Origin of the sequence: Mycobacterium sp. Marseille-P9652, from assembly GCF_902652685.1 — a bacterium.
Lineage (GTDB): Bacteria > Actinomycetota > Actinomycetes > Mycobacteriales > Mycobacteriaceae > Mycobacterium.
Map to the genome: position 1 here is coordinate 1 of NZ_CACRUY010000037.1, position 53,067 is coordinate 53,067.

51 protein-coding genes and 3 tRNA genes are annotated in these 53,067 nt (G+C 69.2%); 41 read left to right on the forward strand and 13 right to left on the reverse strand.

All coding sequences use genetic code 11. The features are described 5' to 3' along the window. Window positions 1–551: zinc-binding dehydrogenase (locus GPY60_RS18210; RefSeq protein WP_156689093.1), on the forward strand; the 551-nt coding region annotated here is incomplete at its 5' end. Window positions 552–570: 19 nt separating this feature from the next. Here GPY60_RS18210 and GPY60_RS18215 read toward each other — a convergent pair. Beyond that, the gene (locus GPY60_RS18215) at window positions 571–2,445 is read right to left on the reverse strand and encodes an alkyl/aryl-sulfatase (protein ID WP_156689094.1); all 1,875 of its coding nucleotides are present in this window, start codon (window positions 2,443–2,445) and stop codon (window positions 571–573) included. Window positions 2,446–2,599: 154 nt separating this feature from the next. Between GPY60_RS18215 and GPY60_RS18220 the strand changes: the two genes are divergently transcribed. Continuing rightward, window positions 2,600–3,055 (forward strand): lipoprotein LpqH, encoded by a 456-nt coding sequence (locus GPY60_RS18220; RefSeq protein ID WP_156689095.1) that lies wholly within the window; start codon window positions 2,600–2,602, stop codon window positions 3,053–3,055. 3 nt (window positions 3,056–3,058) lie between these two features. Here the strand turns inward: GPY60_RS18220 and GPY60_RS18225 are convergent, their stop codons facing one another. The 5 genes from GPY60_RS18225 to GPY60_RS18240 all read right to left on the reverse strand — a co-directional run bounded on the left by GPY60_RS18225 (window position 3,059) and on the right by GPY60_RS18240 (window position 6,350). Further along, on the reverse strand, window positions 3,059–4,591 hold the full coding sequence (locus GPY60_RS18225; RefSeq protein WP_197283728.1) for a sensor histidine kinase: 1,533 nt from the start codon (window positions 4,589–4,591) through the stop codon (window positions 3,059–3,061). Further along, window positions 4,569–5,273: a two-component system response regulator TcrX gene (gene tcrX / locus GPY60_RS18230; protein WP_156689133.1), complete on the reverse strand. Its 705-nt coding sequence runs from the start codon at window positions 5,271–5,273 to the stop codon at window positions 4,569–4,571. Before tcrX ends, GPY60_RS18225 begins: the two co-directional genes overlap by 23 nt. Window positions 5,274–5,421: 148 nt before the next feature. Further along, window positions 5,422–5,577: a DUF6131 family protein gene (locus GPY60_RS26685; RefSeq protein ID WP_090350090.1), complete on the reverse strand. Its 156-nt coding sequence runs from the start codon at window positions 5,575–5,577 to the stop codon at window positions 5,422–5,424. 26 nt (window positions 5,578–5,603) lie between these two features. Further along, complete coding sequence (locus GPY60_RS18235; RefSeq protein WP_197283729.1) at window positions 5,604–5,846, reverse strand: hypothetical protein; 243 nt, start codon at window positions 5,844–5,846, stop codon at window positions 5,604–5,606. A gap of 93 nt (window positions 5,847–5,939) precedes the next feature. Next, window positions 5,940–6,350, reverse strand: coding sequence for an MmcQ/YjbR family DNA-binding protein (locus GPY60_RS18240; RefSeq protein WP_156689136.1), 411 nt, complete (start codon window positions 6,348–6,350; stop codon window positions 5,940–5,942). Between the two features lie 102 nt (window positions 6,351–6,452). Between GPY60_RS18240 and GPY60_RS18245 the strand changes: the two genes are divergently transcribed. Beyond that, window positions 6,453–7,280 carry a hypothetical protein gene (locus GPY60_RS18245; RefSeq protein WP_197283730.1) on the forward strand — a complete coding sequence of 276 codons (828 nt, stop codon included), beginning with the start codon at window positions 6,453–6,455 and terminating at the stop codon, window positions 7,278–7,280. Window positions 7,281–7,295: 15 nt separating this feature from the next. Here GPY60_RS18245 and GPY60_RS18250 read toward each other — a convergent pair whose 3' ends face one another. Further along, window positions 7,296–8,240 carry a class I SAM-dependent methyltransferase gene (locus GPY60_RS18250; RefSeq protein WP_156689096.1) on the reverse strand — a complete coding sequence of 315 codons (945 nt, stop codon included), beginning with the start codon at window positions 8,238–8,240 and terminating at the stop codon, window positions 7,296–7,298. Between the two features lie 96 nt (window positions 8,241–8,336). On the opposite strand from GPY60_RS18250, the gene GPY60_RS18255 reads away from it, so the two are divergent. The 7 genes from GPY60_RS18255 (at window position 8,337) to GPY60_RS18290 (ending at window position 14,184) form a co-directional block, all read left to right on the forward strand. Further along, window positions 8,337–8,684, forward strand: a complete 348-nt coding sequence (locus tag GPY60_RS18255; RefSeq protein WP_156689097.1) for a nuclear transport factor 2 family protein — start codon at window positions 8,337–8,339, stop codon at window positions 8,682–8,684. Window positions 8,685–8,722: 38 nt separating this feature from the next. Beyond that, window positions 8,723–9,718 (forward strand): phosphotransferase family protein, encoded by a 996-nt coding sequence (locus GPY60_RS18260; RefSeq protein ID WP_156689138.1) that lies wholly within the window; start codon window positions 8,723–8,725, stop codon window positions 9,716–9,718. A 57-nt stretch (window positions 9,719–9,775) separates the two neighbouring features. Continuing rightward, window positions 9,776–10,282 carry a hypothetical protein gene (locus GPY60_RS18265; protein WP_156689098.1) on the forward strand — a complete coding sequence of 169 codons (507 nt, stop codon included), beginning with the start codon at window positions 9,776–9,778 and terminating at the stop codon, window positions 10,280–10,282. A 64-nt stretch (window positions 10,283–10,346) separates the two neighbouring features. Further along, entirely contained in the window at window positions 10,347–10,967 is a 621-nt protein-coding gene (locus GPY60_RS18270; RefSeq protein WP_156689099.1) for a hypothetical protein, read from the forward strand. 26 nt (window positions 10,968–10,993) lie between these two features. After that, window positions 10,994–11,536 carry a GNAT family N-acetyltransferase gene (locus GPY60_RS18275; RefSeq protein ID WP_156689100.1) on the forward strand — a complete coding sequence of 181 codons (543 nt, stop codon included), beginning with the start codon at window positions 10,994–10,996 and terminating at the stop codon, window positions 11,534–11,536. Window positions 11,537–11,815: 279 nt separating this feature from the next. After that, window positions 11,816–12,163: a DUF732 domain-containing protein gene (locus GPY60_RS18285; RefSeq protein WP_156689102.1), complete on the forward strand. Its 348-nt coding sequence runs from the start codon at window positions 11,816–11,818 to the stop codon at window positions 12,161–12,163. Between the two features lie 233 nt (window positions 12,164–12,396). Beyond that, window positions 12,397–14,184: a PE family protein gene (locus tag GPY60_RS18290; RefSeq protein WP_156689103.1), complete on the forward strand. Its 1,788-nt coding sequence runs from the start codon at window positions 12,397–12,399 to the stop codon at window positions 14,182–14,184. 161 nt (window positions 14,185–14,345) lie between these two features. On the opposite strand, the gene GPY60_RS18295 is transcribed toward GPY60_RS18290, so the two are convergent. After that, window positions 14,346–14,418: transfer RNA gene (locus tag GPY60_RS18295), tRNA-Arg, on the reverse strand. 34 nt (window positions 14,419–14,452) lie between these two features. Continuing rightward, a tRNA-Ser gene (locus tag GPY60_RS18300) sits at window positions 14,453–14,541 on the reverse strand. 87 nt (window positions 14,542–14,628) lie between these two features. On the opposite strand from GPY60_RS18300, the gene hisC reads away from it, so the two are divergent. Continuing rightward, window positions 14,629–15,693: a histidinol-phosphate transaminase gene (gene hisC / locus GPY60_RS18305; RefSeq protein ID WP_156689104.1), complete on the forward strand. Its 1,065-nt coding sequence runs from the start codon at window positions 14,629–14,631 to the stop codon at window positions 15,691–15,693. Then, window positions 15,690–16,151 carry a DUF4334 domain-containing protein gene (locus GPY60_RS18310; protein ID WP_156689105.1) on the forward strand — a complete coding sequence of 154 codons (462 nt, stop codon included), beginning with the start codon at window positions 15,690–15,692 and terminating at the stop codon, window positions 16,149–16,151. The genes hisC and GPY60_RS18310 overlap by 4 nt, the downstream gene beginning before the upstream one ends. A gap of 75 nt (window positions 16,152–16,226) precedes the next feature. Here the strand turns inward: GPY60_RS18310 and GPY60_RS18315 are convergent, their stop codons facing one another. Further along, complete coding sequence (locus GPY60_RS18315; RefSeq protein WP_197283731.1) at window positions 16,227–16,814, reverse strand: TIGR03086 family metal-binding protein; 588 nt, start codon at window positions 16,812–16,814, stop codon at window positions 16,227–16,229. A 23-nt stretch (window positions 16,815–16,837) separates the two neighbouring features. On the opposite strand from GPY60_RS18315, the gene GPY60_RS18320 reads away from it, so the two are divergent. The 4 genes from GPY60_RS18320 to GPY60_RS18335 are packed head-to-tail and all read left to right on the forward strand — an operon-like array spanning window position 16,838 to window position 20,316. Next, window positions 16,838–17,662, forward strand: coding sequence for a crotonase/enoyl-CoA hydratase family protein (locus tag GPY60_RS18320; protein ID WP_156689107.1), 825 nt, complete (start codon window positions 16,838–16,840; stop codon window positions 17,660–17,662). A 54-nt stretch (window positions 17,663–17,716) separates the two neighbouring features. Next, the gene (gene lipE, locus GPY60_RS18325; RefSeq protein ID WP_156689139.1) at window positions 17,717–18,952 is read left to right on the forward strand and encodes a lipase LipE; all 1,236 of its coding nucleotides are present in this window, start codon (window positions 17,717–17,719) and stop codon (window positions 18,950–18,952) included. Between the two features lie 29 nt (window positions 18,953–18,981). Next, window positions 18,982–19,173 (forward strand): hypothetical protein, encoded by a 192-nt coding sequence (locus tag GPY60_RS18330; protein ID WP_156689108.1) that lies wholly within the window; start codon window positions 18,982–18,984, stop codon window positions 19,171–19,173. 36 nt (window positions 19,174–19,209) lie between these two features. Continuing rightward, a complete protein-coding gene (locus GPY60_RS18335) occupies window positions 19,210–20,316 on the forward strand; it encodes an Rv2629 family ribosome hibernation factor (RefSeq protein WP_156689109.1) in 1,107 nt (368 codons plus the stop codon). Window positions 20,317–20,320: 4 nt separating this feature from the next. Here GPY60_RS18335 and GPY60_RS18340 read toward each other — a convergent pair. Then, a tRNA-Ser gene (locus GPY60_RS18340) sits at window positions 20,321–20,407 on the reverse strand. Between the two features lie 55 nt (window positions 20,408–20,462). On the opposite strand from GPY60_RS18340, the gene GPY60_RS18345 reads away from it, so the two are divergent. Further along, the gene (locus tag GPY60_RS18345; RefSeq protein ID WP_156689110.1) at window positions 20,463–21,431 is read left to right on the forward strand and encodes an NAD(P)H-quinone oxidoreductase; all 969 of its coding nucleotides are present in this window, start codon (window positions 20,463–20,465) and stop codon (window positions 21,429–21,431) included. A gap of 84 nt (window positions 21,432–21,515) precedes the next feature. Here GPY60_RS18345 and GPY60_RS18350 read toward each other — a convergent pair whose 3' ends face one another. Continuing rightward, entirely contained in the window at window positions 21,516–22,712 is a 1,197-nt protein-coding gene (locus GPY60_RS18350) for a cysteine desulfurase-like protein (RefSeq protein WP_156689111.1), read from the reverse strand. 129 nt (window positions 22,713–22,841) lie between these two features. Between GPY60_RS18350 and GPY60_RS18355 the strand changes: the two genes are divergently transcribed. From GPY60_RS18355 to GPY60_RS18425, 15 genes are all read left to right on the forward strand, one after another. After that, complete coding sequence (locus tag GPY60_RS18355; RefSeq protein WP_156689112.1) at window positions 22,842–24,812, forward strand: DUF6541 family protein; 1,971 nt, start codon at window positions 22,842–22,844, stop codon at window positions 24,810–24,812. Between the two features lie 22 nt (window positions 24,813–24,834). Further along, on the forward strand, window positions 24,835–25,356 hold the full coding sequence (locus GPY60_RS18360) for a bacterial proteasome activator family protein (protein WP_156689113.1): 522 nt from the start codon (window positions 24,835–24,837) through the stop codon (window positions 25,354–25,356). 10 nt (window positions 25,357–25,366) lie between these two features. Further along, window positions 25,367–26,164 (forward strand): galactan export ABC transporter ATP-binding subunit Wzt/RfbE, encoded by a 798-nt coding sequence (gene wzt, locus GPY60_RS18365; RefSeq protein WP_156689114.1) that lies wholly within the window; start codon window positions 25,367–25,369, stop codon window positions 26,162–26,164. Then, window positions 26,161–27,090 carry a galactofuranosyltransferase GlfT1 gene (gene glfT1, locus GPY60_RS18370; RefSeq protein ID WP_156689115.1) on the forward strand — a complete coding sequence of 310 codons (930 nt, stop codon included), beginning with the start codon at window positions 26,161–26,163 and terminating at the stop codon, window positions 27,088–27,090. Before wzt ends, glfT1 begins: the two co-directional genes overlap by 4 nt. Next, window positions 27,087–27,917 carry a galactan export ABC transporter permease subunit Wzm/RfbD gene (wzm, locus tag GPY60_RS18375; protein ID WP_156689116.1) on the forward strand — a complete coding sequence of 277 codons (831 nt, stop codon included), beginning with the start codon at window positions 27,087–27,089 and terminating at the stop codon, window positions 27,915–27,917. The genes glfT1 and wzm overlap by 4 nt, the downstream gene beginning before the upstream one ends. Before the next feature lie 33 nt (window positions 27,918–27,950). Continuing rightward, window positions 27,951–28,238, forward strand: coding sequence for a hypothetical protein (locus GPY60_RS18380; protein ID WP_231639713.1), 288 nt, complete (start codon window positions 27,951–27,953; stop codon window positions 28,236–28,238). Window positions 28,239–28,294: 56 nt separating this feature from the next. After that, window positions 28,295–29,428: an SPFH domain-containing protein gene (locus tag GPY60_RS18385; RefSeq protein ID WP_156689117.1), complete on the forward strand. Its 1,134-nt coding sequence runs from the start codon at window positions 28,295–28,297 to the stop codon at window positions 29,426–29,428. A 2-nt stretch (window positions 29,429–29,430) separates the two neighbouring features. Further along, a complete protein-coding gene (locus GPY60_RS18390) occupies window positions 29,431–30,351 on the forward strand; it encodes a ribonuclease Z (protein WP_156689118.1) in 921 nt (306 codons plus the stop codon). A 73-nt stretch (window positions 30,352–30,424) separates the two neighbouring features. Continuing rightward, on the forward strand, window positions 30,425–30,904 hold the full coding sequence (locus GPY60_RS18395; RefSeq protein ID WP_156689119.1) for a GreA/GreB family elongation factor: 480 nt from the start codon (window positions 30,425–30,427) through the stop codon (window positions 30,902–30,904). Between the two features lie 215 nt (window positions 30,905–31,119). Beyond that, the gene (locus tag GPY60_RS18400) at window positions 31,120–31,485 is read left to right on the forward strand and encodes a GtrA family protein (protein ID WP_156689141.1); all 366 of its coding nucleotides are present in this window, start codon (window positions 31,120–31,122) and stop codon (window positions 31,483–31,485) included. Window positions 31,486–31,517: 32 nt separating this feature from the next. After that, on the forward strand, window positions 31,518–32,900 hold the full coding sequence (locus GPY60_RS18405; protein WP_156689120.1) for an FAD-binding oxidoreductase: 1,383 nt from the start codon (window positions 31,518–31,520) through the stop codon (window positions 32,898–32,900). Then, window positions 32,901–33,662, forward strand: coding sequence for a decaprenylphospho-beta-D-erythro-pentofuranosid-2-ulose 2-reductase (locus tag GPY60_RS18410; RefSeq protein WP_156689121.1), 762 nt, complete (start codon window positions 32,901–32,903; stop codon window positions 33,660–33,662). It abuts the gene before it with no gap. A 32-nt stretch (window positions 33,663–33,694) separates the two neighbouring features. Next, window positions 33,695–35,599 (forward strand): galactan 5-O-arabinofuranosyltransferase, encoded by a 1,905-nt coding sequence (locus tag GPY60_RS18415; RefSeq protein ID WP_156689142.1) that lies wholly within the window; start codon window positions 33,695–33,697, stop codon window positions 35,597–35,599. Then, window positions 35,596–38,886: an arabinosyltransferase domain-containing protein gene (locus GPY60_RS18420; RefSeq protein WP_156689122.1), complete on the forward strand. Its 3,291-nt coding sequence runs from the start codon at window positions 35,596–35,598 to the stop codon at window positions 38,884–38,886. Before GPY60_RS18415 ends, GPY60_RS18420 begins: the two co-directional genes overlap by 4 nt. A 38-nt stretch (window positions 38,887–38,924) precedes the next feature. Further along, window positions 38,925–39,548: a maleylpyruvate isomerase family mycothiol-dependent enzyme gene (locus GPY60_RS18425; protein ID WP_156689123.1), complete on the forward strand. Its 624-nt coding sequence runs from the start codon at window positions 38,925–38,927 to the stop codon at window positions 39,546–39,548. 2 nt (window positions 39,549–39,550) lie between these two features. Here GPY60_RS18425 and GPY60_RS18430 read toward each other — a convergent pair whose 3' ends face one another. Next, complete coding sequence (locus GPY60_RS18430; RefSeq protein ID WP_156689124.1) at window positions 39,551–40,681, reverse strand: BTAD domain-containing putative transcriptional regulator; 1,131 nt, start codon at window positions 40,679–40,681, stop codon at window positions 39,551–39,553. Window positions 40,682–40,902: 221 nt separating this feature from the next. On the opposite strand from GPY60_RS18430, the gene GPY60_RS18435 reads away from it, so the two are divergent. The 9 genes from GPY60_RS18435 to GPY60_RS18475 all read left to right on the forward strand — a co-directional run. After that, a complete protein-coding gene (locus GPY60_RS18435) occupies window positions 40,903–44,220 on the forward strand; it encodes an arabinosyltransferase domain-containing protein (RefSeq protein ID WP_156689125.1) in 3,318 nt (1,105 codons plus the stop codon). Then, window positions 44,217–47,453, forward strand: a complete 3,237-nt coding sequence (locus GPY60_RS18440) for an arabinosyltransferase domain-containing protein (RefSeq protein WP_156689126.1) — start codon at window positions 44,217–44,219, stop codon at window positions 47,451–47,453. Before GPY60_RS18435 ends, GPY60_RS18440 begins: the two co-directional genes overlap by 4 nt. Before the next feature lie 170 nt (window positions 47,454–47,623). Then, complete coding sequence (locus tag GPY60_RS18445) at window positions 47,624–48,082, forward strand: hypothetical protein (RefSeq protein WP_370462756.1); 459 nt, start codon at window positions 47,624–47,626, stop codon at window positions 48,080–48,082. Between the two features lie 189 nt (window positions 48,083–48,271). After that, window positions 48,272–48,742 (forward strand): hypothetical protein, encoded by a 471-nt coding sequence (locus tag GPY60_RS18450; RefSeq protein WP_156689128.1) that lies wholly within the window; start codon window positions 48,272–48,274, stop codon window positions 48,740–48,742. A gap of 10 nt (window positions 48,743–48,752) precedes the next feature. Then, a complete protein-coding gene (locus GPY60_RS18455) occupies window positions 48,753–49,184 on the forward strand; it encodes an FHA domain-containing protein (RefSeq protein ID WP_156689129.1) in 432 nt (143 codons plus the stop codon). Between the two features lie 28 nt (window positions 49,185–49,212). Next, window positions 49,213–49,968, forward strand: coding sequence for a Crp/Fnr family transcriptional regulator (locus GPY60_RS18460; RefSeq protein ID WP_156689143.1), 756 nt, complete (start codon window positions 49,213–49,215; stop codon window positions 49,966–49,968). Window positions 49,969–49,994: 26 nt separating this feature from the next. Further along, window positions 49,995–51,767, forward strand: coding sequence for an acyl-CoA dehydrogenase family protein (locus GPY60_RS18465; RefSeq protein WP_156689130.1), 1,773 nt, complete (start codon window positions 49,995–49,997; stop codon window positions 51,765–51,767). Beyond that, window positions 51,760–52,242 carry an SRPBCC family protein gene (locus GPY60_RS18470; RefSeq protein ID WP_156689131.1) on the forward strand — a complete coding sequence of 161 codons (483 nt, stop codon included), beginning with the start codon at window positions 51,760–51,762 and terminating at the stop codon, window positions 52,240–52,242. Before GPY60_RS18465 ends, GPY60_RS18470 begins: the two co-directional genes overlap by 8 nt. Before the next feature lie 223 nt (window positions 52,243–52,465). Next, the coding region (locus tag GPY60_RS18475) for a PE family protein (RefSeq protein WP_156689132.1) at window positions 52,466–53,067 on the forward strand (602 nt) is incomplete at its 3' end.

Sequence of the window (53,067 nt, forward strand, 5' to 3'; positions counted from 1 at the left end):
ATTGGGTGGTGGTGCTGGGCGCGGCCGTCGGCGCGGGGTCGGCGGCCGTCGACCTGGCGGTAGCGATGGGGGCACGCGTGCTCGCGGCGGCGTCGAGCCCCGACAAACTCGCCCTGTGCCGGCAGCGCGGCGCGGAGGCGACCGTCGACTACGACGGCGAGGACTTGAAGTCGCGCATCCGCGAACTCACCGGCGACGCGGCGCGGGTGGTCATCGACCCGGTCGGCGGGTCCTACGCCGAGCCCGCCCTGCGGGCGCTCAGCCGCGGCGGCACCTTCGTCACCCTCGGGTACGCGGCGGGCATTCCGTCGATTCCGCTCAACCTCGTACTGCTCAAGGGAATCACGGTCCAGGGGATGGAGATTCGCACCTTCATGGCCGATCGTCCCGAAGACGCCGCGCGGGACATGCGCGAGTTGTCGGACATGTTCGCCGCCGGTGAGGTGCGCCCTTACATCGGCGCGCGTTTCGCGCTGGACGACGCGGCGGCGGCGTTGCGGCACGTGGCGGAGCGCAAGGTGCTCGGCAAGGTCGTCATCGACGTCGCGTGACTAGCGCGAGCGGAACCAGCTACGGCGTCACGATGTTGAAGCGCGGGTCGGGCTCGTCCAGCGCACCGAGGAAGGCCCCCAGGGCCGCCTGGTCCCCCGAAATCTCCACTCCCGGCGACGTGAAGTCCCCCATCGCGACCGTGAGGAGCCGGGACTTGTTCTCCAGCTTGACCGTAACGGTCGCCGTCTGCGGATCCGCCGGCACCTTGCGATACACCAGCACGCCGTTGCGCAGCGCGAGCCGATAGTTCACGGCCGCGTCGGCGAACGAGACGTCGACAGCCACGTCAAGGTCCCAGCTGCGGGGGCCGTTCACCCGGATGGCCAGGCTGTCGAAGATCTGCTCCGGCGTCAGCTGGTTGAGCATGGACATCGACGCCGCCGTCGTCGCGGTGCCGAAGTTGCCGGTGCGCAGCTCCGCCGCGCCGCTGAGGAAGAAGTTGCGCCAGGTCGCGTTCTCAGCGCCGTAGGCCAGCTGCTCGAGCGTTTCGGCATACAGGGCGCGGGCCGCATCGTGCCCGGGTTCGGTGAAGGCCGCGTGGTCCAAAAGCGTTGCCGCCCAGCGGAAGTCGCCGATGTCGAACGCGGCCCTGGCAAGCTCTACGACACGGTCGAGGCCACCCATCGCCTCGACGTAGCGGGGCGCCAGCGCCTCGGGCGGATGCGGCCACAGCCGCCCGGGGTTGCCGTCAAACCAGCCCATGTAGCGCTGGTAGACGGCCTTCACGTTGTGGTTGACCGACCCGTAGTACCCGCGGGCGTGCCAGGCCCGCTCCAGCGCCGGGGGCATCTGAAACATCTCGGCGATCTCTACGCCGGTGTAACCCTGGTTCAGCAGTCTCAGGGTCTGGTCGTGCAGGTAGGCGTACAGGTCGCGCTGCAGCGACAGGTACTCGACGATGTTGTCCCGTCCCCAGGTCGGCCAGTGGTGGGACGCGAACACCACGTCGGCGCGGTCGGCGAAGGTGTCGATCGCCTCGGTGAGGTAACCCGACCACGCGTGCGGGTCGCGAACCAGCGCCCCGCGCAGCGTCAGCAGGTTGTGCAGGTTGTGGGTGGCGTTCTCGGCCATGCACAGGGCGCGGAATCGCGGGAAATAGAAGTGCATTTCGGCCGGCGCCTCGGTTCCGGGCGCCATTTGGAACTCGATCTCCACCCCGTCGATCGTGTGCGTCTCGCCGGTCCGCCGGATGTCGACGGTCGGGACGATGACGGCAACCTCGCCGGTGGACGTGGCCTGCCCGAGTCCGCAGCCGACCTGATCCAGCGGCCCGCGCGGCAGCATCGTCCCGTACATGTAGGTGGCCCGGCGCGCCATGGCCGTCCCGGCGTAGACGTTCTCCTGAACGGCGTGCTCCACGAAGCCCTCGGGCGCCAGCACGGCGACCGCGCCGGAGTCCACGTCGGCCTGCGAGGTGACACCCAGCACGCCCCCGAAGTGATCGACGTGGCTGTGGGTGTAGATCACCGCGACGACGGGCCGGTCGCCGCCGCGGTGCTCGCGATACAGGTTCAGCGCCGCGGCGGCCACTTCGGTGGACACCAGCGGATCGATGACGATGATCCCGGTGTCCGTCTCGACGAAGGTGACATTCGAGAGATCGAGCCCGCGGACCTGGTAGATGCCGGGCACCACCTCGTAAAGCCCCTGCTTCGCGGCCAGGGTCGACTGCCGCCACAAGCTCGGATGCACCGACGTCGGCGCCGGGCCGCCCAGGAACGAATAGGCGTCGTTATCCCATACCACTCGGCCGTCGGCCGACGTGATCACGCACGGGGACAGCGCGGCAATGAATCCACGATCGGCATTGTGAAAATCTCTGTCGTCGTCGAATGGCAGCGCGTGATCGCGGTGTGCAGACTCGATGACCGGGGATGGGGCTTTGTGGTCCACCGCCAATACGATGCCATTAAAGGCGCTTCGGGGAAGTGGCCGACGAATGGAAGTTGATTTCTCAGGACCCTAGACCTGGCGTCCAGTTAACCCGCATACTGCCCATCGGTCCGTCAAAGACGACGGACCGCAGCGATCGGGCAAAGGAGAACAGGTGAAGCGTGGACTGACTGTTGCGGCGGTCGGAGCGGCCATTCTGGCCGCCGGCATCTCGGGGTGTTCGAGTAACAAGGGCACCACGGTCTCGGGTAACGGCGTCACGGCCAGCACCGGCGGCACGACGAAGGTCATCATCGACGGCAAGGACCAGAACGTCCAGGGCAGCACCGTCTGCACCAAGGCCGCCGGCAACGTCACCATGGCTGTCGGTGGCAGCAACACCGGCATCAGCGTCGTGCTCACCGACGCCAACCCGCCCCAGGTGAAGGCCGTCCAGCTCGGCAATGTCAACGGTGTGACGCTCCAGTACGCACAGGGTGGCCAGGGCAACGCCTCGGCGACGAAGGACGGCAACACCTACAAGGTGACAGGCAACGCGACCGGTGTCGACATGGCCAACCCGATGCAGACGGTCAACAAGCCGTTCGAGATCGACGTGACCTGCTCCTGACGTTCACGCGTGCGGTTGCCACCCGTTGAGTGGCAACCGCACCGTGAACTCCGTGTGCCCGGGTGAACTGTTCACCGAGATGGTTCCCTGATGCGCCTTGACGACCGCCGATACGATCGCGAGGCCGAGACCGGTGCTGCCCCCCTTGCGGGAGCGGGAGGAATCACCGCGGGCGAACCGCTCGAACACCTCGGATTGCAGCGCGGGCGGGATGCCGGGCCCGTTGTCGATCACCTGCAGCACGCTGTGCGACGGCTCGGTGGTCAGGCGCGTCGTCACGACAGTGCCCGCGCCGGTGTGGACGCGGGCGTTGGCGAGCAGGTTGGTCAGCACCTGGTGTAGCCGCGCCGCGTCGCCCGGCACCACCACGGGTTCTTCGGGCAGGTCGAGCTGCCACTGGTGGTCCGGCCCCGCGACGTGCGCGTCGTTGACCGCGTCCACCGCCAGCCGCGACAGGTCCACCGGTTCGCATTCCAGGGGCCGCCCGGAGTCCAGCCGGGCCAGCAGGAGCAGGTCTTCGACCAGCTGCGTCATCCGCTGCGTCTCCGACGCGACCCTGCTCATGGCGTGCGCCACCGCCTCGCGGTCGTCGCCCATGCGTTGGGTGAGCTCGGTGTAGCCGCGGATGGCGGCGAGCGGGGTTCGCAGCTCGTGGCTGGCGTCGGCGACGAACTGGCGCACCCGGGTCTCGCTCGCCTGCCGCGCCGACAGCGCCGCCGCGATGTGGTCGAGCATCCGGTTGAACGCCCACCCGAGTTGGCCGACCTCCGTCCCCGGGTTGGCGTCGGAATCGGACACCCGCACCGGCAGTTCAACCTCGCCGCGGTCCAGCGGCAGTTCGGCGACCCGGGTCGCCGTCTGCGCGACGCGGCGCAGTGGCGCCAGCGCGCTGCGGATGATGATGGCTCCCGCGGTCGTGGCGGCGGCCAGCGCGACGACGGTGACGATGCCGAAGATGACCAGCATCCGCATCAGCGTGGCGTCGATGTTCGCCATCGAAAGGCCGGTGACAATGACGTCTCCGCCGCTGCGGCTGGGTGCCGCGACCACGCGGTATCGGCCCAGCCCGTCGAGATTTAGGGTCTCCGGCTTGCGGCTGCCGGCGATAGCCTCCAGTTGGTCCTGCGCCTTGGGCGTCAGGCCCGCCCGGGCGCCGCTGCTGGTGAGGTAGCCGGCGTCGACCGTCCTACCGTGATCGACGATCGCGGCCACCATGCCGGTCGGCTGACCCGGCGCATCGAGGAACCAGGGACCCGGCCCGGGCCTCGGGTAAAAGGGCGGGTCGCGGCGCGGACCGGCCCGGTTGTGTTCGCGATGGATCAGCGCCGAACGTTCGGAGGCGCTTGCCAGCTGGCCGTCGAGCTGGGCCTTCAGGTGGTGCAGCAGCGCCAGTTCGGTGACGGCGGTGATGCCGATGCACACGACCGCCAGCACGACGACCTGCCCGACGAGCAGCCGTAAGCGCAGCGACCAGACCTTGCGATCGCTGCTCGCCCGTTGTCGCGACCCGCTCCTAGCGGGCCGGCTTGAGGACATAACCCGCGCCGCGCAGCGTGTGAATCATGGGCTCGCGCCCGTTGTCGATCTTCTTGCGCAGGTAAGAGATGTAGAGCTCGACGATGTTGGAGCGGCCGCCGAAGTCGTAGCTCCACACCCGGTCGAGGATCTGCGCCTTGCTGAGCACCCGCTTGGAGTTGCGCATCATGAACCGCAGAAGTTCGAACTCGGTGGAGGTCAACGAGATCGGTTCGCCGCCGCGCGTCACCTCGTGACTGTCCTCGTCGAGCACCAGGTCGCCGACGACCAGCTGCGCGCCGCTGTCGACGGTGGTCACGCCGGTGCGCCGCAACAGGGCGCGCAACCGCAGCACCACCTCTTCGATGCTGAACGGCTTGGTGACGTAGTCGTCGCCCCCGGCGGTGAGCCCCGCGATCCGGTCCTCGACCGAGTCCTTGGCCGTCAGCAACAGCACCGGCAGTTGCGGGTTCTCCTCGCGCAGCTTGTGCAGGACGTCGAGCCCGCTCATGTCGGGCAGCATGACGTCGAGGACGACGACGTCGGGCCGCTGCGCCCTGGCGGCGGCGATGGCCGACGAACCGTCCCCGGCGGTGGCGATGTTCCAACCCTCATATCGCAGCGCCATCGACACCATTTCGGCGAGCACGCTCTCGTCGTCGACGACGAGCACGTTGATCGGGTTGCCGTCGGCGCGGCACATGACAACCCGCTCGACGGAAGCCCGGGATTGCGTCACAGCTTTAGTATCCGCCGTCGGCTTGGCCGATGCTATGGCGCTGCTGTGTGCGGGCTGTGAAAGATCGCGTGGCCGCCGGGCGGCCACGCGATCCCCGTCAGTGCTGCGCGGTCTAATACCAATACCGGCGGCCGGCGACCGGGCGGCCAACCGAGCCCATGATCCAGAGCACCGCACCGATGACCAGTAAGACGATGCCGAGCACCCAAAGCAGATGGATGCCGAAAACGAATCCGAGAATCAATAAGACGATGCCGAGAATAATCATGACAACTTCCTTTGCGATGAGGGGATTTAGGCCGCGAGGCCACTGGGCATTGAACTCGGTTGCGGCACGTGGCAATCCTTGACCTTTGGGTTCACACCCGCGTAATTCAAGGGCCCCGCGACCACGGTTAACGCGATGTTTCCGGCTGTGACACAACTCGTTGAGCCGCCCTTGAAGTAATCACGCTGATACGCCGCGAAAACCCCAATGAGCAGCCACACCAGAACAATCGTGCCGATTATTCCGCTGCCACGCATGGTGACCTCCATTGTTCGAGAAAGATTTCCCGTGCGCCTAGCGTTACCCATTGCACTCACGTCTAAACATGGACGGCGGCGCTGTATTCGAAACGCAACCGCGTTTCAGGAGTTGGCGGCGAGCCACGCCGCCGCCCGCCGGTTCGACGCTCGCGACAGCCAGGCGTCCTGGATGAGCTCGGCCAGTTCCGCGCTGGTGATCTCCGCCAGCCGGCAGGCGCGCACCAGGACGGACGGATGGCCGTCGAAGCGGTCCGTGGTGAAGAAGGGCGATCCGGGATCCTGGATGAGCGCCAGCTTGTCGCTCTCGGATTCGACCCAGAGCATGATGACGTCGTCATATGGCCGGCCGGTGTCCGGGTCGGACGCGTCGGGTTGCGGAGTGCGGAAGAACACGAACGACTTTCCGCCCACCTGATAGATCGGGTTGCCTTTGGGGCCTTCCACCCGCTTGACATGCGGCATCGACGCGGCGATTCGATGCACGTCGGTCACGGTCGCGGGCCGCTCGGCCATGCCGCCGACATTACCGGCCGGTGTCGGCAGCGTGCCCAGTCGCATTGCCGCGAACGGAGATTGAACGTATCGCGCCGGAGGATTCGGGGTACGCGTTGCACTGTGACCGACACCCTGTTCGCCGATGTCTCCGAGTTTCAGGTGCCGGTGAACGACTCGTACCCGTACCGGGTCCTGTCGATCCGGGTCTGCGACGGCACCTACCGCGATCACAACTTCGCGGCGAACTACGCGTGGATGCGCGCGGCCCTCGACAGCGGACGGCTGACCTTCGGAATCGTGTACACCTACGTGCGGCCCAATTGGCTGGACAACGCCAACACGGTGCGTTCGATGATCGATGCCGCGGGTGGTCTGCACCCCCGAGTCGCGCTGATGCTCGACGTGGAGTCGGGCGGCAACCCGCCCGGCGATGGGTCGGACTGGATCAACGGCGTGTATTGGAACCTCGCCGATTACGCCGGCAATCCGGCGCGAATCATCGGTTACGCCAACAGTTATGACTTCTTCAACATGTGGCGGATTCGCCCGGAGGGGCTGCGCATGATCGGTGCGGGTTACGGGTCGAATCCGAATTTGCCCGGGCAGGTGGCTCACCAATACACCGACGGCACCGGATTCAGCCCCAACCTCCCGCAGGGCTGTCCGCCCTTCGGTCACTGCGACATGAACTCGGCCGACGGGCTCACGCCCGAGCAATTCGCCGCCGCGTGCGGCATCACAATGATCGGAGGATGGCTGATGGCGCTCACCGACGCCGAACAGGCGGAATTGTTGGCTAAGGTCCGCGACATCTGGGACCAGCTGCGGGGACCCGACGGCGCGGGCTGGCCGCAGCTCGGGCAAAACGGCCAGGGCCAGAACCTCACGCCGGTCGACGCGATCGCGGCGATCAAGCAGGATGTGGAAGGCAGGGTCTCGACGGCGTAGCGCGCCGGCCGAGCCTCAGTTCGTGCGCCGCTGCGCGGACACGAAAAGCGTTGGCGGCATGGAGTCCTCGGAGCCGGCCGGCATCTCGCGCGCATAACGCGCCATCAGCTCCGGGAAGGTCTGAGCGGACACATCCCAGCCATGCTCGCGCAGCCACGCGTCGACGGGCGTGCGTTCCTCGGCATACCAGAGGTCGTCGAAGTCCGTGATCTCGGCGTCGACCAGCCTGGCCGCCGCGGCCCGCATCCGCCGCATGTCGTCGCGTTGCCGCCGGACCAGCTCCGGGTCGGTGAAGCCCGCGCCGGGTACGTTCGAGGCCAGCCAACTGCCGGGCGCGCTCAGCGCGTGGATGCGTTCGAACAACAGGTCCTGTGCCTGTGCCGGCAGATAGCGGACCAGGCCCTCGGCCGACCAGGCCGCCGGTTTTGAAGGGTCAAACCCCGCCTCCCGCAACGCCTTCGGCCAGTCCTGTCGGAGGTCTATCGGGACGTTTACCAGGTGAGCCGCCGGTTGCGCGCCGTGGTCTCGCAGCGTGTGGGTCTTGAACTCCAGCACCTTGGGCTGGTCCAGTTCGTATACGACGGTTCCGTCGGGCCACGGCAGCCGCCACGTCCGGGCGTCGAGCCCGGACGCCAGGATCACGACCTGCCGCACTCCGGCATCGGCCGCGCCGAGGAAGAACTCGTCGAAGAACGCCGTCCGCGTGGCCATGAAGTCGATCATCAGCTGGATGCGCGCGTGCACCTCGGGCTCGAGCTCGATCGCCTTGGCCAACAGGTCGGGCCTGGTGTAGATGCTCCACAGGCCCTCCCCCGCGGCGTCGACGAAGACCCGCGCGAAGGGGTCGTTGATGAGCGGGTTGTCGCTCTCGGTCTCCGCGGCGCGGGCCGCGGCCACCCCGACGGCGGTGGCGCCCACGCTTTGAGTGATGTCCCAGGAATCGTTGTCGGTGCGCGGCATCGCCCTTGTCCCCTCCACAACTAGTTGTCCGCACCATTCTTCCAGTCCGGTGCGCCTAGGCTCTGTCCGGAGACGGTTCGATCGTGAGGAGTGGCGATGGCGCGTTCCCCGCAGGAAGTGTTCGCCCACCATGGGAAGGCGCTGGCGGCGGCCGATTTGGACGAGATCGTCGCCGATTACGCGGACGACGCCGTCGTGATCACCCCGGCCGGTGCCGCGCGCGGCCGCGACGGCGTCCGGGGGGCCTTCGCCACGTTGCTGGCCGACCTCCCCAACGCGCGGTGGAACCTCAAGAACCAGGTGTTCGACCGCGACGTGCTGTTCCTCGAGTGGGCCGCCGATTCGGATCTCAGCCGGGTCGACGACGGGGTCGACACCTTCGTGTTCCGGGACGGCATGATCTACGCGCAAACCGTCCGCTACACCGCGCGGCCCAAGTCCTGACCGTGGAGCACGTCGATCTCGGCGCCGTCGCCGACTGGATGACCACGCAGGGCCTGGGCGAGGGCCCGCTCGAGGACGTCGCCACCGTCACCGGCGGAACACAGAACGTGATGTTGCGCTTCACGCGGGCGGGCAGACCCTACGTGTTGCGCCGCGGACCGCGCCACCTGCGGCCCCGGAGCAACAGCGTGATTCTGCGCGAGACGAAAGTGCTTGCCGCCCTGGCGGGTTCGGACGTACCGCACCCCCACCTGATCGCCACCTGCGACGACGTGAACGTCCTCGGGGATGCGGTCTTCTACCTGATGGAGCCGGTCGACGGATTCAACGCGGGCGAAAGCCTGCCCCCGCTGCATGCCGGTGACGCCGACGTGCGGTTCCGGATGGGGCTGTCGATGGCCGACGCGCTGGCGAAGCTCGGCGCCGTCGACCATGTCGCGGTAGGCCTCGCCGACTTCGGCAAACCGGCCGGCTTCCTGGAGCGGCAAGTGCCACGGTGGCTTTCGGAGCTGGATACCTACAGCGAATACGAGAACTACCCGGGCCCGCAGATTCCCGGCGTCGACCAGGTGGCGGCCTGGCTCGAGGAGCGGCGGCCGACGAGCTGGAAGCCCGGCATCATGCACGGCGACTACCACGCCGCCAACGTGATGTTCTCCCGCACCGGGCCCGAGGTGGTCGCCATCGTCGACTGGGAGATGTGCACGATCGGCGACCCGTTGCTGGACCTGGGCTGGCTGCTGGCCACGTGGAAACAGCCCGACGGCGCCAGCGTGTTCAGCCATGCGCTCGGCGGCCAGGACGGGTTGGCCGGCACCGACGACCTGCTCCGGCAGTACGCGGCCAACACCACCCGCGACCTCACGGACATCACCTGGTACACCGTGCTGGCGTGCTTCAAGCTGGGCATCGTGATCGAGGGCACCTTGGCCCGCGCGTGCGCGGGCAAGGCCGAGAAGGCGGTGGGCGACCAACTGCACGCGGCCACGGTCCACCTCTTCGAACGGGCGCTGGCCCTGATCGACGCGGCCTGACGTCCGGCGGCCCGCCGCCCAGCGCGCTCCCAGAAAACGCCGTTACCATCTCCTGTCGTGCCGCCCTACCCCGAGGAACCCGACTTCTACTCCGAGCCCACGCAGGCCGCGCGCTACGGCGTCTACTACGACAGGGAGCCGGAACCGCCCCAACCTCCGCCGACGCCCTGGTACCGCCGCCCGGCGGCGCTCGTCGCGGCCGGCGCGATCGGGGTTGTCGTCCTGGGCGCGGCGGCGTTCGGCGTGATCAAGCTCGCGACCGGGTCACCCGCGCCCGCTCCGGCGGCGACGACCACGACGACGGCACCCACGACGACCGTGACCACGGTGACCACCACGACCCCGCAGCCGACCCGGCATCACGGCGGAGGCGGCGGTGGCGGCGCGCCGACCCAGACCGTCACGGAGACGGCCCCGCCGCCGAGCACCGACACCCCCACGACGACCGTCCCGCCGAGCACCGACACCCCGACGACGACGGTGCCACCCAGCACCGAGACCAGCACGGTCACCCAGACCGTGACGGTGCCGCCGCGCTGGGGGGCGTTCCAACCGCGCCCGTAGCGGCGGCCGGGGAAGTCGCGCGATACCGACACAATCTGGGCACCGGCCGGTTAGCCTCCCACTCGTGGAAGTCGGCGATTCGGTCAGGCGCTCACTGGACCATTGGGAACGGCGGGAATGGCACCCGGCGATGGTGCACGCATGCAATGCGGTCGACGGGACCGCGAAGCAGCGATATCCGCAGCTGGGCATCGCGAATCGGTTCAAGAGCACCATCCGCGATGCGCTCGACATCTTCGGCGTCATGGCGGCGCCGAGCGTCGACTTCCAACAGACCCGTTTTCCCATCGCGGTGAAGTCCGACCTGCCCGACGGCCGCCCCGACATCGCCGACGTCTTGTTCGGCATCTACCGCTGGAACCACGGCCACGAGGACGAACTGCCGAACGGCTACGAGCTGACCCCGCACGGGCCTCGCCCCTTGGGCTTGCACATCTGGCGCGAGGGCAAGATCCAGCTGCCGGCCGCGTCGGCGATCGGGTTGCTCGCTGTCGCCGTGTTCGCCCCGGAGAACAAGGGCCAGCAGATCCCCGACGGCTACACGCTCAGCTGGTTCCAGTACGTCTTCCCCATCTGCATCTGGTGGGGCTGGCAGGACCACTTCCGCGAGATCGTCGGCAGTTCCGAGATAGCCCGGTCGACACTCGACTTCGCCGAGTCGTGGGAGAACTGGACACCGGCCTAGCGCGGTTCGGCTGGCACACTACGGGCATGCGACCGACCGGCGGCCTCGTGCGCCCGGCGTCCCCGGAGGATGCGGCGGCCTGCGTGGCGATCTACCGCCCCTACGTCGAGCAGACGGCGATCAGCTGGGAGATCGAGGTCCCGGCCGTGAGCGAGATGGCGGCGCGCATCGCCGCGGCCCGCGCCACCCACGAGTGGCTGGTCCTCGAGGATGGCCACGGAGTCGTGGGCTTCGCGTACGGGCAGTCCTTCTACCGGCTGCCCGCCTTCCGCTGGTCGGCGCAGACGGGTCTCTACATAGAGGCCGGCCATCACCGCGCGGGCGGCGGCCGCCTGCTCTACACGCGGCTGCTGCACCGCCTTGCCGAGCGCGGCTACCGGCAGGCGCTGGCCGGGATCACCCAACCGAACGACGCCAGCAACGCGTTCCACCGATCCTTCGGCTTCGAAGACGCCGGGCTGTATCGACGCGCCGCGTGGAAACACGACGCATGGCACGACATCGCGTGGATGCAGCTGGACCTGCTCGGAGCCGCCGGCTCGGGCGATCCGCCGAGCCCGATCGCGTAAGCCGCCGCCTGTAGCCCGCTACGGCTTGGGGTCAGCGGCCTCCCCCGCCACCACCGCCGCCGCGGCCACCCGCGCCGCCGCCACCCAGACGGCCTCCGCCGCCACCACCGCCGAGGCGGCCACCGGCGCCGCCGCCACCCTGAAGGACCATCGTTTCCGCAGTGCTGAGTGTCATCATGGGCCGCAGGTTATCGCCGACCACCGCCCGTAACAACCAACGCAGTCTTACGGTTAGGCGACGCGGAGCGCACCGCTGCCTTTCCGCAGACGGGAGCACCCATGACGTGGCCCACCCTGCGCATGTCGGCCCTGGTGCCGGCGTCATTGTTCGCGGCCCTGACCTGGACCGGGCCATCGGCGCACGCCGACCCCGACCCCGTCTCGGTGGCCGCCTACCTGCAAACGCTCGATCAAGCGCACATCCCGTACGACAACCCGGCCCAAGCGATCGATCTCGGCGACCGGGTCTGTCAGCAGTCGCGGGGTGGCACCGGCTTCGACGACGTCGCCCAATCCGTCATCGGTGAGGGCTTCACGCCGGGACAGGCCGGAATCATCATGGGCGCCGCCGCGGGGACGTTGTGTCCCGACATGCAACCCGCAATGGACCGCTGGAGCAACACCTGAATTACGCCTCACGAGCTGTGCATCTGCACCAAAAGCCAACGCGAGGAGCGGAATCGAAATAGTGTGCGTCTGAAGATCGCACGGGGGAAACGTGGGGCGATCGGGTCGAGTGAGTCGTTGGAAACGCTGCTGCAGACAACGACGGGATTGCGCTAACCGGCACCGAGGGGGAGCGAATCTTCTCAGGGAGAGTCCTCGCGTGGCCCCACGGGTTTGCTAGTAGGGAGACAGATATGTCGTATGTGGTCGCGGCGCCCGAATTGATCACGTCGGCGGCAACGGATTTGGCCGGTGTCGGCACGACGATCAACTCGGCCCGCGCGGCCGCGGTGACCCAGACGACGGGGGCGCTGGCCGCTGCTGAGGATGAGGTGTCAGCGGCGACCGCAAAGTTGTTCGGCAGCTATGCCCAGGAGTTTCACACGGTCCTCGCTCAGGCGGCCGCGTTTCCTGAGCAGTTCGCTGCGTCGTTAGCCTCGGCCGGGAACGCCTATCTGGCGGCCGAGGCCGCCAACACCAGCGCGATCTCGGGCGCGTTGGGGCAGCTAACCTTGCCCGTCCAGTCGTCGCTGGGTGGAGTTTCCTCCGCCCCCGCCGCACTCAGCCCTATGGCGGTGCAGCCAGCGTTGCAGGGGACGACCATTGGTTTGTTCATGGGTGGCAGCGGCGACCCGCTCCCCCAGCTGTCGCCCGTGGCCCTCAGCTACATGAACCAACGCTTCAGCGTGCTTCCGGCGAATGCACGGGCCCTGTTTACCCCCGAGAACTTCTACCCGTTCACCGGGGTGAAGAGCCTGCCGTTGGATGTGTCGGTAAGCCAGGGCGTTCAGCTTCTCGACATCGCCATCAAGCAGCAGATCGCTGCTGGAAACAGTGTTGCCGTTTTTGGGGGCTCGCAGAGCGCCATCATTTCCTCACTGGAAATGGACAATTTGGCGAATCCGTTGCTCAACCCGACCCCGCCGACCGCGAATCAACTCGGCTTCACCCTGCTGGGCGATCAAATGAATCCCAACGGCGGCGTGCTCGCGCGGTTCCCGGGCTTCGCGGCGGGTCAGCCACTACGGCTGCCGAGCCTGGGGATTACGTTCTATGGCGCGACGCCCTCAAACACCATCTACCCCACCGACATTTACACGATGGAATACGACGGGTGGGCCGACTTCCCGCAGTACCCGCTCAATGTGATTTCGGACCTGAACGCTGTTGCCGGCATCTTATATGTGCACGGCGCCCTTGCGAGCCTCGATCCGTCGGCGCTTCCCCCTGGCTACACGATTCAACAATTGCCGACGTCGCCGGGCTACACCGGCGTTACCCACTACTACATGATGACCACGCCTAACGGTCTGCCGCTGTTGAATCCAGTGCGGGCGATACCGGTCATCGGCAACCCGATCGCCGACCTGCTGCAACCGGATCTGACGACGATCGTGAATTTGGGCTACGGCAACCCCGACTACGGGTGGAGCCAAGGGCCGGCGGATGTGCAAACCTATTTCGGGCTGTTCCCGGATGTCAGCCCACAGGTGATCGCTCAGCACCTGATCACCGGGGCACAGCAGGGAGCCACCGCCTTCGTGAGCGACATCCGCGCCGAAGCCTCGGGCTTCGCGCTGCCCGGCGTCTCGCCCTCGGTGGCATCGACGACCGCGACGGGCGGCGGGGGCCTGTCCCTGCCCGCGCTGGCGTCCGCGGTTGCGGCGGCCGTGTCGCCCGACAGCCTCATCGGGGGGATCCAGGGGGCGATCACCGATGTCGCCACCGGGATCTCGGGTGCTTCCGCGAATCTGTACGCAAATGCGCTTCCGACGGCAGACATCCTGAATGACATGGTTACCGTGATCCCGGCCTATGACGCCGACCTCTTCCTGAGCGGAATCCAGCAAGCGCTCGACGGGAACGTTGTTGGTGGATTGCAATATGCGCTCGTTGCTCCGCTTGCCGCCGACGCGGGGTTGCTCACGCTGCTAGGTGGTTTTGAGCTCATGCTCGTGCTGGCAGCGCTCTACCCGGCTTAGGACATTTGCCCCGATGCCCCGGTTCGGGGCTGGCGAGGCTGTCGAGAATTTTCCCTTCCGCTCGAGGGTGGGCTCCACCCCCACGCCGGTGCGATCGGCGTTCATCGCGATGAAGGGGTACCGGGGTTCTCGGGATACCGGACGTTTGCGCTGGACGTGAGCGCGCCCGAAGGGATTCGAACCCCTAACCTTCTGATCCGTAGTCAGATGCTCTATCCGTTGAGCTACGGGCGCCTGTGTTCAGTTGTGTTGGGCCCGAAGGACCCAGCGGAGGCGAGAGGATTTGAACCTCCGGTCCCCTTTGAGGGGGACAACTCATTAGCAGTGAGCCCCATTCGGCCGCTCTGGCACGCCTCCATCGGACTCTGAGGGTACCCGACCCCTGCAAGGTCTCCCGAAACCGCCGGAGGGTCAGCGTACACAGCGCCGACATATGCTGTCGAAGTGACCGCCCGCCTGCGCCCCGAGCTGACGGGTCTGCCGGTCTACGTTCCGGGCAAGACGGTGCCGGGCTCCATCAAACTGGCCAGCAACGAGACGGTGTTCGGGCCGCTGCCCAGCGTCCGCGCGGCCATCGAGAAGGCGACCGACGAGCTCCACCGCTACCCGGACAACGGCTGCGTCCAACTCAAGGCCGCACTGGCCAGGCACCTCGGACCGGAATTCGCCAGCGAGCGCGTCGCGGTCGGCTGCGGTTCGGTCAGCCTCTGCCAGCAACTCGTTCAGATCACCGCGTCGCCCGGCGACGAGGTCATCATGGGATGGCACAGCTTCGAGCTCTACCCGCCGCAGGTGCAGGTGGCCGGCGCGACGGCCGTCAAGGTGCCGCTGCGCAACCACACCTACGACCTCGACGCGATGTTCGCCGCGATCACCGACCGCACGCGGCTGATCTTCGTCTGCAACCCGAACAATCCGACGTCGACCGTCGTGGAGCCCGACGCGTTGGTGCGCTTCGTCGAGGCGGTGCCCGACGACATCCTGATCGCCGTCGACGAGGCGTACGTCGAATACATCCGCGACGGCATGCTCCCCGACAGCCTGGGATTGGTTCGCGACCACACGAACGTCGTTGTGCTGCGCACCTTTTCGAAGGCGTACGGGATGGCCGGCCTGAGGGTCGGCTACGCGGTCGGCGACCCCGGCGTCATCACGGCCCTGGATCGGGTCTACGTGCCGTTCTCGGTGACGAGCGTTTCGCAGGCCGCGGCCATCGCCTCGCTGGAGGCGGCGGACGAGCTGTTGCACCGCACCGACGCCGTGGTCGCCGAGCGTGTCCGCGTCCTCGCGGCGCTGCGTGACGCCGGCTACACCGTGCCACCGTCGCAGGCCAACTTCGTCTGGCTGCCGTTGGGCGCCCGCACAGCCGATTTCGTGGCGCGGGCCGCCGACGCGCGAGTGGTGGTCCGCCCGTTCGCGCCGGACGGCGTCCGGGTCACCGTCGGGGCACCAGAGGAGAACGACGCGCTGCTGCGGTTCGCCAGCGACTGGATCAAGGAGAGCGAATGAGTCTGGCCCGCAAGAGGTTCATCGAGTTCAAGGAACGCGGCGGCGACATCGGCGACGCCGAACTCGACGACTTCTGGTCGACCCTCGAGCCGGCGACCATCGACGGCATGATCGGCGAGTGGAAGGGCGGCGAGTTCCGCACCGGCCACAAGATGAACGGTCAGCTGGAGAAGGCGGGCTGGTTCGGCAAGACCTTCACCTCGGCCGCCGACGTGCAGCCCCTGGTCTGCCTGGACGCCGACGGCAACAAGTTCTCCAACGTGGCGATGGGCAAGGGCGAGGCCAGCCTGTGGCTCGAGGAGTTCCGCGGCGAGGTCACCGCCACGATGGTCTACGACGGCCAGCCGGTGCACGACCATTTCAAGACGATCGACGACGACGCCGTGATGGGCATCATGAACGGCAAGGGCGTCCTCGACGGCGGCCGGTACTACTACTTCTACCTCGAACGGGTCTGATCCCCCTCGAGCGTCACGCCAGCGTGGCGTTCGGCGCCGAGCGTAACGCCAGCGCGACGTTCGGCACCTTAAGGCTTAGGCCCGCGCCGGGTTGCGGCCGGTGAAGGCGACCAGCTGCTCGAGGGCGCCGGCGTCGTCGGGCACGTCGACCGGGTCGTCGAATCCGGCCGCTGCGCGGATCTCCGGCCGGATCACCTGCCGCGCCAACCCGAGCACGTACTCGGACAGTGGTTCGGGGGCGTTGAGCTCATGACCGACGGCCGCGGCGTAATCCCAAGCGTGGACCAGGAATTCGACCGAGAAGATGCCGCACGCCGTCTTGGCGGGCATCTCGCCCTTGCCGAACAGCACCGTCCCGTCCAAGCCACGACGATGCCACGCGTCCAGCGCGGGCCGGGCCGCGGCGACGATCTGCCGCTCCACCGAATCGGTCTCGTCGCGCTCCGGTATGTCGGCGCCGACCATGCCACCGAGCCCGGAGATCGACTTCAGCAGGTGCCCGGTGAGGGCGTTCACGTCGTACTCCGAGCACGGGGTCCGCTTGGTCAGGTCGTCGGCGGCGATCGGATGCACGACGCGCTGCAGAACGTTGAGCGTGTCCTCGGCGCTGTGAAGCTCATCGGTGGGCGGGGAATGGGGTCCGGGTCGCAGATCGGGAGCCATATTTGCCACGCTACGGTCTCGCTATGGGCGATACCTACGAATCCGTCACCATCGAGACCAAAGACCAGGTCGCCCAGGTGACGCTGATCGGGCCGGGCAAGGGCAACGCGATGGGACCCGCGTTCTGGTCCGAGATGCCGGAAGTGTTTGCGGCGCTGGACGCCGACCCCGACGTCCGGGCCATCGTCATCACCGGATCGGGCCGCAACTTCAGCTACGGCCTGGACGTGCCCGCGATGGGCGGCTCGTTTACTCCGCTGCTGTCCGGTGAGGCGCTGGCCGGTCCGCGCGCGGTCTTCCATGCGGAGATCAGGCGCATGCAGGGTGCGATCACCGCCATCGCTGATTGCCGGACGCCGACCATTGCCTCGATCCACGGCTGGTGCATCGGCGGCGGCGTCGACCTGATCTCCGCGGTCGATATCCGCTACGCCAGCGCCGACGCCAAGTTCTCCGTGCGCGAGGTGAAGCTGGCGATCGTCGCCGACGTCGGCAGCCTGGCCCGCCTGCCGCTGATCCTGGGCGACGGCCATGTGCGGGAGCTTGCGCTCACCGGCAAGGACATCGACGCGCAGCGCGCCGAGAAGATCGGCCTGGTCAACGACGTCTACGCCGACGCCGACGCCGCCGGCGCCGCGGCGCACGCCACCGCCGCAGAGATCGCCGCCAACCCGCCGCTGACCGTCCACGGCATCAAGGACGTCCTCGACCAGCAGCGGGTCTCGGCCGTCTCGGAGAGCCTCCGCTACGTCGCGGCGTGGAACGCGGCCTTCCTGCCGTCGAAGGACCTCACCGAGGGCATCTCGGCGACGTTCGCCAAGCGACCGCCGCAGTTCACCGGCGAGTAGGGCGCGCACGAAGCCGCCGGCGGGGCGGCACGTACCCTCGCGGGGATGGCTGAAATGACCCCCGACGGGAGAATCCGCGTCCCGTCCGACCTGGACGCCGTGACGGCGATCGGCGACGAAGACCACTCGGAGATCGACACCGCCGCCGTCGAGCGCATCTGGCGGGCCGCCCGGCACTGGTATCAGGCCGGTTTCCATCCGGCGATCGAGCTGTGTATCCGCCACCGCGGGCGCGTCGTCCTCAACCGCGCGATCGGCCACGGCTGGGGCAACGCGCCCACCGACCCGCCCGACGCCGAGAAGATCCCCGTCACCACCGACACGCCGTTCTGCGTGTACTCGGCGGCCAAGGGCATCACCGCGACCGTCGTGCACATGCTCGTCGACCAGGGTGTCTTCTCGCTCGACGACCGCGTGTGCGAGTACATCCCCAGCTACACCAGCCACGGCAAGCACCGCACCACCATCCGCCACGTGCTGACCCACAGCGCGGGCGTGCCGTTCCCCACCGGACCGCGCCCGGACGTCACGCGCGCCGACGACCACGAGTACGCCCAGCAGAAGCTCGGCGAGCTGCGGCCGCTGTACCGACCGGGCCTGGTGCACATCTACCACGCGTTGACCTGGGGTCCGCTGATGCGCGAGATCATCTACGCGGCAACGGGCAAGGAGATTCGCGAGATCCTCGCCACCGAGGTCCTCGACCCGCTGGGCTTCCGTTGGACGAACTTCGGCGTCGACAAGAAGGACGTGCCACTGGTCGCGCCGAGCCACGCCACCGGCCGGCCGTTGCCGGCCCCGATCGCCCAGATCTTCCGCAAGGCGATCGGCGGCACCGTGCACGAGGTCATCCCGTACACCAACACGCCGATGTTCCTGACCACCATCATCCCGTCGTCCAACACGATCTCGACGGCGAATGAGTTGTCGCGGTTCGCCGAAATCTGGCGCCGCGGAGGCGAACTCGAGGGCGTGCGAGTGCTGCGCCCGGAGACCATGCGCGGTGCCGTCGCCGAAAGCCGGCGGCTGAGGCCGGATTTCGCGGTCGGGCTGCAGCCCGCCCGCTGGGGCACCGGATACATGCTGGGCACCAGACGGTGGGGACCTTTCGGGCGCAACGCCCCCGATGCGTTCGGCAACCTCGGCCTGGCCAACATCGCGATCTGGGCGGACCCGGCTCGCGCGCTGGCCGCCGGCGTGATCAGCAGCGGCAAGCCCGGACGCGACCCCGAACTCAAGCGCTACACCGCACTGATGGACACGATCGCGGCCGAGATTCCGACCGGTTGAGGGCGCTCGACCGGGGGAACACTGCCGCCATGGCTACATACCGAGTGCTGAACCCGAAGGGTGACGTCGTCGAAACCAAAGACATCGAAAGCGCCGACAAGGCGCACGCCTATTTCGCCGACAACGCGGTGCCGGGCAACGAACTTGGCTGGCGCATGGAGGTCGAGGAGAACGGCGAATGGCACTACTTCGACAACAGCGAAGGCGATCGCAGCTACTAGTGTTTGTGCCCCGGCAGGCGGGGCAACCAACTACCCATGGAATCCGAACGCTTCCGCAAGCTCCTTGACGCGCCGGGGCCTTTCGCCTCGGTCTACTTCGACGACTCGCACGACACCCACGACGCCGAGGCCCAGCGCGAGCTCAAGTGGCGGGCCGTCAAAGACGAACTCGAACAGCAGGGCGCCGGGCAGGCGGTGACCGATGCGATCGCGGACGCGGTCCTGAACTCGCGTCCCCCCGTTGGGCGGAGCGGACGAGTGGTGATCGCCGGCGCCGGCGGGGTACTGGTCGACGAGCACCTGGCGCGGCCCGCGCCCACCAGCGTGGTCCGGGTCTCCGAACTGCCCTACCTCGTGCCCATTCTCGAGCAGAGTTTCGATCACCCCGACTACGTCCTGGTGGTCGTCGACCACAGCGGCGCCGACCTGACCACGAACATCGGCGGCACCCTGCACGCGGAGACCGTCGACGGTGGCGGCTACCCCGTGCACCATGCCGCCGGGGCCGAGACGTCCGGGTACGGCGACCCGCAGTTGCGCACCGAGGAGGCCGCCCGCAAGAACTTGCGCGCGGTCGCAGACCGGGTCGCGGAACTCGTTGACGACAAGGGCATCAAGGTGATCTTCGTCGTCGGCGAGGTGCGCTCCCGGTCCGACTTCCTCGCGACGCTGCCCGGACGCCTGCACGAGCGGACGGTCGAGCTGGAGGTCGGCGCCCGGCACAGCGGACACCACTTCGGCGAGATCGAGCGGGCGATCGACGAGGAGCTGATCAAGCGCCAGCTGCGCGCGATGGACGATGCGGCGCAGCAGTTCAGTGCCGAAATCGGCCGCGATTCCGGTCTGGCCGCCGAAGGCCTCGGGCCGGTCTGCTCGGCGTTACGGCAGGGCGCGGTCGAGACGCTGATCATCGGCGACGTCGGCGACGCGACCGTGGTCGCCGACGAGGGCTTCACGACCATCGCCCCGAACGCGGACGTGCTGTCCGAGCAGGGCGCCTCCCCCGACAAGACCCTGCGCGCCGACGAGGCGCTGCCGATGTTCGCCGTCTCGATCGGGGCGGCGCTGGTGCGCACCGACGAACGCATCACCCCGGCCGACGGCGTCGCCGCCGTGCTGCGCTACGCCCCGACGCTGCACTAGCGGGCGGTGGCGGAGGGATTTGAACCCCCGGACGGTGTTAGCCGTCTCTCGCTTTCAAGGCGAGTGCATTAGGCCGCTCTGCCACGCCACCATGGACAAGGCTAGCTAAGGGTAACGGGGCGGACGCTGATAGTAGCGTGGCCCACATGCGCGCGATCGTCGCCGAATCCCCCGACAAGCTGCTCTGGCAGGAAGTGCCCGACGTCTCGCCCGGGCCGGGCGAGGTGCTGGTCAAGGTGACCGCGGCCGGTGTCAATCGCGCCGACCTACTGCAGGCCGCCGGCAAGTACCCGCCACCACCCGGTGCCAGCGAGATCATCGGCATGGAGGTGTCCGGCGTGGTCGCCGACGTCGGCTCGGGTGTCACGGATTGGGCTGTCGGACAAGACGTTTGCGCGCTGCTCGCCGGTGGCGGCTACGCGGAGTACGTCGCCGTTCCGGCCGGCCAGGTGATGCCGGTCCCCGACGGCGTCGACCTCGTGGATGCCGCCGGCCTGCCCGAAGTGGCGTGCACGGTGTGGTCGAACCTGGTGCTGACCGCGCACCTGGGCAAGGGCCAGCTGCTGCTGCTGCACGGCGGCGCGAGCGGCATCGGCAGCCACGCCATCCAGGTGGCGCGCGCGCTGGGCGTCCGGGTGGCCGTCACCGCGGGCTCGGCCGAGAAGCTGGAGTTCTGCCGCGAGCTGGGCGCCGAGATCGTCATCAACTACCGCGACGAGGACTTCGTCGCGCGGCTGCGCGACGAAGGCGGCGCGGACGTGATTCTGGACATCATGGGCGCCGCTTACCTCGACCGCAACATCGACGCCCTGGCCACCGATGGGCAGCTCGTCATCATCGGCATGCAGGGTGGAATCAAGGGCGAGCTCAACATCGGCAAGCTGATGGGCAAGCGGGCGCGGGTCATCGGGACCACGCTGCGGGCCCGGCCGGTGACGGGTCCGAACAGCAAGACGGAGATCGTGCAGGCCGTGATCGCCTCGGTGTGGCCGATGATCGCCGAGGGGCGGGTGCGGCCGATCATCGGAGCGCGCATGCCCATCGAGCAGGCGGCCGAGGCGCACCGAAAGCTCACGGCGAGCGAGGTCACCGGAAAGATTGTGCTGACGGTCTAGCGGCCCGCCGAACGTGCAGCTATAGCGAAAATTCGCAAAATTTCTCGCACTGGCTGCACGTTCGGCGAAACGGCGCGAAACGGCTCAGCCGAAAGAGGCCAGCGCGCGCACCAACTGGTCCACCTCGGCGGTCGTCGAGTAGTGCGCCAGCCCGACGGTCACCGCGCCACCGATGTCGTTGACGCCCAACACGTCGAGCGCCCGCGAACTTTCGTTGCAGACGGCCAGGATCCCGTTGTCCGCCAGGCGCTGCACCACCCGCTCGGCGGGCACCTCGTGCAGCGCGAAGCTGACCACCGGTATCCGGACCTCCGGACGGCCGATCACCATCACCAGGGGCAGCGATCGCAGCGACAACATGAGGTAGTCGAAGACTCGATTCAGGTACGTGGTCGCCGACTGCATGGACACCGACAGGCGCTCGCGACGGCTACCGCGCGCGGACTCGTCGAGCGCGGCCAGGTACTCGATGCTGGCGACCACGCCCGCCAGCAGCCCGAACTGGTGCGCTCCGAGTTCGAGCCGCGCCGGGCCGGCCGCGTGCGGGTCGGTCGAGACCGCGCCGAAAGAGTTCAGCAGCGCCGGATCGCGGAACACCACCGCCCCGATCGGCGGCCCGCCCCACGCCTGGGCGTTCACGGCGACGACGTCGGCGTCGGTCTCCCGGACGTCGAGCAACCGGTAGGGCGCCGCGGCGGAGTGGTCGACGACGACCAGGCCGCCCACGTCGTGCACCAGCTTGGTCATCGCCCGCAGGTCGGTCACCGTCCCGAGCGACGCCGAGGCGGAGGCGACGGCGGCCAGGCGGGTGGACTTGCCGACCAGGCTCTCCCACTGCCACGTCGGCAGCTCGCCGGTCTCGATGTCGATCTCGGCCCACTTCACCTTGGCGCCGTAGCGGTGCGCGGCCCGCAGCCACGGTGCGATGTTCGCCTCGTCGTCCAGCCGACTGACGATCACCTCATACCCGAGGCCGGACCGCGACGACGACGCCTCCGCCAGTGACGACAACAAGATCGCCCGGTCGGCCCCCAGCACCACCCCCGCCGGGTCGGCGTTGAAGAGATCGGCCACAGCGGCCCGGGCCGCGTCCAGCACGGCGGCGCTGCGCTGCGACGACGGGTGCGCGCCGACGGTGCTCGGACCGGATCTGCGGAACGCCGTCGACACGGTGGTGGCGACGGAGTCGGGGATGAGCATCCCGGACGGCGCGTCGAAGTGCACCCATCCGTCACCCAGCGACGGATGCAGTCCGCGCACCCGGGCGACGTCGTAAGCCATGCCAGCCACCTTAGAGCTTCCGCATTTTGCGCGAAATTGCGACGGTAGCGGGTGCCTGGACAGGCCCCAACCGCTCCAGCCAAATGTGGCTTCCCCGAGCCAGGACACCCGGGCAGCCATACTAGTCCAGTGGGTCTCTGGTTCGGAACGCTGATCGCCTTGTTCCTGCTGATCGCGCCGGGGACGATCGTCGCGCGGATCACTCAGCTGAGCTGGCCGGTGGCCGTGGCGGTGGGACCGGCGCTGACCTATGGCGTGGTGGCGCTGGCGATCATTCCCTACGGCGCCATCGGGATTCCGTGGAACGGCTGGACCGCGCTGGCCGCGCTGGCGGTGGTGTGCGTGCTGATGACGGGGCTGCAACTGGTGTTCGCCCGCTACCGCGACGGCGACGCCGAGGCTCGCGGGATCGGCCGTCTGCCGGCTGCGGTCGTCGCCGCCGGTGTCGCGCTGGGCGCGCTGCTCATCATGTGGGCCGCCTACCGCGGGCTCAGACATTGGGAGTCCATTCCCAGCACGTGGGACGCCGTGTGGCACGCCAACGAGGTGCGCTTCATGCTCGACACCGGTCAGGCGTCGTCCACCCACATGGGCGAGCTGCGCAACGTCGAGACCCACCAGCCGTTGTACTACCCGTCCGTGTTCCACGCGCTGGTCGCGGTGTTCTGTCAACTGACGGACGCGGCGCCGACGACCGGCTACACGCTCTCCTCGGTCGCGGCGTCGGTCTGGCTGTTCCCGACGAGCGCGGCGATGCTCACCTGGCGCCTGATCCGCCCGGTGACGGATCAGTGGCGCGCCGCGGGGGCCACGGCCACGGCGGCCGTGCTGTCGGCGTCGTTCACGTCGGTGCCGTACGTCGAGTTCGGCGTCGCCGCGATGCCCAACCTCGCGGCCTACGGGGTGGCGGTGCCCACGTTCGTGCTGATCACGTCGACCCTGCGGCACCGCGACCGCATCCCGGCGGCCGTGCTCGCGCTGGTCGGCGTCTTCTCGGTGCACCTGACGGGCGGGTTCGTCGTCGTCCTGTTCCTGCTGGGCTGGTGGCTGCTCGACGCGCTGCGGCACCCGGTGCGCGGCCGCCTCCCCGACGCGCTGATCCTGGCCGCGATAGCAGTGCCGACCATGGCGGTCCTGGCGCCGCAGTTCCTGGGCGTGATGCGGCAGGCCGACATCATCGCCGGGCACGCGTTCCCGAGCTTCAAGAGCGTCAAGCAGGGTGTCATCGACGCGCTGCTGCTGCACACCCGCCACCTCAACGACTGGCCCATCCAGTACTGGCTGGTGTTTCTGTCCTACGCCGGCATGGCGATCCTGCTGTACAAGCGGATCTGGTGGCCGGCCGCGGTCTGGCTGGTGCTGACCGTCGCGACCATCTATTCGGGCGCGCCGTTCCGCAATCCGCTCGGCCGCACCATCGAGGTGTTCAGCCAGTTCTTCTACAACGATCCGCGGCGCCTGACGGCCGTGGTGACCATGCTCATGACACCGATGGCGGGCGTCGCACTGTTCGCCGGCGTCGTGCTGCTGGTAGCGGGGGCAAGGCGGGTCGCCGACCGTTTCAGACCCCTGCCGTCGCCCGTGTGGGTGGCGGCGACCGCAGGCGTGCTCGTAGTGGCGACGGTGCTCACCGCCCGCCACTACTTGTATCGGCACCTCGTGCTGTTCGGCGACAAGTACGACTCGGTGATCATCGACCAACGGGACCTGATGGCGATGGCGTACCTGGCGACGCTGCCAGGGGCGCACGACACCACGATCGGCGACTCCAACATCGACGGCACCGCCTGGATGTACGCGGTGGCCGACCTGCACCCGCTGTGGACGCACTACGACTTCCCGCAGCAGACCGGCCCGGGGTATTACCGCTACATCTTCTGGACCTCGGCGCGCAAGGGTGTGGCCGATCCGCGGGTGGTCGAGGCGGTTAAAGCGCTCAATATCAGGTACATCCTCACCAGCGCTCCCAACGTCAGAGGGTTCTCCACACCGGACGGACTAGTGTCATTGGACAAGTCCCCGTCGTGGGCGCTGATCTACGACAACGGCGGGGCGCGAATTTACGAGTGGCGCGGGAACACCCCGGCGCCGCGCCCCTAGGACGGCGAAGGATGGTGACGGGTTGAGTATCGGCAACGACGACCAGGACGACGGCGTCGAGGTCATCGGCGGCGGCGTCGACCCCCGGATCATGGTGGCCCGCGACGACGACCTCGACGACGACGAGCGCTCGCTGACCGACCTGGTGGAACAGCCCGCCAAGGTGATGCGCATCGGCACCATGATCAAGCAGTTGCTCGAGGAGGTCCGCGCCGCGCCGCTCGACGAGGCCAGCCGCAACCGACTCCGTGAGATCCACGCCACCAGCATCCGCGAGCTCGAGGGCGGCCTCGCGCCGGAGTTGCGCGAGGAGCTCGAGCGGCTCACGCTGCCGTTCGACGAAGGGTCCGCGCCGTCGGACGCCGAGCTGCGCATCGCGCAGGCTCAGTTGGTCGGTTGGCTGGAGGGGCTGTTCCACGGCATCCAGACCGCGCTGTTCGCCCAGCAGATGGCCGCGCGCGCCCAACTGGAGCAGATGCGCCAGGGCGCGCTCCCGCCGGGAATCGGCAAGCCGGGCCAGAGCGGGCACGGGCAGTACCTGTAAGTAGCGAAAAGTGCCGGCTCCTCACATCGAGACGCGCGACGCGTGGGTCGAATTTCCCATCTTCGACGCCAAGTCACGCTCACTGAAGAAAGCGTTCCTGGGCAAGGCGGGCGGAACGATCGGCCGCAACAACTCCAACGTGGTGGTGGTGGAGGCGCTGCGCGACATCACCATGAGCCTCGAGCTGGGTGATCGAGTCGGCCTCGTCGGCCACAACGGCGCGGGCAAATCGACTCTGCTGCGCCTGCTTTCGGGCATCTACGAACCGACGCGGGGCTGGGCGAAGGTCACCGGCCGCGTCGCGCCCGTCTTCGACCTCGGCGTCGGCATGGACCCGGAGATCTCCGGTTACGAGAACATCATCATCCGCGGCCTGTTCCTCGGGCAGACCCGCAAGCAGATGCTGACCAAGGTCGACGAGATCGCCGAGTTCACCGAGCTGGGCGACTACCTGTCGATGCCCCTGCGCACGTACTCCACCGGGATGCGGGTGCGGCTGGCGATGGGCGTGGTCACCAGCATCGACCCCGAGATCCTGCTGCTCGACGAGGGCATCGGCGCGGTGGACGCGGACTTCTTGAAGAAGGCACAGTCGCGGCTGCAAAGCCTGGTGGAGCGGTCCGGCATCCTGGTGTTCGCCAGCCACTCCAACGAATTCCTTGCCCGGCTGTGCAAGACCGCCATGTGGATCGACCACGGGGTGATCCGCATGTCCGGCGGCATCGAGGACGTGGTGCGGGCCTACGAGGGCGAGGACGCCGCCCGCCACGTCCACGAGGTGCTGGCCGAAACGCGGAACGAGATATGAGCGACACCGTCATCGCCGTCGTCGTGACCCACCGGCGCCCCGACGAACTGGCGAAGTCGCTGGACGCGGTGAGCTCGCAGGACCGGCCGCCCGACCATCTGATCGTCGTCGACAACGATTTTTCCGGCGAAGGCCCCGGCTCCGGGCGGGTTGCGGATTTGGTTGCTGCGCAACCCATTCCGTCGACCTACCTCGGGTCGCACCGAAATCTGGGCGGCGCGGGCGGCTTCGCGCTCGGCATGCTGCACGCGCTCGCGCAGGGCGCCGACTGGGTGTGGCTCGCCGACGACGACGGGCGCCCCGCCGACTCGCACGTCCTGCCGACCCTGCTGGCCTGCGCCGAGAAATACGGCCTGGCCGAGGTGTCGCCGATGGTGTGCAATGCCGATGACCCGCGGCGACTCGCGTTTCCATTGCGTCGCGGCGTCGTATGGCGAAGGTACGCAAGCGAACTGCGCACCGAGGACGGACAGGATCTCTTGCGCGGCATCGCGTCGCTGTTCAACGGGGCGCTCTTCCGGGCGTCCACGCTGGAGTCGATCGGCGTCCCGGACCTGCGGCTGTTCATCCGCGGCGACGAGGTCGAGATGCACCGCCGGCTGGTACGGTCCGGCCTGCCGTTCGGCACCTGCCTGGACGCGGTGTACCTGCACCCGTGCGGCTCCGACGAGTTCCGGCCCATCCTGGGCGGCCGGATGCACACCCAGTACCCCGACGACGCCGCCAAGCGGTTCTTCACTTACCGCAACCGCGGCTACCTGCTGTCGCAGCCGGGCCTGCGCAAGCTGCTCCCCCAGGAATGGCTCCGGTTCGGCTGGTTCTTCCTGGTGACCCGGCGCGATCCCGACGGGCTGCGGGAGTGGATTCGCCTGCGCCGCTTGGGCCGTCGCGAGCAGTTCGGGAAGCCGGGAGGTTCTTCATCATGACTTTTGTCGACGCGGCGGCGCAGTCGCGGACCCTCACCCGCGCCCGCGGCGACCTGGTCGACGGCTTCCGCCGCCACGAGCTGTGGCTGCACCTGGGTTGGCAGGACATCAAGCAGCGCTACCGGCGCTCGGTGCTCGGACCGTTCTGGATCACCATCGCGACCGGCACCACCGCCGTCGCCATGGGTGGGCTGTACTCCAAGCTGTTCCACCTGGACCTGGCGGTGCACCTGCCCTACGTGACTCTCGGGCTGATCATCTGGAACCTGATCAACGCCGCCATCCTCGAGGGCGCCGACGTTTTCGTCGCCAACGAGGGTCTGATCAAGCAGCTCCCCACGCCGCTGAGCGTGCACGTGTACCGGCTGGTGTGGCGGCAGATGATCCTGTTCGCGCACAACATCGTCATCTACCTCGTCGTTGCGATGATCTTCCCCAAGCCCTGGTCGTGGGCCGACCTGTCGGTGCTTCCCGCGCTCGTCCTGATCGTGCTCAACTGCATCTGGGTGTCGCTGTGCTTCGGCATCCTGGCGACGCGCTACCGCGACATCGGCCCGCTGCTGTTCTCGGTGGTGCAGCTGCTGTTCTTCATGACGCCGATCATCTGGAACGACGACACGCTGCGTCAGCAGGGCGCCGGACGCTGGTCGAAGATCGTCGAGCTCAACCCGCTGCTGCACTACCTGGACATCGTGCGCGCGCCGCTGCTGGGCGCGCACCAGGAGTTGCGGCACTGGGCCGTGGTGGTGGTGCTGACGGTCGTCGGCTGGCTGCTCGCGGCCGTCGCGATGCGGCAATACCGCGCGCGAGTGCCGTACTGGGTGTAGGCCCGGTCCAGAATGGCGCCGAGCGTCGACTCGTTGTCGGGATTCGGGGCCGTTTGGCGCAACAAGTCGACGGTCGAACCCCCGAAGGAGGAGTATGCGTTCGTGAGCGACGCGTCGGCAGTCGGCTGCGTGGGGACGCTGACCGTGGCGACCCGCGGTGACCGCGGCGCGGGTGAGGTGCTGGTGACCGTGCGCGGATCGAAGGAGACCTTCATGGCATGGTCCGACGACCCGTTGCCCAAAGGCTCTCAGGTGCTGGTGGTCGAGGCGCGCGGCGCGCGCACCGTGGTCGTCGAACCGTGGGAGCGGCGCCTCACCTGAATTGACGGCCCAATTCGCCTGGGATACAACAGCGAAACCCCGACAAGGAGTCGAACATGCTCGGTTACAAGGTCCCGGCCCCGGACGAGGCGATGCTCATCTCCGGCGGCCGGGCCAAAAGCAACGCCCCGTTCCGCGTCGTCACCGGCCACGGCGCCTTCGTCGTGCCGTTCTTCCGCAAAGCCCGCTTCCTGACGCTGGCCATGTGCGAATCCGAGGTCGGCGAGAAGTGCGTCACCCAGCAGGGCATCACGCTGAACGTCCGCGCCGTGATCGCCTTCAAGGTGGGCAACGACACCGAGAGCATCATCAGCGCCGCGCAACGGTTTCTGTCCGATCAGGACCAGATGGCCGTGCTGACCGGCCGGATATTCGCCGGCCACCTGCGCTCGATCATCGGCTCGATGACCGTCGAGCAGATCATCCGGGAACGCCAGAAGCTGGCCACCGAGGTGCTCGACGGCTCGAAGGAGGAGATGGCCCGGATCGGCCTGACCGTCGACGCCCTGCAGATCCAGTCCATCGACGACGACGGGCTCGGCTACATCAACGCGATGTCGGCGCCGCACAACGCCGCCATCCAGCAGCAGGCGCAGATCGCCCAGGCGCAGGCCAATCAGGCCGCCGCGGAAGCCGAGCAGGAATCACAGCGCAAACAGGCCGAGTTCGCGCGGCAGACCGCGATCGTCAAGGCGCAATACAAGGCCGAGGTCGACAAGGCTCAGGCGCAGGCCGGGCAGGCGGGTCCGCTGGCCGAGGCCGAGGCCCAGCGCGAGGTGCTGCAGATGAAGACCGAACTCGCCGAGCGCGCCGCCGAACTCCGTCAGCAGGAATTGGTCGCCGAGGTGATCAAGCCCGCGGAGGCCGAGGCCGAACGCGTCCGGATCATGGCCGTCGCCGACGCGGAGAAGATGAAGATCCAGGCCGAGGCGGCGGCGTCGCACAACCGCGTCGCCCTGGACCGGATGCTCATCGACCAGCTGCCGCAGATCGTCGAGAAGGCCGCGCTGGGGCTGTCCAACGCCAACCTGACCGTGCTCAACGGCGCCGAAGGGCTCAGCGAGGTGGCCACCGGGCTGGTCGCGCAGGGCAAGGCCATCTTCGACGCGCTGCGCGGCGACGTCGTCGACTATTACGACGACGAACCGCCCGTATCGACGAACTCGGATTCCGGCCACGCGACCCGCTGAGGGTGTCGCCCCGTGAGCTGATCGTCCTGGGCACCGCCAGCCAGGTGCCCACCCGGCACCGCAACCACAACGGGTACCTGCTGCGCTGGGATGGCGAGGGGCTGCTGTTCGATCCCGGTGAGGGAACGCAACGCCAGATGCTGCTGGCCGGCGTGCCGGTGAGTGACGTAACTCGCCTGTGCCTCACCCACTTTCACGGCGACCACTGTTTAGGCGTGCCCGGGATCGTGCAGCGACTGTCCCTCGACGGGATACCGCGCCCCGTGCACGCGCACTACCCGGCGTCCGGCCGGGAATTCTTCGAGCGCTTGCGGCACGCCTGCCTCTTCTACGACCGCGCCGACGTCCGCGAGCAACCGGTGGTCGCGGACGGCCCGGTGGCGACGGGCGCGTTCGGGGTGCTGGAGGCGCGCGCACTCGAGCACTCCGTCGACGCCGTCGGCTACCGGCTGACCGAACCGGACGGCCGCCGCTTCGTGCCCGAACTCCTGGCCCGCCACGGCATCGCGGGACCGGCCGTCGGCGAACTGGAGCGCGCCGGGTCCATCACGCTCGGGGGCCGAACCGTCGCGCTTTCCGACGTCACCGAACCCCGGCCCGGCCAGCGCTTCGCCTTCGTCATGGACACCCGGCTGTGCGACGCCGTGTTCGCCCTGGCCGAGGGAGCAGACATGCTGGTCATCGAGGCGACGTTCCTGAGCGTGGACACCGACCTGGCTGTGCGCTACGGGCATCTGACCGCGCGTCAGGCGGCGCAGGCGGCGGCCGAGTGCGGGGTGCGGCGGCTGGTGCTCACCCACTTCTCTCAGCGCTACCCCGAGAGCCAACGTTTTCGCGACGAGGCGGCCGAGGTGTTCGGCGGTGACATCGTCGTCGCCGAGGATCTCGCCAAGATTCAAGTCCCCAAACGGCTTGCGGAATAGCACTGGCGGCGGCACCCCTCCGGTGTCACACTGGTACGCCACTTGGGCAAACTGGGCGAAAGGTCTCTTCGACGTGAGCGACAAAAAGCGATCGGCGGCGGACGCGGGGCGCGCCAACCTCGCGGCGGAGCTGGAGCGACTGCGGCAGCGGCGGGAACGCCTCGAGCTGGAGGTCCGGGACGATCGCGGAATGGTCGGCGACCACGGCGACGCCGCCGAGGCGATCCAGCGGGCCGACGAACTGGCCGTGCTGGCCGACCGGATCAGCGAACTCGATCACCGGCTGCGGGAAGGGCCGTCGCACGCCCAGGAGTCCGAAGGCCTGCCCGGCGGCACCGAGGTCACCGTGCGCTTCCCGGACGGCGAGGTCGTCACGATGCAGGTCATCTCGATCATCGAAGAGACCCCCGCCGGTCGCGAGGGCGAGACGCTGACCGCCGGCAGCCCGCTGGGCCAGGCCCTGGCCGGGCACCAACCGGGCGACACCGTCACCTACTCCACGCCCCAGGGCGAGAATCAGGTCGAACTGATCTCGGTGAAGCTGCCCCGCTGACACGCGGGGCGGCCACCACGCCGCCCGAGTGTGGGGTGGCGACCCGCTTCGACCGGCTACGCCGCCCTCGCGATCGCCACGCCCGAGTGTGGGGTGGCGACCCGCTTCGACCGGCTACGCCGCCCTCGCGATCGCCACATAGACTCGCCCCGATGGCTGTCCCGACGCCCGATTCCGCGCCGCTGAGCGCGCAACTCAGCCTCAAGACGCAGGTCGTGCGTTTCGTGATCACCGGCGGGCTGGCCGGTGTCGTGGACTTCGGCCTCTACCTGGCGCTCTACAAGGCGGTGGGCCTGCAGGTCGACCTGTCCAAGGCCACCAGCTTCATCGTCGGCACCATCACCGCCTACCTGATCAACCGCCGATGGACGTTTCAGGCCTCCCCCAGCACGGCCCGGTTCGTCGCGGTCATGGTGCTGTATGCCGTCACCTTCGCGGTGCAGGTGGGGCTCAACCACCTCTCGCTCGCACTGCTGCACTACCGGGCGTGGGCGATCCCCGTCGCGTTCGTGATCGCCCAGGGCACCGCGACCGTGATCAACTTCGTCGTGCAGCGGGCCGTCATCTTCCGCATGCGCTGAGCCCCCGCGGTTAAGCGGTAGCCTCTTTGACGATGTCGAGCACCCCAGAAGTGATGGCTCCCGCCCGGCTGACCGGGTGGGGTCGAACCGCCCCGTCGGTCGCCGAGGTCCTGCGCACCGCCGATCCGGAGGTGATCGCCAAGGCCGTGGCGCGGGCCGCTGACCACGGCGCCAGGGGCGTGATCGCGCGCGGCCTCGGCCGGTCCTACGGGGACAACGCGCAAAACGGCGGCGGCCTGGTGATCGACATGAACGCGCTGAACACCATCCACTCGATCAGCGCCGACACCCGGCTGGCCGACCTCGACGCGGGCGTCAACCTCGACCAGCTGATGAAGGCGGCCCTGCCGTTCGGGCTGTGGGTGCCCGTGCTGCCGGGCACCCGACAGGTCACCATCGGCGGCGCGATCGCCTGCGACATCCACGGCAAGAACCACCACAGCGCGGGCAGCTTCGGCAACCACGTCCGCAGCATGGACCTGCTGACCGCCGACGGCCAGATCCGCCGCCTCACCCCGACGGGCGAGGAGTCCGAGCTGTTCTGGGCCACGGTCGGCGGCAACGGGCTGACCGGGATCATCCTGCGGGCCACGATCGAGATGACGCCAACGGAGACCGCCTATTTCGTGGCCGACGGCGACGTCACGGCCAGCCTGGACGAGACGATCGCCTTCCATAGCGACGGCAGCGAGGCCGACTACACCTACTCGAGCGCATGGTTCGACGCCATCAGCGCGCCGCCGAAGCTCGGGCGCGCCGCGATCTCGCGCGGCCGGCTCGCGCGCCTGGACGAACTGCCGGCCAAGCTACGCCGCAGCCCGCTGAAATTCGATGCGCCGCAACTACTTACGCTGCCCGACGTGTTCCCCAACGGGCTGGCTAACAAGTACACCTTCATGCCCATCGGTGAGCTGTGGTACCGCAAGTCGGGCACCTACCGCGGCAAGATCCAGAACCTGACGCAGTTCTATCACCCGCTCGACATGTTCGGGGAGTGGAACCGGGCCTACGGCCGCGCCGGCTTCACCCAATACCAGTTCGTCGTGCCGACCACCGCCGTCGAGGAGTTCAAGGGCATCATCCGCGACATCCAATCCTCCGGGCATTACTCGTTTCTCAACGTGTTCAAGCTCTTCGGCCCGGGCAACCGCGCGCCGCTCAGCTTCCCCATTCCCGGCTGGAACGTGTGCGTGGACTTCCCGATCAAGGCGGGGCTGGGCGGGTTCCTCAACGAGCTGGACAGCCGGGTGCTCGAATTCGGCGGCCGCGTTTACACCGCGAAGGATTCCCGCGTGAGCGCCGACACCTTCCACGCCATGTACCCGCGCATCGACGAATGGATCGCCCTGCGCCGCAGGGTCGACCCGGCGCGGGTGTTCGCCTCCGACATGGCCCGACGTTTGGAGTTGCTGTAAATGCTTGACGCCGTGGGGAATCCACAGACCATCCTGCTGCTCGGGGGCACGTCGGAGATCGGCCTGGCCATCTGCGAGCGTTACCTTCGGGACGCGCACGCGCGCATCATCCTGGCCGCGATGCCCGGCGACCCGGGCCGCGACGCCGCGGTGGCCCAGATGACGGCCGCCGGCGCGAAGTCGGTGGAGCTCATCGACTTCGAGGCCACCGACCCCGATAGTCATCCGAAGACCATCGACCAGGCGTTCAGTGGCGGCGATGTCGACGTGGCGATCGTAGCGTTCGGCATCCTCGGCGACGCCGAGGAGTTGTGGCAGAACCAGCGCAAGGCGGTGCTGGCTGCCGAAATCAACTACACCGCGGCTGTTTCCGTGGGAGTCCTACTCGGCGAGAAGATGCGCGCCCAGGGCTTCGGCCAGATCATCGCGATGAGCACGGTGGCCGGCGAACGGGTGCGGCGGTCCAACTTCGTCTACGGCTCCACCAAGGCAGGGCTGGACGGGTTCTACCTTGGCCTCGGGGAGGCGTTGCGCGAGTACGGCGTTCGCGTCCTGGTGATCCGGCCCGGCCAGGTTCGCACCCGGATGAGCGCGCACATCAAGGAAGCCCCGCTGACCGTCGACAAGGAGTACGTCGCGAACCTCGCGGTGACCGCGGCCGCAAAAGGTAAGGAATTGGTTTGGGCACCAGCAGCATTCCGCTACGTGATGATGGTGTTGCGGCACGTCCCCCGGAGCGTCTTCCGCAGGCTCCCCATCTGAGCGTGCGCAACGCGCTGGCCACCCTGGGCCAGATGGCCGTCGCCGTCGCGGTCTCGGCCGTGGTCGCCGTGGTGTCCCTGATCGCCATCGCCGGCGTGCAGTGGCCCGCCTTCCCGTCGTCGAACCAACTCCACGCGCTGACCACCGTCGGGCAGGTCGGCTGCTTGGCCGGCCTCCTCGTCTCCGCCTGGCTGTGGCGGCGGGCACGCCGGCTCCCGGCCCAACTGTGCGCCGTGGTGTTCGTGTCCGCATTCACGGTGGTGACCCTGGGCATGCCGCTCGGAGCGACGCGGCTTTACCTGTTCGGCATCTCCGTCGACCAGCAGTTCCGCACCGAATACCTGACCCGGCTCGCCGACAGTCCCGCCCTCCACGACATGACCTACCTCGGGCTGCCGTCGTTTTACCCACCCGGCTGGTTCTGGATCGGCGGCCGCGTCGCCGCGCTCGCCGGAGCGCCCGCCTGGGAGATCTTCAAGCCGTGGGCCGTCACCTCCATCACCCTCGCGATCGCCGTCGCGCTGGTGCTGTGGTGGCGGATGATCCGCTTCGAGTACGCGCTGATCGTCACCATCGCGACGGCGGCGGTGACGCTCGCCTACGGCTCCCCCGAGCCCTACTCGGCGATGATCACCGTGCTGCTGCCGCCGGTCCTGGTGCTGACCTGGTCGGGGCTGCGCGCCGGCGACCCCGAGCGTGACAGCACGGTCGCTCCCGACGCCGAGCGTGACGGCAGGGTCACCCTCGAACGGCCGGGCGGCGGCTGGGCGGCGGTGATCGGTGCGGGCCTCTTCCTCGGCTGGACGGCGACCTGGTATTCGCTGCTGTTCGGCTTCGGCGCGTTCACCGTCGCGCTGATGGCGCTGTGTCTGATGGGCGCGCGGTGGCGGCGCGACGGGTTCAGGGCCGCCGTCGACCCCCTGCGCCGGCTGGCCGTCATCGCCGTCATCGCCGCGGCCATCGCCGCGACCACCTGGCTGCCCTTCCTGCTGCGCGCGGCCCACAGCCCGGTCAGCAACAGCGGAAGCGCCTTCCACTACCTGCCCGCCGACGGCGCCGAACTGACCTTCCCGATGCTGCAGTTCTCGCTGCTCGGCGCGGTCTGCATGGTCGGCGCCCTGTGGCTGGTGGTGCGCGCCCGTTCCTCGGTGCGGGCGGGCGCCCTGGCCATCGGCGTGCTGGCGATCTACGTGTGGTCGCTGCTGTCGATGCTGACCACGCTGGCGCGCACCACGCTGTTGTCGTTCCGGCTGCAGCCGACGCTGAGCGTGCTGCTGGTCGCCGCCGGGGCGTTCGGCCTCATCGAGCTCACGCGGGCCTTGAGCTCGCGTGGCCGCGCGGTGCTGCCGGTGGCCGGCGCGATCGGGCTGACCGCCGTCATCGCGTTCAGCCAGGACATTCCCGACGTGCTGCGGCCCGACCTGGCGATCGCCTACACCGACACCGACGGCTACGGGCAGCGCGGCGACCGCAGGCCGCCGAGTTCGGAGAAGTTCTACTCCGAGATCGATGCCGCGATCCAGCGGGTGACGGGCCGTCCCCGCGACCAGACCGTGGTGCTGACCGCCGACTACAGCTTCCTGTCCTACTACCCGTACTGGGGCTTCCAGGGCCTCACCTCGCACTACGCCAATCCGCTGGCCCAGTTCGACCTGCGGGCGGCGCAGATCGAGAAGTGGGCCGGCCTCAAGACCGCCGACGATCTCATCCACGCGCTGGACACCTGCCCGTGGCCGCCCCCGACCGTGTTCCTGATGCGCCGCGGCGCCAGCAACACCTACACCCTGCGGCTGGCCGAGGACGTCTACCCGAACCAGCCGAACGTGCGCCGCTATACCGTCGACCTGCGGGCGGCCCTCTTCAACGATCCGCGCTTCGCCGTCGAGAGCATCGGCCCGTTCGTGCTGGCCATCCGCAAGCCGGGGGCCGGACGATGAGCACCGACACCGCTGGCCGCACGGGTCCTGACACGGGGCCGCAAACGGCCGAAGAACTACGATCTACCTCCGTGAGCGACGCGGGCGGCAATTACCGGATCGCCCGACTGGTTGCCGTCGTCGCCGGCCTGCTGGGGACCGTGCTGGCGCTCGCCACTCCGTTGCTGCCCGTCAACCAGACGATGGCCCGCATCAACTGGCCGCAGAACGGCACGTTCGGCAGCGTCGACGCGCCCCTGATCGGCTACGTCGCGACCGACCTGACCGTCACCGTGCCGTGCCAGGCCGCGGCCGGGCTGGCCGGACCGCAGAACGCCGGCAAGACAGTGCTGTTGTCCACGGTGCCCAAGCAGGCGCCGAAGGCCGTCGACCGCGGCCTGCTGATCCAGCGGGCCAACGACTACCTCGTGGTCGTGGTGCGCAACGTCGCGGTGGTCACCGCCCCGTTGAGCCAGGTGCTGAGCCCCGCCTGTCAGAAGTTGACGTTCACCGCGCACGCCGAGAAGGTCACCGCCGAGTTCGTCGGCCTCACCGAGGGACCCAACGCCGAACACCCCGGGGCGCCGCTGCGCGGCGAGAAGAGCGGCTACGACTTCCGCCCGCAGATCGTGGGGGTGTTCACCGACCTGTCGGGGCCGGCGCCGCCCGGGCTGAGCTTCTCGGCCACCGTCGACACCCGCTACAGCAGCAGTCCGACGCCGCTGAAGATGGCCGCGATGATCCTCGGCGTGGTGCTGACCGGCGCCGCCCTGGTCGCGCTGCACGTCCTCGACACCGCCGACGGCACGCGGCACCGCCGCTTCCTGCCGTCCCGCTGGTGGACGGTCGGCGGGCTCGACGCGCTCGTCATCGCCGTGCTGGTGTGGTGGCACTTCGTCGGCGCCAACACCTCCGACGACGGCTACATCCTCACCATGGCCCGCGTCTCCGAACACGCGGGCTACATGGCCAACTACTACCGCTGGTTCGGCACGCCCGAGGCGCCGTTCGGGTGGTACTACGACCTGCTCGCGCTGTGGGCCCACGTCACCACCGCGAGCATCTGGATGCGGCTGCCCACCCTCGTCATGGCGCTCACCTGCTGGTGGGTGATCAGCCGCGAGGTGATGCCCCGCCTGGGTCACGCCGTCAAGAACAGCCGGGCGGCGGCCTGGACGGCCGCCGGCATGTTCCTGGCGGTCTGGCTGCCGCTGGACAACGGGCTGCGGCCCGAGCCGATCATCGCGCTCGGCATCCTGCTGACCTGGTGTTCGGTCGAACGCGCGGTGGCCACCAGCAGGCTGCTGCCGGTGGCGGCCGCCTGCATCATCGGCGCGCTCACCCTGTTCTCGGGGCCGACGGGCATCGCCTCGATCGGTGCCCTGCTGGTGGCGGTCGGGCCGCTGCTCACGATCCTGCACCGCCGGATCCGGCGGTTCGGCGCCCTCCCGCTGGTGGCTCCCCTGCTGGCGGCGGCCACCGTCACCGTCATCCTGATCTTCCGGGACCAGACCTTGGCCGGCGAGCTGCAGGCGACCGCGCTCAAGCGGGCCGTCGGACCCAGCCTGAGCTGGTTCGACGAACACATCCGCTACGAGCGGCTGTTCATGGCCAGCCCCGACGGCTCGGTCGCGCGCCGGTTCGCCGTCCTGGGTCTGCTGATCGCGCTCGGCATCACGGTGGCGATGTCGTTGCGCAAGGGCCGGATCCCGGGGACGGCCGCCGGGCCTAGCCGGCGCATCGTCGGCATCACGATCATCTCGTTCCTGGCGATGATGTGGACGCCGACCAAGTGGACCCACCACTTCGGGGTGTTCGCCGGCCTCGCCGGATCGCTCGGCGCCCTGGCCGCCGTCGCCGTGACGGGCGTGGCGATGCGTTCCCGGCGCAACCGGACCATGTTCGCCGCCGCGGTGCTGTTCCTGGTGGCGTTGTCGTTCGCCAGCGTGAACGGCTGGTGGTACGTGTCGAACTTCGGTGTGCCGTGGTCGAATTCGTTCCCGCAATGGCACTACGGCTTTGCCACCATGCTGCTCGGGCTGACCCTGCTGGTGCTGCTGCTGGCCGCGTGGTTCCACTTCGTCGCGCCGGACAACGGGCCGTCCGCGCGTCCTCACGCGGCGCGGACGATCCGAATCATTCAGTCGCCCTTGGCCGTTGCCGCGTGGGCGCTGGTGGTGTTCGAGGTGCTGTCGCTGACCCTGGCGATGATCGACCAGTACCCGGCGTGGTCGGTGGGCCGGTCCAACCTGGAGGCGCTCACCGGCAAGACCTGCGGTCTGGCCGAGGACGTGCTGGTCGAGCAGGATCCCAACGCCGGCATGCTGGCCCCCGTGAGCACCCCGGTCGCCGACGCCCTCGGCGCCGGGCTCTCGGAAGCGTTCACGCCCAACGGGATTCCCGCCGACGTCCGCGCCGACCCGGTGATGGAACGCCCCGGCGACCGCAGTTTCGTCAGCGACGACGGCTTGGTCAAGAGCAGCGAGGCCGGCACCGAGGGCGGCACCAACCCGGCGCCGGGCATCAACGGCTCGGTCGCCCAGCTGCCCTACAACCTCGACCCGGCCCGCACGCCGGTGCTGGGCAGCTGGCGCGCCGGCATCCAGGTGCCGGCCCACCTGCGGTCGGGGTGGTACCGGCTGCCGCCGCGCGACAAGTCCGGGCCGCTGCTGGTCGTCACCGCGGCCGGCCGCTTCGATCCCCGCGAGGTCCAGGTGCAGTGGGCCACCGACGACGAGGGCGACGCCGGGCACCCCGGCGGCTCCTTCCAGATGTCCGACGTCGGGGCGTCGCCGGCCTGGCGCAACCTGCGGTTGCCGCTGTCCGCCGTCCCCGCCGCGGCCACCCAGATCCGCCTGGTGGCCGACGACGAGGACCTGGCCCCCCAGCACTGGATCGCGCTCACGCCGCCGCGCATCCCGCAGTTGCGCACCCTGCAGGACGTGGTCGGTTCGAAGGATCCGGTGTTCCTGGATTGGCTTGTGGGGCTGGCGTTTCCGTGCCAGCGACCCTTCGGCCACCAGAACGGGGTGGACGAGACGCCGAAGTGGCGCATCCTGCCGGACCGGTTCGGCGCCGAGGCCAACTCGCCGGTGATGGACAACAACGGCGGCGGCCCGCTGGGCGTCACGGAATTGCTGGTGAAGGCGACCACTATCGCCACCTACCTGAAGGACGACTGGTCGCGCGACTGGGGGTCGCTGCAGCGACTGACGCCCTACTACCCGGACGCGCAGCCCGCCGACCTGCAGCTGGGCACCGCGACGCGCAGCGGCCTATGGAATCCGGCGCCTTTAAGAAAGACTTAGCGCAAGAGTTCGGCGGAACGGACGCGGAGGGGGCCGCCATGACCGCAACCCTGATGGACATGGCCCGCGCCGAGCGGGCCGACCTGGCGGACTTCCTGGCCACGCTGACGCCGCGGGACTGGGACACACCCAGCCTGTGCCAGGGGTGGACCGTCAAAGACGTTGTCGCGCACGTGGTCAGCTACGAGGAACTCGGGCCTCTGGGTCTGCTGGGGCGTTTCGCCAAAGGCCGGGTCGTGCGGGCCAATCAGGTGGGCGTCGACGAGTTCGCGACCCGCAGCCCCCAGGATCTACTGGAGTTCCTGCGGGCACACCTTCACCCGCGCGGCCTCACAGCGGGCTTCGGCGGCATGATCGCTCTGGTCGACGGCACCGTTCATCACCAGGACATCCGCCGAGCGCTCGGCCGGCCGCGCGCCGTACCGGTCGATCGGCTCGAGCGGGTGCTGAGCTTGGTGCCCGGCAACCCCCGGCTCGGCGCCGGGCGCCGGATCAGGGGACTGCGGCTGCGCGCCACCGACCTCGGGTGGACCCACGGCCGGGGCGCGGAGGTGACCGGCCCCGGGGAGGCGCTGCTGATGGCCATGACCGGCCGTCCGGCGGCGCTGGCGGACCTGGGCGGTCCCGGCCTGCCGACCCTCCGCCAGCGGTTAGCGAAATAGGTTCAGACGGAACGCATTTCGAAGCAGAACTCCTGGTTGCCGATCCTGATGCGGTCGCCGTCGGCCAGCGCAGCGCTGCCGCGAATGCGCTGGCCCTCCACCTCCACGCCGTTGGTGGACCGCAGGTCCGTGATGAGAAAGCCGGTTCCAGTGTCGGCGATGACGGCGTGGTGGCGGCTGACGTCGGTGTCGTCGAGCACGACGTCGTTGTCCGTGAACCGCCCGATCCGGGTGGTCGCGCCGCTCAGCCGGTACTCGCGACCGGCCCGGTCGCGCAGGAGCGCGACGGTGGACCCCTGTGCGGCCGCATCCTCCTCCGCGCGATAGGCGCCGCGCTTGTGGGTCGTCAGGGCGGCCAGGTTGGCGCCCAGCGGCTCCTGCCGCAGGATCCGCTCGTGCAGCGTCGTCACCGTCGGACCCGGGTCGATGCCGAGCCCCTCGGCCAGCGCCGTCTTGAGCCGCCGGTAGGCACCGAGCGCGTCGGACTGGCGCTCGGTGACGTAATACGCGGTGATCAGCTGCGCCCACAACGGTTCCCGGTAGGGGTGCTCGGCGGCGAGCGCCTCGAGCTCGCCGATCACCGCACCGGCGCGCCCGCACACGATCTCGGCCTCGGCGCGCGCGGTGTGGGCCGCCACCTTCTCTTCCATCAGTGCCGTGGCGAAGGGGTCGACGAAGGGGAAGTCGCGCAGGTCGTCCAGCACCGGCCCTCGCCATTCCGCCAACGCGAACGCGAAGTGGCTGCTGGCCTCCTCGAACTGCCCCGCGGCCGCGGCCTTGGTGCCCGCCGTCTTGGCCGCCAGGAACCGCCCCACGTCGCAGTCGGCGTCGGCGACGCTGAGCTGGTAGCCGGGCGGCGCGCTCGCCAGCACCTGATACGGGTCGACGCCCGCGGAACGCAGCAGCCGGCGCAAATTGGAAATGTGGGCCTGGATGCTGGGGCGCGCGGCCGGCACCGGGTCCTCGTCCCACACCCCGTTGATCAGCGACTCGACCGACACCGGCCGGTTGCGGTTGATCAGGAGCATCGCCATGACGGCCCGCTGTTTGGGCGGGCCGACCGGCACCCGCACCCCGTGGGACGTCATCAGCAACGGTCCCAGGACACCGAACCCGAGGCCTGAGTTCGTCATCGCGCCGCAGCCTTTCGTCGGGGCCGCCTTTGCCGGCCCGCGTTCCCTATTTTGACCGCCACCCGGGCCGCCGGGGCCGCATTCGCGGGCGGGCGGTCCGGCGATTCGCCACACCGGTGACGCGCGCCCCCGGTTGGGGGCGCCGCGTTTCTCTCCAGCTCAGGGCCACGGCGGCCCTGCGTCCCCGATGCACAAAGCCGCTTCGCTTACGATCGACCCTCGTGCCCCACGACCGAAATGAGCGATCCCTGCGCGTCTCGCGGTTGATCGCCGTGGTCGCGGGACTCGTCGGTCTGTTGCTGTGCGCCCTCGTTCCGCTGCTCCCGGTGCGGCAGACCACCGCCACCGTGCTGTGGCCGCAGGGCAGCACGCCGGACGGGCACGTCGCCCAGCTCACCGCCCCGCTCGTCTCCGGCGCGCCGCGGGCACTCGACATCTCCATCCCGTGCTCGGCGATCGCCACCTTGCCCCCCGAGGGCGGCCTGGTGGTCTCGACCCTGCCGGCCGGCGGGGTGGACACCGGCAAGAACGGGCTGTTCGTTCGCGCCGACAAGAACGTGATCGTTGTGGCCTTCCGGGACTCGGTCGTCACCGTCGCCCAACGCCCGGCCGTGGCCGCGGGCGCCTGCAGCGTCCTGCACGCCTGGGGCAACGCGGGCGGGGTGGGCGCCGACTTCGTCGGCATCCCGGGCGCCGTCGGGACGCTCCCTGCGGAGAAGAAGCCTCAGGTCGCCGGTCTCTTCACCGACCTGAAGATGGCCCCGCAGCCGGGATTGTCGGCCCGCATCGACATCGACACCCGCTTCATCACCGCGCCGACCGCGATCAAGACGGTCGCGATGGCCGTGGGCACGCTCGCCGTGCTCACCGCAATCGCGGCGCTGGCCGTGCTGGACCGGCGCAGCCGCGGCGGCGACACGCTGCTCAACTGGCGTGCCCCGGCCGCGTGGCTGTCGCGCCACCGCACGGGCAGGCGCCGGCGCGCGGGGGTGGCCGTCTGGCTCGCGGACGCCGCCGTCATCGCGACGCTCCTGGTCTGGCACGTCATCGGGGCCACCTCGTCGGACGACGGCTACAACCTGACCATCGCCCGCATCGCGCCCAGGGCCGGCTACGTCCCCGACTATTACCGCTACTTCGGAACCACCGACGCGCCGTTCGACTGGTATCTCGGCGTGCTGGCCCAGTTGGCGAAGGTGAGCACCGACGGCGTCTGGATGCGACTGCCGGCAACCCTGGCCGGCATCTCCTGCTGGCTGCTGATCAGCCACTGGGCGCTGCGCCGGCTGGGGCCGGCCCGCGGCGGACTCGGGGCAAACCGCGTCGCCGTGCTGACCGCGGGCGCGGTGTTCCTGGCCGCGTGGTTGCCGTTCAACAACGGGCTGCGGCCGGAGCCGCTGATCGCCCTCGGCGTCGTCGTCACGTGGGCGCTGGTGGAACGCTCGATCGCGCTGGGGCGGCTGGCGTCCGCGGCGGTCGCGATCGTGGTCGCCATGCTCACCGTGACGCTGGCGCCGCAAGGGTTGATCGGCCTCGCCGCGCTGCTGACCGGCGCCCGCGCGATCGCCCACCTGATCCGGCGGCGGCGGGCGACCGACGGTCTGGTGGCGCCGCTGGCGGTGCTGGCGGCGTCGTTCTCGCTGATCATGGTCGTGGTGTTCCGCACCGAGACGCTGGCCACGGTCGCCGAGTCGGCGCGCATCAAGTACAAGGTCGGGCCGACGATCGCGTGGTACCAGGACTGGCTGCGCTACTACTTCCTCACGGTGGAGAGCAACGCCGAGGGGTCGATGGCGCGGCGATTCGCGGTGCTCGTGATGCTGCTGTCGCTGTTCGGGGTCCTGGTGGTGCTGCTGCGCCGCGGCGGCGTTCCGGGCCTGGCGAGCGGCCCGACGTGGCGGCTGATCGGCACCACGGCGATCGGGCTGCTGCTGCTGACGTTCACCCCGACCAAGTGGGCGGTGCAGTTCGGCGCGTTCGCCGGACTGGCCGGCGCCCTCGGCGCGGTCGCGGCGTTCACCTTCTCCCGGATCGGCCTGCACAGCCGCCGCAACCTGACGCTCTACGTCACCGCGCTGCTGTTCGTGCTCGCGTGGGCCACCTCGGGCATCAACGGGTGGTTCGAGGTCAACAACTACGGCGTCCCCTGGTACGACATCCAGCCGGTGATCGCCAGCCATCCGGTGACGACGATGTTCCTGGTGCTGTCGATCGCCACCGGCTTGCTGGCCGCCTGGTACCACTTCCGCATGGACTACGCCGGTCACACGGAGGTGAAGAACAACCGGCGCAACCGGGTGCTGGCGTCCACGCCGCTGCTCGTCGTGGCGACGATCATGGTGCTCGGCGAGGTCGGCTCGCTGGCCAAGGCCGCCGCCTTCCGGTACCCGCTCTACACCACCGGCAAGGCCAACCTGGCGGCCCTCACCTCAGGCCTCTCGCCGCACAGCTGCGCGATGGCCGACGACGTGCTGGCCGAGCCGGACCCCAATGCCGGCCTGCTGCAACCGGTTCCGGGTCAGCAGTTCGGGCCCGCCGGCCCGCTCGGCGGCGTCAATCCCGTCGGCTTCAAACCCGACGGCGTCGGCGACGACCTGAGGTCCTACCCGGTGGTGACCAAACCGGGCGTGGTGAACTCCGACGCCTCCCCCAACAAGCCCAACGCCACCATGAGTGACTCGGCGGGCACGGCCGGCGGCAAGGGCCCGGTGGGCGTCAACGGCTCGCACGCCGCGCTGCCCTTCGGCCTCGACCCGGCCCGGACCCCCGTGATGGGCAGCTACGGCGAGAACTCCCTGGCGGCCACCGCGACCTCGGCCTGGTACCAGCTGCCGCCCCGGTCCCCGGACCGGCCGCTGGTGGTGGTCTCGGCGACCGGCGCCATCTGGTCGTACAAGGAGGACGGCACCTTCACCTACGGCCAATCGCTGAAGCTGCAGTGGGGGGTCGCCCGGCCCGATGGGACCACCCAGCCGCTCGCGGAGGTGCAGCCGATCGACGTCGGACCCGAGCCGGCGTGGCGCAACCTGCGGTTCCCGCTGGCCTGGGCCCCGCCGGGGGCCAACGTGGCGCGCATCGTGGCCTACGACCCGAACCTCAGCGCCGAACAGTGGTTCGCGTTCACCCCGCCGCGGGTGCCGGTTCTGCAGACGCTGCAGCAGCTGATCGGATCGCGCACCCCGGTGCTGATGGACATGGCGGTCGCCGCCGACTTCCCCTGCCAGCGGCCGTTCTCCGAGCACCTCGGCGTCGCCGAGCTTCCGCAGTACCGCCTTCTGCCGGAGCACAAGCAGACGGCCGCGTCGTCGAACGGCTGGGAGGCCGGCGAGGCCGGTGGTCCGTTCCTGATCACCCAGGCGATGCTGCGGACCTCGACGGTCGCGACCTACCTGCGCGGCGACTGGTACCGCGACTGGGGCTCGGTCGAGCAGTACTACCCATTGGTGCCGGCCGACCAGGCGCCGGACGCCGTGATCGAACAGGGTGTGATGACAGTGAACGGCTGGACCCGGCAGGGACCGATTCGGGCACTCCCATGAGCGTCACCACCGTCGAGAACCGCGAGGAGAAGGCACAACCGTCCGGGCCCCGCGAGGACGTGCGCACCACCCGCTGGGTCGCGACGATCGCCGGGCTGATCGGTTTCGTGCTGTCGATCGCCACGCCCCTGCTGCCCGTCGTGCAGACCACCGCGACGCTGAACTGGCCGCAAAACGGCCAATTGAACAACGTGACGGCCCCGCTGATCTCGCTGACGCCGGTCGACGTGACGGCGACCGTGCCGTGCTCGGTGGTGCGCGACCTGCCGCCCGAGGGCGGCGTCGTGCTGAGCACCGCACCCAAGAAGGGCAAGGACGCCGCGCTCAACGCGCTGTTCGTCGTGGTCGGCAAGCAGCGCGTCGACGTCACCGACCGCAACGTGGTGATCGCCAGCGTGCCGCGCGACCAGGCCGCCTCCCCCCAATGCCAGCGCATCGAGATCAGCTCCACGCTTGCCGGGACGTTCGCCACGTTCGTCGGGCTGACCGACCCGGCCGGCAGGCCGGTGCGCGCCGGCTTCTCCGATCCCAACCTGCGCCCGCAGATCGTCGGGGTGTTCACGGACCTGACCGGTCCCGCTCCGCCCGGGCTGCAGTTCTCGGCGACCATCGACACCCGGTTCTCCACCACACCGACCACGCTGAAGCTCGCCGCGATGGTGCTGGCGATCGTCTCCACGATCGTCGCGCTGATCGCGCTGTGGCGCCTCGACCAGCTCGACGGGCGCCGCATGCACCGGCTGATCCCGACCCGCTGGCGCAAGTTCACCCTCGTCGACGCGACCGTGATCGCCGGGTTCCTGATCTGGCACCTGATCGGCGCGAACTCCTCCGACGACGGCTACATCCTCGGCATGGCCCGGGTGGCCGACCATGCCGGCTACATGTCCAACTACTTCCGCTGGTTCGGCAGCCCGGAGGACCCGTTCGGCTGGTACTACAACCTGCTGGCGCTCATGACCCACGTCAGCGACGGCAGCCTGTGGATGCGGCTGCCGGACCTGGTCGCGGGACTCGTGTGCTGGCTGCTGCTGTCGCGTGAGGTGCTGCCGCGGCTGGGGCCGGCCGTGACCTCGAGCCTGGCCGCCAACTGGGCGGCCGGCCTGGTGCTGCTCACCGCGTGGATGCCGTTCAACAACGGGCTGCGGCCCGAGCCGATCATCGCGCTCGGATCGCTGGTCACCTACGTGCTGATCGAGCGCTCGATGTGCGCGTCGCGGCTGACGCCGGCGGCGCTCGCGGTGATCACCGCGGCCTTCACCCTCGGCGTTCAGCCCACCGGCTTGATCGCGGTGGCGGCGCTGCTCGCCGGCGGCCGCCCGATCCTGCGCATCCTGGTCCGGCGGCACCGCCTGGTAGGTACCTGGCCGCTGGTGGCGCCGATGCTGGCCGCCGGAACGGTCATCCTCACCGTGGTGTTCGCCGACCAGACGCTGTCGACGGTGTTGGAGGCCACCAGGATTCGCACCGCGATCGGCCCAAGCCAGGCCTGGTACACCGAGAACCTGCGCTATTACTACCTGATCCTGCCCACCGTCGACGGCTCGCTGTCACGCCGGTTCGGCTTCCTGATCACCGCCCTCTGCCTGTTCACCGCGGTGTTCATCATGTTGCGGCGCAAGCGGATTCCGGGCGTCGCACGCGGACCGGCGTGGCGCCTGATGGGTGTCATCTTCGGCACCATGTTCTTCCTGATGTTCACGCCCACCAAATGGGTGCACCACTTCGGCCTGTTCGCCGCGGTGGGTGCGGCGATGGCCGCACTCACCACGGTGCTCGTCTCGCCGAAGGTGCTGCGCTGGGCGCGCAACCGGATGGCCTTCCTGGCGGCGGTGCTGTTCATCATGGCGCTGTGCTTTGCCACCACCAACGGCTGGTGGTACGTGTCCAGCTACGGCGTGCCGTTCAACAACGTGATGCCCAGGATCGCCGGATTCTCCATCAGCACAGGGTTTTTCATCCTGTTCGCGATCGCGGCGCTGTACGCGGTCTGGTTGCACTTCGTGTCCCCGGAGCACGGCGAGGGCCGGCTGGCGCGCGCGGTCACGGCCGCGCCCATCCCCCTGGCCGCGGGGTTCATGGCGCTGGTGTTCACCGCGTCCATGGTGGCCGGCATCGTCCGCCAATACCCGACCTACTCCAACGGCTGGGCCAATCTGCGGGAGTTCAGCGGCGGCTGCGGGCTGGCCGACGACGTGCTGGTCGAACCGGACAGCAACGCCGGCTTCATGACGCCGCTGCCGGGCAATTACGGCCCGCTGGGGCCCTTGGGCGGCGTCGACCCGACGGGCTTCTCGCCCAACGGCGTACCCGAACGCACCCTGGCGGAGTCCGTCGAGGAGACGCTGGTGCCGCAGCCCGGCACGGACTACGACTGGTACGGGCCGACCAAGCTGACCACGCCGGGCATCAACGGGTCGCTGGCGCCGCTGCCCTACGGCCTCAACCCGGACCGGGTGCCGATGGCGGGCAGCTACACGACCGGTCCCCAGCAGCAGAGCAGGCTGACGTCGGCGTGGTACCAGCTGCCCAAGCCCGACGACGGCCACCCCCTGCTGGTGGTTACCGCGGCGGGCAGGATCACCGGCAACAGCGTCCTGCACGGGCACACCGACGGGCAGACCGTCGTGCTGGAGTACGGCAGGCCCGGCCCGGGCGGCGACATCGTGCCCGCCGGCCGCGTCGTCCCCTACGACCTCTACGGGGAGCAGCCGAAGGTCTGGCGCAACCTGCGCTACCCCCGGTCGCAGATACCCGCCGACGCCGCCGCCGTGCGGGTGGTGGCCGAGGACCTCTCGTTGACACCGGAGGACTGGATCGCCGTGACCCCGCCCCGGGTGCCGGAACTGCGGTCGGTGCAGGAGTACGTCGGGTCGTCGCAGCCGGTGCTCCTCGACTGGGCCGTCGGGCTGGCCTTCCCGTGCCAGCACCCGATGCTGCACGTCAACGGCGTCACCGAGGTGCCGAAGTTCCGCATCACGCCGGACTACAACGCCAAGAAGCAGGACACCGACACCTGGGAGGACGGCGTCAACGGTGGCCTGCTGGGCATCACCGACCTGCTGCTGCGCGCCCACGTGATGTCCACCTACCTGTCCCGTGACTGGGGCCGGGACTGGGGATCGCTGCGCAAGTTCGAAACCGTCGCCGATGCGCACCCCGCCCAGCTCGATCTCGGCACGGCGACGCGCAGCGGATTGTGGTCGCCCGGGCCGATTCGCATCAAGCCCTGAGCAATTCAATCCGCCCGAATTACGGGCAAATTGACGCCGCAGTAATTGTCGCGAGCAGGTTTATTTTCGCCGAGCCGCGGTCAATATCTATTCCCGCTGTGATCTGGATTACACCGAGGTCAAGGGGTGGCACGATGCGCGCGAAGACCTGTTCGGGAGCAATCGCCGCGATGGTGGTTCCGGCTACCACGTTGGGCGTCGCCGCGGCCGGCGCCGAGGGCGGCACGACGGTGGTGCTGGACGCGAAGCTGCGACGCTGCGACTTCAGCCTGGTGTCGACCGCGGCCTGGCTGCCGGCCACGCCGCTGGGCACCGGATCGGCCGCCATCCACCGCTCGGGGTCGAGCGCGGTCGCGGAAGTGCATCTGTGGGACGAACCGGAGCCCGGCACGCACTTCGACGTCGGACTGATCCAGGAGCCGCGGTCGGCCGCGGCGACCTGCGGCCCGGGGGACCCGGGCACGGCCTTCCGCGGCCTGGACACCGACGGTGCGGGCAACGGAACCGTGACCGTTTCCGACACCATTCGGCCCGGCACGACGGGCGTGTGGGTAATAGTCGAGCGGCCGAATCCCCACTCCCAGAATCCGGGCGAGTTCTACACGTCCGAATTCGTCGCGCCGGTTTAAGCCGACGGCGGTATCGGGGCGCTCATCCGGCGTCCTCATGCCCTTTCCGCTGCCGCCTTCGGTTACCCCCGGGGGTAGTCGGGCCGAATGCCCCGCCAGACAGGGACTTCCGTCCCTAGCTCGGCGCGCGGCCCCGGTGGTCCGATGAGGGAGGTCGACGGCGACCGGCGGGGAGATGGAGGCACGGCAATGAACGCTTCACCGCAGGCGTCACAGACCGCTACGCGAATGTTCGCCCGTGTGCTCGGCCCCTTCCTCGTGATCGTCGACGTGACGGCCGTGGCGCGCGCCTCCGACATGCAGACCCTCCTGTCGCAGTTCGAGGCGAACTCGATGTGGACGTTCGTCACCGGTGCGTTCGTGCTCCTGTTCGGACTGATCGTCGTCGCCGGTCACCCCTACTGGCGGGGCGCCCCGGCGATCATCGTGTCCGCGCTGGGCTGGATGATCGTGCTGCGCGGCCTCATGCTGGTGGCGTTCCCCCGGGCGTTCGTCTGGGTGGCGGACAGCCTGATCGGCGCCGAGGCGTGCGGGGTTTCGCTCTGCATCGTCTTCGCCCTCGTCGGGCTGTATCTGACCGTCGTCGGGTGGGCCCCGTTGGCCAACCGGCCGACCACATCGGCGACCGGCGCGACGCCGGGCCTCCCCCGGGCCGCGTGATCGGAGCACGGTGTCAACCTCACAGCAACCGCTTGCGGCCCGGCAGAGCCATGCCGCGGACGAGACCACCAGAGAAATATTCGACACCTCGGCGACCGTCGCGGAGGCGGCCGTCGAGGACCTCGGCACGCTGGCCAGCGGCCTCGGCGTGCTCGTCGTCAAGCGCGGCCCCAATGCGGGAACCAGGTTCCGGCTGGAGCACGCCGTCATGTCCGCGGGCCGGCACCCGGCCAGCGACATCTTTCTCGACGACATCACCGTCAGCCGCCGGCACGCCGAATTCCGGAAGGACGACGACAGGTTCCGCGTAGTGGACCTGGGCAGCCTGAACAGCACCTACGTCAACCGCGAACCGGTCGACTCGGCGGTGCTGGCCAACGGTGACGAGGTCCAGATCGGCAACTTCCGCCTGGTGTTTCTCACGGGCCCGCTGCCGGAATGACGGCGAGGAGGAGGAACTCATGAGCGTGATGGCCGACGTCGAGTGTCCGGGAGTCCACCCCGTCCTCGCCGGAACCGGAATCCTGCGGCGGGTCCAACCCGACGACGCCTCCGCGCTGGTCGGCCGGCTTCGCCAGGCCGAGTTCCCGGCCGGCGAAACCATCTTCACCGAGGGCGAACCGGGCGACCGGATATACGTCGTCGTCACGGGCAGGGTCAAACTCAGCGTGCGCGGCCCCGGGGGCCGCACCAACCTTCGGGCGATCGTCGGCCCGACGGAAGTGTTCGGTGAGGTGGCCGTCTTCGACCCGGGCCCGCGCACCTGCAGCGCCACGGCGATCACCGACGTCGTCGCGATGTGGCTTGACCGGGCGACGCTGCGGGACTGGGTGGCGCACCGGCCGGCGTTCGCCGAGCAGTTGCTGTATGTGCTTTCCCGGCGGCTCCGGGACACCGACGACGATCTGGTCGAGCTGGTGTCCCGGGACGTCGCCGCCCGCGTGGCCCGGCAGCTGCTGCTGTTGGCCCGACGGTTCGGCGCGGCCGACGGCCGCGGGGTGCGCGTCGCGCACGAGCTCAGTCAGGACGAGATGGCGCAATTGGTCGGGGCGGACCGGACCTCGGTCAACAGGGCACTGCGGGGCTTCGCGAGTCGCGGATGGATTGTGGTGGAAGGCAAGGCCGTCCTGATCCTCGACTCCGACGCGCTGACCCGCCGCGCCGCCGGCCGCGGCCCGGGGGCCCACTCGAGCCGGCGCCGCCGCCCGTTGCGCGCCACCGCGTAGGGGGCACTGCGGTATACCGTCAACCCATGAGCGACTACGCCGTGGAGGCCGTGGACCGACTGCCTTTTTCCACGCCGGAGAAGTCGCGGCGCTACCAGACGGAAAACTACCGCGGAGCGGTGGGCTTGAACTGGTATCGCACGGATCCCACGCTGCAGCGAACGATGGCGTACTACCTGCCCTCCGACGAGCTCGAGTTCGCCGAGCGGCACCTCACCCGCATCGGCGAGCTGATGGGCGGACAGGTCGCCCGGTGGGCCGACGAGACCGACCGCAACCCACCCCGGCTCGAGCGCTACGACCGGTGGGGACACGACATCAGCCAGGTCGTCATGCCGGTGTCGTTCACGCAGTCCAAGCGCGCGGTCCTCGAGGCCCAGCAGGCCCTGCGCGCCGACGCGCGCGCGGCCGGGGTGAGCTCGGGGTTGACGCTGTTCGCGTCGAACTACCTGCTCGACCAGGCCGACATCGGGATGGGTTGCGCCCTGGGCACCGGCGGCGGAATGGTGCAATCGCTGGTCGCCGCCTACGCGCCCGCCGACGTGCGCGAGCACGTGCTGGCCAAGTTCGCCTCCGGCGAATGGGCCGGCGAGACCGCGCAGCTGCTGACGGAACGCACGGGCGGGTCCGACCTCGGTGCGCTGGAGACGACCGCGACCCGCGCCGGCGACGCGTGGCTCCTGAACGGGTTCAAGTGGTTCGCGTCGAACTGCGCCGGGGAGGCGTTCGTCGTGCTGGCCAAACCCGAGGGCGCGCCGGACTCCTCGCGCGGCGTCGCGAACTTCCTCGTGCTGCGCACCCGGCGCGACGGCTCCCGCAACGGCGTGCGGGTGCGGCGGCTCAAGGACAAGCTCGGGACACGGTCGGTCGCGTCCGGCGAGGTGGAATTCGTCGACGCCGAGGCGTTCCTGCTCTCGGGCGAGCCGTCCGGCGAAGCGGGGCCGTCCGACGGCAAGGGCTTGGGCCGGATGATGGAGCTCACCAACGCCGCCCGCCTGGGGATCGCCCTGTTCGCGCTCGGCAACGCCCGCCGCGCCCTGGTCGAATCGCTCTGCTATGCCCGTGCGCGCCGGGCGTTCGGCGGCGCGCTGATCGACAAGCCCCTGATGCGGCGCAAGCTCGCCGAGATGATCGTCGACATGGAGGCGGCGCTCTCGCTGGTGTTCGACGGCACCGGCGCCATCAACCATCGCCGGCCCGGCGGCATGCGGCAGCGCATCGCCGTGCCCGTCACCAAGCTCAAGGTGTGCCGGCTCGGCATCACGGCGGCGTCCGACGCCATCGAGATCCACGGCGGCAACGGATACGTCGAAACTTGGCCGGTGGCAAGGCTTTTGCGCGACGCGCAGGTGAACACGATCTGGGAGGGGCCGGACAACATCCTGTGCCTGGACGTGCGGCGGGGCATCGAGCAGTCGCGCGCGCACGAGACCCTGCTGGCACGCCTTCGCGACGCCGTCTCGGTGTCCGACGACGACGACACCACCCGGCTGGTCGCCGAGCGCATCGAGGATCTGGACGCCGCGATCACCGCTTGGTCCAAGCTCGACCGGGACGTGGGCGAGGCGCGCCTGTTCCCGCTGGCGCAGTTCATGGGTGACGTCTACGCCGCGGCGCTGCTCACCGAGCAGGCGGCGTGGGAGCGCGACACCGGCGGCGGTGACCGCAAGGCGCTGGTCGCGCGGCTCTACGCGCGGCGCTACCTCGCCGAGCGGGGGCCGCTGCGTGGCATCGACGCGGAGTCCGACGAGGCCCTGGAGCGATTCGACGAACTGGTGGAGGGTGCATTCCATGACTGAGCGGATCGAGGTAAGTCGCACCATCAACGCGCCGGCGGCCGACATCTTCGCCGTGCTGTGCGACCCCCGGGGCCACGTCGCGATCGACGCGTCCGGGATGCTGCAGGACGCCGACGGAGACCCGGTGGGCGGCGTCGGCGACAGCTTCGTCGTGCACATGGATCGTGAGGCGCTCAACGATTTTCCGCAGCTGGGCAAGTACGACGTCACGGTCAGCATCACGGAGTTCGAGCCCGACCGGCTGATCGCCTGGACCATCCTCGGGCAGATCCGGCCCCAGATCGGTCACGTGTACGGCTACCGGCTGGAGCCCACCGACGACGCCGCCACGGTGGTCACCTCGTTCTACGACTGGTCGGGCATCGACGACAAGTGGCGGGCCGCCGGGATCTTCCCGGTCATCTCGGAGGACAAGCTTCGGGCGACGCTCGGCATCCTCGACCGCACGGTGCGCCGCGGGTATCCGCGCGGGTAGTCGCCCGGCGTCACAGTCGTCACTCCCGCACCGTCACCCCGGACGCACCTTCGCCACGGCGCAACGCTCATCCGGCTCTGTCGGTCTGCGCAACCGCTATTCAACGCGCGTCGAACTAAGTCCGGGTGGCTCCCAAACGGGGGTCGAAGGTCCCTAGCGGGGGGTGACTGCTCACGCGACGGTTACTGCGGTAGGTCAACCCGATCGGGCCGGGAGGACAACGGTGTCTTATGTGATCGCTGCGCCTGACGAATTTGCGTCGGCGGCAACAACTTTGGCCGGGCTGGGCTCGGACTTGGGTCAGGCGCATGCCGCGGCGGCGGCGTCGACCACGAGCGTTTTGGCCGCGGCTGAGGACGAGGTGTCGACGGCGATTGCGGCGCTGTTCTCCAGCCACGCGCAGGAATTTCAGGCGCTCAGCGCGCGAGCGGCGGCGTTTCACGCCGACATGGTGCAGTCGTTGCAGTCCAGTGCGAGCGCTTACGCGGCCGCCGAGGCCGCCAATACGCTGCCGCTGCAGGCGCAGTCGATCGCGGATGACCTGTTTGGTCTGATCAACGCTCCCAGCCTGACGCTGACGGGCCGGCCGCTCTTCGGCAACGGCGCAAACGGGGCGCCGGGTACCGGGCAGAACGGCGGCGACGGGGGCTGGCTCTGGGGCAACGGTGGCAACGGTGGTTCGGGTGCGCCCGGCGGCAAGGGCGGCAACGGTGGCTCGGCCTTGTTCTGGGGCTCGGGAGGCACCGGTGGCGCCGGCGGGGCCGGCGTGGCCGGCGGTAACGGCGGTAACGGCGGCGCGGGCGGGGCCAATGGTCTGTTCGGCGG

Coding starts and splice junctions, on each gene's coding strand:
- GPY60_RS18275 (WP_156689100.1), top strand. CDS start 10,994: ATGCGACCGACCGGCGGCCTCGTGCGCCCGGCGTCCCCGGAGGATGCG.
- GPY60_RS18225 (WP_197283728.1), bottom strand. CDS start 4,591: ATGTCCTCAAGCCGGCCCGCTAGGAGCGGGTCGCGACAACGGGCGAGC.
- GPY60_RS18285 (WP_156689102.1), top strand. CDS start 11,816: ATGACGTGGCCCACCCTGCGCATGTCGGCCCTGGTGCCGGCGTCATTG.
- GPY60_RS18310 (WP_156689105.1), top strand. CDS start 15,690: ATGAGTCTGGCCCGCAAGAGGTTCATCGAGTTCAAGGAACGCGGCGGC.
- GPY60_RS18420 (WP_156689122.1), top strand. CDS start 35,596: ATGAGCACCGACACCGCTGGCCGCACGGGTCCTGACACGGGGCCGCAA.
- GPY60_RS18260 (WP_156689138.1), top strand. CDS start 8,723: ATGACCACGCAGGGCCTGGGCGAGGGCCCGCTCGAGGACGTCGCCACC.
- GPY60_RS18445 (WP_370462756.1), top strand. CDS start 47,624: ATGGTGGTTCCGGCTACCACGTTGGGCGTCGCCGCGGCCGGCGCCGAG.
- GPY60_RS18415 (WP_156689142.1), top strand. CDS start 33,695: ATGGCCGTCGCCGTCGCGGTCTCGGCCGTGGTCGCCGTGGTGTCCCTG.
- GPY60_RS18345 (WP_156689110.1), top strand. CDS start 20,463: ATGCGCGCGATCGTCGCCGAATCCCCCGACAAGCTGCTCTGGCAGGAA.
- GPY60_RS18440 (WP_156689126.1), top strand. CDS start 44,217: ATGAGCGTCACCACCGTCGAGAACCGCGAGGAGAAGGCACAACCGTCC.
- tcrX (WP_156689133.1), bottom strand. CDS start 5,273: ATGTGCCGCGCCGACGGCAACCCGATCAACGTGCTCGTCGTCGACGAC.
- wzm (WP_156689116.1), top strand. CDS start 27,087: ATGACTTTTGTCGACGCGGCGGCGCAGTCGCGGACCCTCACCCGCGCC.
- glfT1 (WP_156689115.1), top strand. CDS start 26,161: ATGAGCGACACCGTCATCGCCGTCGTCGTGACCCACCGGCGCCCCGAC.
- lipE (WP_156689139.1), top strand. CDS start 17,717: ATGACCCCCGACGGGAGAATCCGCGTCCCGTCCGACCTGGACGCCGTG.
- GPY60_RS18460 (WP_156689143.1), top strand. CDS start 49,213: ATGGCCGACGTCGAGTGTCCGGGAGTCCACCCCGTCCTCGCCGGAACC.
- GPY60_RS18335 (WP_156689109.1), top strand. CDS start 19,210: ATGGAATCCGAACGCTTCCGCAAGCTCCTTGACGCGCCGGGGCCTTTC.
- GPY60_RS18410 (WP_156689121.1), top strand. CDS start 32,901: ATGCTTGACGCCGTGGGGAATCCACAGACCATCCTGCTGCTCGGGGGC.
- GPY60_RS18405 (WP_156689120.1), top strand. CDS start 31,518: ATGTCGAGCACCCCAGAAGTGATGGCTCCCGCCCGGCTGACCGGGTGG.
- GPY60_RS18450 (WP_156689128.1), top strand. CDS start 48,272: ATGAACGCTTCACCGCAGGCGTCACAGACCGCTACGCGAATGTTCGCC.
- GPY60_RS18330 (WP_156689108.1), top strand. CDS start 18,982: ATGGCTACATACCGAGTGCTGAACCCGAAGGGTGACGTCGTCGAAACC.
- GPY60_RS18350 (WP_156689111.1), bottom strand. CDS start 22,712: ATGGCTTACGACGTCGCCCGGGTGCGCGGACTGCATCCGTCGCTGGGT.
- GPY60_RS18235 (WP_197283729.1), bottom strand. CDS start 5,846: ATGGAGGTCACCATGCGTGGCAGCGGAATAATCGGCACGATTGTTCTG.
- GPY60_RS18290 (WP_156689103.1), top strand. CDS start 12,397: ATGTCGTATGTGGTCGCGGCGCCCGAATTGATCACGTCGGCGGCAACG.
- GPY60_RS18240 (WP_156689136.1), bottom strand. CDS start 6,350: ATGGCCGAGCGGCCCGCGACCGTGACCGACGTGCATCGAATCGCCGCG.
- GPY60_RS18255 (WP_156689097.1), top strand. CDS start 8,337: ATGGCGCGTTCCCCGCAGGAAGTGTTCGCCCACCATGGGAAGGCGCTG.
- GPY60_RS18470 (WP_156689131.1), top strand. CDS start 51,760: ATGACTGAGCGGATCGAGGTAAGTCGCACCATCAACGCGCCGGCGGCC.
- GPY60_RS18425 (WP_156689123.1), top strand. CDS start 38,925: ATGACCGCAACCCTGATGGACATGGCCCGCGCCGAGCGGGCCGACCTG.
- GPY60_RS18465 (WP_156689130.1), top strand. CDS start 49,995: ATGAGCGACTACGCCGTGGAGGCCGTGGACCGACTGCCTTTTTCCACG.
- GPY60_RS18385 (WP_156689117.1), top strand. CDS start 28,295: ATGCTCGGTTACAAGGTCCCGGCCCCGGACGAGGCGATGCTCATCTCC.
- GPY60_RS18430 (WP_156689124.1), bottom strand. CDS start 40,681: ATGACGAACTCAGGCCTCGGGTTCGGTGTCCTGGGACCGTTGCTGATG.
- GPY60_RS18320 (WP_156689107.1), top strand. CDS start 16,838: ATGGGCGATACCTACGAATCCGTCACCATCGAGACCAAAGACCAGGTC.
- GPY60_RS18315 (WP_197283731.1), bottom strand. CDS start 16,814: ATGGCTCCCGATCTGCGACCCGGACCCCATTCCCCGCCCACCGATGAG.
- GPY60_RS18250 (WP_156689096.1), bottom strand. CDS start 8,240: ATGCCGCGCACCGACAACGATTCCTGGGACATCACTCAAAGCGTGGGC.
- GPY60_RS26685 (WP_090350090.1), bottom strand. CDS start 5,577: ATGATTATTCTCGGCATCGTCTTATTGATTCTCGGATTCGTTTTCGGC.